The sequence below is a fragment of the Bacillus xiamenensis genome (assembly GCF_000300535.1).
Lineage (GTDB): Bacteria > Bacillota > Bacilli > Bacillales > Bacillaceae > Bacillus > Bacillus xiamenensis.
The window spans coordinates 1-55,823 of record NZ_AMSH01000015.1 but is presented as its reverse complement, the minus strand read 5'-3'; the positions used below and the strand labels follow the sequence as shown (position 1 = coordinate 55,823).

The 55,823-nt window shown below is 41.7% G+C and carries 46 protein-coding genes and 1 other RNA gene; 35 read left to right on the top strand and 12 right to left on the bottom strand.

Going from position 1 to position 55,823, the window contains the following annotated elements; translation table 11 throughout:
* Nucleotides 1-77: 77 nt before the first annotated feature.
* Nucleotides 78-1,562: an aldehyde dehydrogenase family protein gene (locus BA1_RS07510; protein ID WP_008357356.1), complete on the bottom strand. Its 1,485-nt coding sequence runs from the start codon at nucleotides 1,560-1,562 to the stop codon at nucleotides 78-80.
* Nucleotides 1,563-1,772: 210 nt separating this feature from the next.
* Between BA1_RS07510 and BA1_RS07505 the strand changes: the two genes are divergently transcribed.
* The 8 genes from BA1_RS07505 to BA1_RS07480 all read left to right on the top strand — a co-directional run bounded on the left by BA1_RS07505 (nucleotide 1,773) and on the right by BA1_RS07480 (nucleotide 7,506).
* Nucleotides 1,773-1,985: a DUF6501 family protein gene (locus BA1_RS07505; RefSeq protein ID WP_008357355.1), complete on the top strand. Its 213-nt coding sequence runs from the start codon at nucleotides 1,773-1,775 to the stop codon at nucleotides 1,983-1,985.
* 49 nt (nucleotides 1,986-2,034) lie between these two features.
* Entirely contained in the window at nucleotides 2,035-2,172 is a 138-nt protein-coding gene (locus BA1_RS18630) for a DUF4025 domain-containing protein (RefSeq protein ID WP_082194734.1), read from the top strand.
* A 290-nt stretch (nucleotides 2,173-2,462) separates the two neighbouring features.
* The gene (locus BA1_RS07500) at nucleotides 2,463-2,804 is read left to right on the top strand and encodes a PH domain-containing protein (RefSeq protein ID WP_008357353.1); all 342 of its coding nucleotides are present in this window, start codon (nucleotides 2,463-2,465) and stop codon (nucleotides 2,802-2,804) included.
* Between the two features lie 177 nt (nucleotides 2,805-2,981).
* On the top strand, nucleotides 2,982-3,629 hold the full coding sequence (locus tag BA1_RS07495; RefSeq protein WP_008357352.1) for an SDR family oxidoreductase: 648 nt from the start codon (nucleotides 2,982-2,984) through the stop codon (nucleotides 3,627-3,629).
* 95 nt (nucleotides 3,630-3,724) lie between these two features.
* Nucleotides 3,725-4,225, top strand: a complete 501-nt coding sequence (locus BA1_RS07490; RefSeq protein WP_034738713.1) for a TraR/DksA family transcriptional regulator — start codon at nucleotides 3,725-3,727, stop codon at nucleotides 4,223-4,225.
* Between the two features lie 132 nt (nucleotides 4,226-4,357).
* Nucleotides 4,358-4,543, top strand: a non-coding RNA gene (ssrS, locus tag BA1_RS18625) — 6S RNA.
* A 134-nt stretch (nucleotides 4,544-4,677) separates the two neighbouring features.
* On the top strand, nucleotides 4,678-6,468 hold the full coding sequence (gene recQ / locus BA1_RS07485; protein ID WP_008357347.1) for a DNA helicase RecQ: 1,791 nt from the start codon (nucleotides 4,678-4,680) through the stop codon (nucleotides 6,466-6,468).
* 246 nt (nucleotides 6,469-6,714) lie between these two features.
* Nucleotides 6,715-7,506 carry a 3D domain-containing protein gene (locus BA1_RS07480; RefSeq protein ID WP_008357345.1) on the top strand — a complete coding sequence of 264 codons (792 nt, stop codon included), beginning with the start codon at nucleotides 6,715-6,717 and terminating at the stop codon, nucleotides 7,504-7,506.
* Nucleotides 7,507-7,658: 152 nt separating this feature from the next.
* Here BA1_RS07480 and BA1_RS07475 read toward each other — a convergent pair whose 3' ends face one another.
* The gene (locus BA1_RS07475; RefSeq protein ID WP_051009108.1) at nucleotides 7,659-8,183 is read right to left on the bottom strand and encodes a GNAT family N-acetyltransferase; all 525 of its coding nucleotides are present in this window, start codon (nucleotides 8,181-8,183) and stop codon (nucleotides 7,659-7,661) included.
* A gap of 177 nt (nucleotides 8,184-8,360) precedes the next feature.
* Here BA1_RS07475 and BA1_RS07470 point away from each other — a divergent pair, with 177 nt between their 5' ends.
* From BA1_RS07470 to prpB, 4 genes are all read left to right on the top strand, one after another.
* Nucleotides 8,361-8,900: a DUF420 domain-containing protein gene (locus BA1_RS07470; RefSeq protein WP_008346516.1), complete on the top strand. Its 540-nt coding sequence runs from the start codon at nucleotides 8,361-8,363 to the stop codon at nucleotides 8,898-8,900.
* Nucleotides 8,901-9,068: 168 nt separating this feature from the next.
* Complete coding sequence (gene mmgD / locus BA1_RS07465) at nucleotides 9,069-10,211, top strand: citrate synthase (protein ID WP_008357341.1); 1,143 nt, start codon at nucleotides 9,069-9,071, stop codon at nucleotides 10,209-10,211.
* Between the two features lie 2 nt (nucleotides 10,212-10,213).
* Nucleotides 10,214-11,650 (top strand): bifunctional 2-methylcitrate dehydratase/aconitate hydratase, encoded by a 1,437-nt coding sequence (locus tag BA1_RS07460; protein WP_008357340.1) that lies wholly within the window; start codon nucleotides 10,214-10,216, stop codon nucleotides 11,648-11,650.
* Between the two features lie 12 nt (nucleotides 11,651-11,662).
* Nucleotides 11,663-12,580: a methylisocitrate lyase gene (prpB, locus tag BA1_RS07455; RefSeq protein WP_008357338.1), complete on the top strand. Its 918-nt coding sequence runs from the start codon at nucleotides 11,663-11,665 to the stop codon at nucleotides 12,578-12,580.
* Between the two features lie 79 nt (nucleotides 12,581-12,659).
* Here prpB and BA1_RS07450 read toward each other — a convergent pair whose 3' ends face one another.
* Nucleotides 12,660-13,322 carry a lysozyme family protein gene (locus BA1_RS07450; protein ID WP_008357335.1) on the bottom strand — a complete coding sequence of 221 codons (663 nt, stop codon included), beginning with the start codon at nucleotides 13,320-13,322 and terminating at the stop codon, nucleotides 12,660-12,662.
* Between the two features lie 96 nt (nucleotides 13,323-13,418).
* Nucleotides 13,419-14,744: an APC family permease gene (locus tag BA1_RS07445; RefSeq protein WP_008357334.1), complete on the bottom strand. Its 1,326-nt coding sequence runs from the start codon at nucleotides 14,742-14,744 to the stop codon at nucleotides 13,419-13,421.
* 187 nt (nucleotides 14,745-14,931) lie between these two features.
* Between BA1_RS07445 and czrA the strand changes: the two genes are divergently transcribed.
* Nucleotides 14,932-15,261, top strand: a complete 330-nt coding sequence (gene czrA, locus BA1_RS07440; protein ID WP_007500691.1) for a Zn(II)-responsive metalloregulatory transcriptional repressor CzrA — start codon at nucleotides 14,932-14,934, stop codon at nucleotides 15,259-15,261.
* Nucleotides 15,262-15,309: 48 nt separating this feature from the next.
* On the opposite strand, the gene BA1_RS07435 is transcribed toward czrA, so the two are convergent.
* Nucleotides 15,310-15,834, bottom strand: coding sequence for a CcdC protein domain-containing protein (locus BA1_RS07435; protein ID WP_008357331.1), 525 nt, complete (start codon nucleotides 15,832-15,834; stop codon nucleotides 15,310-15,312).
* Nucleotides 15,835-16,116: 282 nt separating this feature from the next.
* On the opposite strand from BA1_RS07435, the gene BA1_RS07430 reads away from it, so the two are divergent.
* From BA1_RS07430 to BA1_RS07410, 5 genes are all read left to right on the top strand, one after another.
* Nucleotides 16,117-16,836 (top strand): MBL fold metallo-hydrolase, encoded by a 720-nt coding sequence (locus tag BA1_RS07430; protein WP_008357329.1) that lies wholly within the window; start codon nucleotides 16,117-16,119, stop codon nucleotides 16,834-16,836.
* A 3-nt stretch (nucleotides 16,837-16,839) separates the two neighbouring features.
* Nucleotides 16,840-17,412 (top strand): TetR/AcrR family transcriptional regulator, encoded by a 573-nt coding sequence (locus BA1_RS07425; RefSeq protein ID WP_008357327.1) that lies wholly within the window; start codon nucleotides 16,840-16,842, stop codon nucleotides 17,410-17,412.
* 151 nt (nucleotides 17,413-17,563) lie between these two features.
* On the top strand, nucleotides 17,564-18,445 hold the full coding sequence (locus tag BA1_RS07420; RefSeq protein WP_008357325.1) for a hypothetical protein: 882 nt from the start codon (nucleotides 17,564-17,566) through the stop codon (nucleotides 18,443-18,445).
* On the top strand, nucleotides 18,408-19,013 hold the full coding sequence (locus BA1_RS07415; protein ID WP_008357323.1) for a DUF4166 domain-containing protein: 606 nt from the start codon (nucleotides 18,408-18,410) through the stop codon (nucleotides 19,011-19,013). Before BA1_RS07420 ends, BA1_RS07415 begins: the two co-directional genes overlap by 38 nt.
* A complete protein-coding gene (locus tag BA1_RS07410) occupies nucleotides 19,006-20,631 on the top strand; it encodes a YndJ family protein (RefSeq protein WP_008357321.1) in 1,626 nt (541 codons plus the stop codon). Before BA1_RS07415 ends, BA1_RS07410 begins: the two co-directional genes overlap by 8 nt.
* Here the strand turns inward: BA1_RS07410 and BA1_RS07405 are convergent.
* Nucleotides 20,628-21,107 carry a site-2 protease family protein gene (locus tag BA1_RS07405; RefSeq protein WP_008357319.1) on the bottom strand — a complete coding sequence of 160 codons (480 nt, stop codon included), beginning with the start codon at nucleotides 21,105-21,107 and terminating at the stop codon, nucleotides 20,628-20,630. The two genes, BA1_RS07410 and BA1_RS07405, sit on opposite strands and share 4 nt — an antisense overlap.
* A 239-nt stretch (nucleotides 21,108-21,346) precedes the next feature.
* On the opposite strand from BA1_RS07405, the gene csaA reads away from it, so the two are divergent.
* Nucleotides 21,347-21,679, top strand: a complete 333-nt coding sequence (gene csaA, locus BA1_RS07400) for a chaperone CsaA (protein ID WP_008357318.1) — start codon at nucleotides 21,347-21,349, stop codon at nucleotides 21,677-21,679.
* Nucleotides 21,680-22,101: 422 nt separating this feature from the next.
* On the opposite strand, the gene BA1_RS07395 is transcribed toward csaA, so the two are convergent.
* A complete protein-coding gene (locus tag BA1_RS07395; protein WP_008357316.1) occupies nucleotides 22,102-24,144 on the bottom strand; it encodes a molybdopterin oxidoreductase family protein in 2,043 nt (680 codons plus the stop codon).
* A 117-nt stretch (nucleotides 24,145-24,261) separates the two neighbouring features.
* Entirely contained in the window at nucleotides 24,262-25,458 is a 1,197-nt protein-coding gene (locus BA1_RS07390; protein ID WP_008357315.1) for a cytochrome P450, read from the bottom strand.
* Nucleotides 25,459-25,929: 471 nt separating this feature from the next.
* On the opposite strand from BA1_RS07390, the gene proC reads away from it, so the two are divergent.
* The 5 genes from proC to BA1_RS19430 all read left to right on the top strand — a co-directional run bounded on the left by proC (nucleotide 25,930) and on the right by BA1_RS19430 (nucleotide 29,801).
* Nucleotides 25,930-26,727, top strand: a complete 798-nt coding sequence (proC, locus tag BA1_RS07385) for a pyrroline-5-carboxylate reductase (RefSeq protein WP_008357313.1) — start codon at nucleotides 25,930-25,932, stop codon at nucleotides 26,725-26,727.
* 27 nt (nucleotides 26,728-26,754) lie between these two features.
* Nucleotides 26,755-27,873, top strand: a complete 1,119-nt coding sequence (gene proB / locus BA1_RS07380; protein WP_008357312.1) for a glutamate 5-kinase — start codon at nucleotides 26,755-26,757, stop codon at nucleotides 27,871-27,873.
* Nucleotides 27,874-27,891: 18 nt separating this feature from the next.
* The gene (locus tag BA1_RS07375; protein ID WP_008357310.1) at nucleotides 27,892-29,160 is read left to right on the top strand and encodes a glutamate-5-semialdehyde dehydrogenase; all 1,269 of its coding nucleotides are present in this window, start codon (nucleotides 27,892-27,894) and stop codon (nucleotides 29,158-29,160) included.
* An 84-nt stretch (nucleotides 29,161-29,244) separates the two neighbouring features.
* Nucleotides 29,245-29,478: a hypothetical protein gene (locus BA1_RS19435; RefSeq protein ID WP_008357309.1), complete on the top strand. Its 234-nt coding sequence runs from the start codon at nucleotides 29,245-29,247 to the stop codon at nucleotides 29,476-29,478.
* Between the two features lie 116 nt (nucleotides 29,479-29,594).
* The gene (locus tag BA1_RS19430; RefSeq protein ID WP_008357306.1) at nucleotides 29,595-29,801 is read left to right on the top strand and encodes a GNAT family N-acetyltransferase; all 207 of its coding nucleotides are present in this window, start codon (nucleotides 29,595-29,597) and stop codon (nucleotides 29,799-29,801) included.
* A gap of 148 nt (nucleotides 29,802-29,949) precedes the next feature.
* Here the strand turns inward: BA1_RS19430 and BA1_RS07365 are convergent, their stop codons facing one another.
* The 3 genes from BA1_RS07365 to gltC all read right to left on the bottom strand — a co-directional run bounded on the left by BA1_RS07365 (nucleotide 29,950) and on the right by gltC (nucleotide 34,506).
* Complete coding sequence (locus tag BA1_RS07365) at nucleotides 29,950-31,779, bottom strand: ABC transporter ATP-binding protein (RefSeq protein WP_008357304.1); 1,830 nt, start codon at nucleotides 31,777-31,779, stop codon at nucleotides 29,950-29,952.
* Nucleotides 31,776-33,509, bottom strand: a complete 1,734-nt coding sequence (locus BA1_RS07360; RefSeq protein ID WP_008357303.1) for an ABC transporter ATP-binding protein — start codon at nucleotides 33,507-33,509, stop codon at nucleotides 31,776-31,778. The genes BA1_RS07365 and BA1_RS07360 overlap by 4 nt, the downstream gene beginning before the upstream one ends.
* Nucleotides 33,510-33,603: 94 nt before the next feature.
* Nucleotides 33,604-34,506 carry a glutamate biosynthesis transcriptional regulator GltC gene (gene gltC / locus BA1_RS07355; protein ID WP_008357300.1) on the bottom strand — a complete coding sequence of 301 codons (903 nt, stop codon included), beginning with the start codon at nucleotides 34,504-34,506 and terminating at the stop codon, nucleotides 33,604-33,606.
* Nucleotides 34,507-34,659: 153 nt separating this feature from the next.
* On the opposite strand from gltC, the gene gltB reads away from it, so the two are divergent.
* Together gltB and gltD are read left to right on the top strand one after the other, a co-directional pair.
* A complete protein-coding gene (gene gltB, locus BA1_RS07350) occupies nucleotides 34,660-39,231 on the top strand; it encodes a glutamate synthase large subunit (RefSeq protein WP_008357298.1) in 4,572 nt (1,523 codons plus the stop codon).
* A 16-nt stretch (nucleotides 39,232-39,247) separates the two neighbouring features.
* Nucleotides 39,248-40,732 carry a glutamate synthase small subunit gene (gene gltD, locus BA1_RS07345; RefSeq protein WP_008357296.1) on the top strand — a complete coding sequence of 495 codons (1,485 nt, stop codon included), beginning with the start codon at nucleotides 39,248-39,250 and terminating at the stop codon, nucleotides 40,730-40,732.
* Nucleotides 40,733-40,795: 63 nt separating this feature from the next.
* On the opposite strand, the gene BA1_RS07340 is transcribed toward gltD, so the two are convergent.
* A complete protein-coding gene (locus tag BA1_RS07340; RefSeq protein WP_008357294.1) occupies nucleotides 40,796-41,998 on the bottom strand; it encodes an MFS transporter in 1,203 nt (400 codons plus the stop codon).
* 170 nt (nucleotides 41,999-42,168) lie between these two features.
* On the opposite strand from BA1_RS07340, the gene nirB (BA1_RS07335) reads away from it, so the two are divergent.
* From nirB (BA1_RS07335) to BA1_RS07295, 9 genes are all read left to right on the top strand, one after another.
* Nucleotides 42,169-44,436, top strand: coding sequence for a nitrite reductase large subunit NirB (gene nirB / locus BA1_RS07335; protein ID WP_008357292.1), 2,268 nt, complete (start codon nucleotides 42,169-42,171; stop codon nucleotides 44,434-44,436).
* Nucleotides 44,433-46,571, top strand: coding sequence for an assimilatory nitrate reductase catalytic subunit NasC (gene nasC, locus BA1_RS07330; protein WP_008357290.1), 2,139 nt, complete (start codon nucleotides 44,433-44,435; stop codon nucleotides 46,569-46,571). The genes nirB (BA1_RS07335) and nasC overlap by 4 nt, the downstream gene beginning before the upstream one ends.
* Before the next feature lie 89 nt (nucleotides 46,572-46,660).
* Entirely contained in the window at nucleotides 46,661-49,072 is a 2,412-nt protein-coding gene (nirB, locus tag BA1_RS07325) for a nitrite reductase large subunit NirB (protein ID WP_008357288.1), read from the top strand.
* A gap of 26 nt (nucleotides 49,073-49,098) precedes the next feature.
* The gene (gene nirD, locus BA1_RS07320) at nucleotides 49,099-49,422 is read left to right on the top strand and encodes a nitrite reductase small subunit NirD (RefSeq protein WP_008357286.1); all 324 of its coding nucleotides are present in this window, start codon (nucleotides 49,099-49,101) and stop codon (nucleotides 49,420-49,422) included.
* Nucleotides 49,423-49,482: 60 nt separating this feature from the next.
* Nucleotides 49,483-50,190, top strand: a complete 708-nt coding sequence (locus tag BA1_RS07315; RefSeq protein ID WP_008357284.1) for a DUF421 domain-containing protein — start codon at nucleotides 49,483-49,485, stop codon at nucleotides 50,188-50,190.
* 89 nt (nucleotides 50,191-50,279) lie between these two features.
* On the top strand, nucleotides 50,280-51,260 hold the full coding sequence (locus BA1_RS07310) for a pectinesterase family protein (protein WP_008357281.1): 981 nt from the start codon (nucleotides 50,280-50,282) through the stop codon (nucleotides 51,258-51,260).
* A gap of 130 nt (nucleotides 51,261-51,390) precedes the next feature.
* Complete coding sequence (gene dacB, locus BA1_RS19000; RefSeq protein WP_008357279.1) at nucleotides 51,391-52,875, top strand: D-alanyl-D-alanine carboxypeptidase/D-alanyl-D-alanine endopeptidase; 1,485 nt, start codon at nucleotides 51,391-51,393, stop codon at nucleotides 52,873-52,875.
* 18 nt (nucleotides 52,876-52,893) lie between these two features.
* Nucleotides 52,894-54,261, top strand: coding sequence for an MATE family efflux transporter (locus tag BA1_RS18995; RefSeq protein WP_008357277.1), 1,368 nt, complete (start codon nucleotides 52,894-52,896; stop codon nucleotides 54,259-54,261).
* Nucleotides 54,262-54,740: 479 nt separating this feature from the next.
* Nucleotides 54,741-55,760: an LLM class flavin-dependent oxidoreductase gene (locus BA1_RS07295; protein ID WP_008357275.1), complete on the top strand. Its 1,020-nt coding sequence runs from the start codon at nucleotides 54,741-54,743 to the stop codon at nucleotides 55,758-55,760.
* The last annotated feature ends 63 nt before the right edge of the window (nucleotides 55,761-55,823 follow it).

The following is a 55,823-nucleotide window of genomic DNA, read 5'->3' as shown; positions in this document are numbered from 1 at the left end:
AAATAAAGTTCATTTTAGCCCTTTGTCAACAATCTGAAGCCGATGACATTGTCACCGGCTTTTCTTTACGTGCGTGATTAGTCTTGAAGGTTAATCCACACACTTTTGACTTCTGTATAGTTGTTCAGGGCATATGATCCCATTTCTCTGCCAAGGCCTGACTGCTTATATCCTCCAAACGGGGAGGCGGCATCAAAGACATTATAACAGTTGACCCAAATCGTGCCTGCTTCAAGACGTGCAGCGATATCATGGGCATGTTTTAGATTTTCTGTCCAAAGTCCTGCGGCTAATCCATATTCAGACTGATTGGCCCGTTCGACCACTTCATCAATGGAATCATAAGGAATTGCAGATAGGACTGGGCCGAAAATCTCTTCCTTTGCGATTGTCATGTCATCTTCTACATCTTTAAACACAGTAGGAGAGACGAAATAGCCGGCTTCATAAGGACAATCGCCACCGACAACAGCGGTTGCGCCTTCTGACTTCCCTTTTTCAATATAGCCTAACACACGCTCATGCTGCTCTTTACTGACAAGAGGGCCGATTTGGGTATCCTGATGCAGACCAGCGCCTTGCTTTAATGAGGTCGCATACGTGGCCATTTGATCAACTACTTCATCATATTGACTCCGGTGAATAAAGACTCTTGAGCCTGCACAGCACACTTGACCTTGGTTAAACATGACACCATTTAAAGCTCCTGGAATGGCTTTCTTTAAATCGGCATCTGGTAAAATAATATTTGGCGATTTTCCGCCAAGCTCTAATGTGACCCGTTTAATAGATTTAGCCGCTTTCTCCATAATCAATTTCCCAACACTTGTTGACCCTGTGAATGCCAGTTTGTTGACATCAGGGTGATCAGTTAAAGCTTCTCCGGCTGTTTCACCGAATCCAGGGACGATGTTAATGACGCCATCTGGGAATCCAGCTTTATCCACTAATTCAGCCAAATAAAGAGCAGAAAGAGGGGTTTGTTCGGCTGGCTTTAAAACGATGGTACAGCCTGTTGCTAGTGCAGCTCCCATTTTCCACATGGCCATAAGCAGCGGGAAGTTCCAAGGAATGATTTGTCCCACAACGCCAACAGGCTCATGGCGGGTATAGTTAAAATATCCCTGACTGACAGGAATCGTTTGTCCAGTCATTTTGGTGGTCCAGCCTGCATAATAGCGCATGTGTTCAATGGCAAGAGGAACATCCGCATGTGTTGTTTCATTAATGGGCTTTCCATTATCCAGTGTTTCAAGCTGAGCCAGCTCTTCTTGGTGTTCTTCCATTAGGTCTGCAAGTTTAAACATCAGGCGGGCACGTTCTGCCGCAGACATTGAGCGCCACGGACCATGGAAGGCTTTTTTAGCCGCTTTCACTGCCTCATCAATGTCGTTTGCACCGGCTTCATATACATCAATAAGGGTTTCTCCTGTGGCTGGGTTAGGCGTAGAGAATGTTTTGTTATCGTGACTTGCGACAAATTGACCGTTAATGTAGAGTTTCTTCGTCCCTTGGAGAAAAGATTCGAGTTTTGAACTGATTTGAAGTGTTGTAGAGCTCATAAATAAACAAACCTCCTTAAAGATATGGGTTGTTCTGCGAGTTCTAGGTGGAAAAAGTGGACGTGAAGCCAAACAGTATACGCACACAGATGTAAACGTATACATTTATCATAGTACACGACATGCTTGAAAGCAATCCATAACACTGATTGCATTTCACAAAAAATTGGCTACAATAAATATATAGATGAAAAAAGGAGTTTTTATATCATGATCCATCAAAACTGGCAAACGGCCAAAACGTTAAAACAAGTAAAATGTGTACATACGAATGCGAAAAAATATATGGTCAACCGCGTTCTAACGGTTGGAAACACATATGAAGTGAAAAATGAAACAGAGGAATTCCTCTTTGTCGTTGATAATACCGGTAAAGTAGGCGGATATTACAAAGAGTATTTCGAAGACATTTCGGCTGAATGATTTGAAGGGTCATCACTCATACTAAGAAAAACAGTAAAGGGTGATGAAAATGAAAAAGCAGCAAACAGACGAGCAGAAACATCAAAATGCTTGGCATGATAACGAAGACGCTGATATGGCGATCACGCTTGAGCAGATTTCTGATGTGTATGCCGAGGGAACGATTGATACCTCAAAAGATGAATAGCCATTTAAAACAGTGATTTTACACAATCACTGTTTTTTTATAGGATGATGACAATAGAAAATCAAAGGTGATTTCTCGAAAAGAACTGAAACTTTTTTCCTGCTTTAGCAGTCTAAATAAGTAGAGGAAAGAGCATCGGATCATAAAGAAAAAGTTAAATGAAATTTAATCTATTCGTAATGGAATAACAACCACTTATAGCGTATTCTATAAGTGAGAATAAAACGTACCCACAGAGCCGTGTGGCCGTTTTGTCATAAAGGAATTTGATGCAGGAAGAGGGGGTTTACGTGGGTATTTTTTCTGTCAGTAAACAAAATGATCATAAAAAATTCGAATCCTTATTGATTGAAGGGGAAAGAATTGAGGCTGTTTACAGACTGCGTCACGACCAAATTTGTTTTACCAATAAACGACTGATCTTTGGCGATAACCGCATATTTTCTAAAAAGAAAGTCAGGGTCTCCTTGCCGTATCGATCAATTGAAAGTTTTGCCATTCAAGAAGCTGGCGTGTTTGATCAAGACACAGGTATGCTGCTTGTCACAAGCTCAAAAGTATTTGAACTCGATTTTTCTAAAGATACAGATTTGAGTGATGTGCAGGCCATCTTAACAAAACATCTTTGCTGATCAACTTTGCGATTACATAGATCACATGCACTTTTCTCATTCTTCGTTCTTATTTTTATTTATCGCACATGATTTAGCCTTTCTCATAACAAATGGGAAAGGCTTTTTTCTATTGGCGTGTTTGAATCATAGAAAAAAAGGATAAAGATGAAACAGATACAGAAAGGAGAATGAACAATGAAAGTATTAGTTGCTGGAGCAAATGGACATACAGGCAGACTTGTCATTCGTTATTTAAAAGAAAAAGGACATGAGCCGCTTGCTCTCATTCGAGATGAAAAACAAGCCGATGAGCTAAAAGAACTTGGTGCCACGCCTGTCACCGGTGATCTTGAAAAGGATGTCACACCTGCTGTAAAACAAGCGGAAGCTGTCATCTTTGCAGCTGGTTCAGGCTCAAAAACAGGTGCAGATAAAACGATTGCTGTGGATCAAGAGGGGGCAAAGCGCCTCGTTGATGCGGCCAAAAAAGAAAATATTCAGCACTTTGTGATGCTGAGTTCGTATAATGCTGACGATCCTAACCAAGGAAAAGGACAAGGCAGTATGGAAATTTATTATGAAGCGAAAAGAAAGGCAGATGAACATTTAAAACAGTCTGGTCTTTCTTACACCATTGTGCGCCCAGGTGCGTTGCTTCATGAGAAGAAAACAGGGAAAATAGAAGCTGCTGCTCATATCCCAGATGATCGAAACATTGAGATTTCAAGAGGAGATGTAGCTGTTGTTCTAGTAGAAAGCTTAACGGAGCCTAATGTGAAAAATAAGACCTTTGACTTAATCAAAGGTGATACACCAGTAGAAGAAGCACTTCGTAAGCTTTAAGTGAAGGAAGAAAGCTGCTGCCAAAGAGGCGGCAGCTTTTTTAATGTTTTTATTTCGCTTGTAGCGGGAAGGAAAGGAGAAAGGAGTGGTTGACCGTGAGCTTAACGAAAGAGCAAAAAGCTGATTTATATGAAAGACTCATTCAATTAAAAAAAGATGTGAAAGGATCAAAAAAGAAAGAAGAATCTATGCTGGTCGAATCTAATGAAATGTCAAATGGTGTTGGAAACCATCTGGCTGATCATGGAAGCATTTATTTAGACCGCATGACAGAACAAACGCTGGATCAAGTCGATGATCAGCTTGAAGGTGAAATTGATGCAGCGCTTAAGCGAATGGAGGACGGCACATATGGGATATGTGAGAAAACAGGAAAAGACATTCCGTATGAACGTTTAAAAGCAGTACCATATACGCGTTATTCAATTGATGCCAAGAAAAACGAAGAAACCAATCAAGATCCGAATGAATTTGACCGTTCGTTCTCTGAACAAATGCGTAATTTAACAAATAGAGAAACAATGGATCAAATGCATTCAGACACGTATGAAAGATTAGAAGAAGAGCAAGATGTTGATTTAGAGGATGACAAATAACACGATGGGAAAAAATGAAACTTTCTTAGAATAATGTTTTCTTATGTATGTATGGACAGATATCTTGAATACATGAGCATTTTATTGAAAAAACATATCTTGAAATTTAATAAACTTTCGTGTAGTATAGTTTAAAGGCTGCGATGTGCGTAATGTTAATTAAGTTTTAACCTTTAAGCTGTAATAGGGAGTTTTATATTGAAGCTGGAATGTCACGCCTCCTTTGAGAGGAAGACAGGAACGTTTCTGCAAACACCCACTTTGAGGAGTGGTGGTTTAAAACTTTCTTACTTAGATTACGGCATCCGCAGCTTTTCCTAGGATGAATCAAGCCATTTTCCATTTTGGAAAATGGCTTTTTATTTTGCTCAAAATACGAAATTGAGCAGACCGAATGTGAATGCAGGAATGTATGTTAAAATAGACAAAACAAATGACGGAGAGGGAATTGGATGTTACGACAAGCAGAAGCACTCCTTAAACAATATTATGGCTTTGATGCCTTTAGGCAGGGACAGAAACAAGCCATTGAATCGATTGTAAGCAAAGGAAAAGATACCGTCTGCATTATGCCGACAGGCGGAGGGAAATCGGTTTGCTACCAGATTCCTGCCCTGATGATGGAAGGCACAACGATCGTTGTATCTCCGCTTATTTCTTTAATGAAAGATCAGGTGGATGCGTTAAATGAGATGGGAATACGATCGTCTTTTTTAAACAGTACACTTTCAGCAGGCGAATTGAATGCAAGGCTGAAAAAATGTGAAAATGGTGAATATGATCTGCTGTATATCACCCCTGAACGCTTACAAAATGAACGCTTTTTTCAGCTGCTTCATCAATTGACGATTCCTTTAATCGCTATTGATGAAGCGCACTGTATATCTGAGTGGGGTCATGATTTTAGACCGAGCTATCGCTTTATTCAAGAATGTTTAAATAAGCTGCCGAAAAGGCCGGTGATTGTGGCATTAACAGCAACAGCCACAAAAAAAGTTCATCAGGATATATGTCAGCAGCTTGGCATGAACGGGGAAGAAACCATCTTTACTGGTTTTGCTAGAGAAAATTTATCCTTTCAAGTGGTGAAAGGACAAAACAGCGACCATTTCATCACACAATATATGAAGAAAAACAGTCTTGAATCAGGCATTATTTATACAGCTACACGAAAAGAAGCAGATCAGATTTACAATCGCTTAAAAAAGCAAAAGATCAAAGCGGGTATTTACCATGGAGGATTAGATGATGATGTGCGAGAGGAGCAGCAAAACCTCTTTTTAAATGATGACATTCAGGTGATGGTGGCTACGTCTGCATTTGGCATGGGAATCAATAAGTCCAATGTACGTTTTGTCATTCATCATCAAATTCCTAGGGATATTGAAAGCTACTATCAAGAAGCAGGACGGGCCGGCAGAGACGGGCTTGAAAGTGAATGCATTTTGCTCTTTTCACCTCAAGGCGTACGAGTGCAGCGTTTTCTCATTGAGCAATCGACAGAAGATGAAGTGCGGTATCAGCATGAATTGTTTAAACTAAGACAAATGGTCGATTACTGTCATACGGAGCAGTGCCTTCAGCAATTTGTGATGGACTATTTTGATCAATCAGCAAGTGCGCCTTGTCAAAAGTGCAGCAATTGCTTAGACGAGAGAGAGCGTGAAGACGTCACAAGAGAAGCGCAAATGGTTTTATCTTGCACCGTTAGAATGAACGAACGATTCGGAAAAATGATGATTGCCCAAGTATTAGCGGGCTCAAAAAACAAAAAAGTGCTTGATCTTGGTTTCGACCGTCTTCCTACATATGCTTTAATGAAGCAGCATTCAGCCCAGCACATTAGTGACTTCATTGAATTTTTAATTACAGAAGAGTATTTACATATGTCAGAAGGAGCGTATCCAACGCTAAAGGTGACGTATAAAGGAAAGAAAGTGCTAGTAGGGCAAGAGGCTGTTTATAAAAAGCAGGCGATCAAAGCTATGGCCATTCAAGAAAACGACGCACTATTTGAGCAGTTGAGGGTAGTGAGAATGAGGTTAGCAAGAGAGCAGGGCGTTCCGCCGTTTGTTGTATTTTCTGATCAAACATTGAAGGAAATGTCAGCAGTAGAGCCTAAAACGGAAGAAGAACTTCTGAATATTAAGGGTGTCGGCGCTCAAAAAAGAGAGAAATACGGGGATGTTTTTTTAGAAGAAATACGTTTATTTATAGAAAAAGAGAAAAAATCAAGCGTTTGAAGAAGAAAAATAATTTTTTTCACAGCACTTGGACACGTTCTTTTCACGATGTTTTCCATCCTTTTAAAACCTTGATGTGATGCGGAATTGAGCCGTTTGGTGGTCTGATTTACCAATGAAGAGAGATGTTTCATGTAAAGGAACTGTAATCTAAAACATATCGTTTTGTTATTGAAATGACATTTACATATGTTACGATAGCACTCGTTAGCCGCCATAAAAAGCTAACAAGGGAGGATTTACTTTATGAAGAAGACTATTATGTCCTTGGTTGCTGTTGCAGCAATCTCAACAACAGCATTAGGAGCACAGCAAGCTTCTGCAAAGGAAATCACTGTAAAGAAAGGTGATACACTTTGGGGAATCTCTCAAAAAAATGATGTGTCTCTAAAGGACCTAAAGGGTTGGAACAATTTATCTACAGACATGATCTATGTTGGCGATAAATTGACAATCTCTTCAAAAGAGAAAACTCAGGAGCAGTACGAAGTCCAGAAGGGGGACAGCCTCTGGAAAATCGCTCAAAAATTCAATGTGTCAATTAGCGATCTTAAGTCTTGGAATAACTTAAACTCAGATATAATTTTGATTGGTTCAACACTAAGTGTTGCTGGTCAAAGCTCAGCTCCGGTAAGCTCAGAGTCTGTTCAAAAACAGGAACCTGTCCAAAAAGAGCAAACAACGAAAAAAGCTGCTCCTAAAAAGGAAACAGCTAAAGCAGCATCATCTTCTGCAAGTCAAAGTGTGAAAAAAGAAATGACTGTAACGGCTACGGCGTATACAGCAAATGATGGTGGCATCTCAGGTATCACTGCAACAGGGGTAAACTTAAACAAAAACCCGAATGCAAAAGTCATTGCAGTAGATCCTAAGGTCATTCCATTAGGAAGTAAGGTTTATGTTGAAGGCTACGGTGAAGCCATCGCAGCAGATACTGGCGGCGCAATTAAAGGTAACAAAATTGATGTACACGTACCGAGCAAATCCCAAGCAAAAAATTGGGGCGTAAAATCAGTCAAAGTGAAAGTACTTAACTAGTAGTCTATTGTTTTTTGGAAGAAAGCATCAGGTGGCGGCCTGATGCTTTTATTGTACCCTTTTTTTGGGCAAAAAAACACATATTTTTCTGAAAAATTTGCATTTTCGACAAAAACCAGCGTACATCTCATGATAAACGCTGGTTTTTGTCGTTAGCTGTCCACCCAATAAATTTCTCCGCTTTGTTCTCTCCAATTGATTTGGACATCAAAATGGTGTTTTTCATAAAAATGAATCAGGCGGTTCACGTGATTCCAATCTCTTTTGACGAGATCTCCAGTAATCACAGGAATGTTTTGCTCTCTTGCGATTTCCTTTAAATGCTTCATACAGATTGACCCATAGCCGTTATTGGGCGGGCCTTTAATATCGGCAATGTGAATCTTTCCTTCTTCAGGATATTCCGCAATTAAGGAAAAATCAGATTGTCCGCGAAAAGCTTTTTCACAATCGCTTAACATAATTTTACATGTATCCGCACTTTCAATGGCGGAGACAATCATCCACTCATCTTCTTTCGCTTGATCAATGCCAATAATCTTTGCTTTTTTTGAAATATCCTTCATATTTTCTTGCATTCGATACATTTGGAACTGCAATTGCTGTAATTCTTGCTCTAACGTCTTCACATCTTTTGCTGTTTCCTGTAAGATTGACAAGTCTATTGCTCCTTTCATATTGAGATGATAAAAACCACACAAATTCCCATTCTAAAGGAAGTGCATAGATCTTTCAAGCCGCTAGCAATCGGCAAGTTTGTCTAAAATTCGACGAAGACAGCGAATTCATTGACTTTAGCAAGAAAGTTAAATAACATACTCTTAGTCGGAACTAATAAAGAGGGGTTTTCAAACATGAACGAACAGAATCAAAAACCGAAAAATTTTACCGGCATTGTTGTCTTTTTAACAATTGCCATAAACGGCTTAATTGCTTTATTATTTTTCATGCCAAAAACAGATAAATTTAGTCATCTGGATATTACATTTCTGCCATTACTGAATGCTGTGATGAACAGCTTTACGTTTATCTTTTTACTTTCAGCGCTCATCATGATTAAACAAAAGAATATCAAAGCGCATAGACGATTTATCTTTGCGGCTTTTTCAACCACACTTGTCTTTTTAATTTCGTATGTGACGTATCATTCAATGGCAGCTGATACACACTTTGGGGGAGAAGGGATCATTCGTCCGATTTACTTCTTTATTTTAATTACACATATCGTGTTATCTGCCGTTATTGTACCGCTTGCCCTCATTACACTTTTTAGAGGGGCACAAATGCAAGTGGAGCGTCACCGTAAAATTGCCCGCTGGACAATGCCGCTTTGGCTCTATGTCAGTCTCACTGGCGTCATTGTGTATATCATGATTTCTCCATACTACAGTTAACGTATGTCCATCTGGACATACGTTCTTTTATTTACAAGATGAGGTGCTTTGGATAAAATGGGAATTGGGTATCCGACTTGCACGGTATTTTCCCATCAATAGAATCACATCATTTCTGGCCGTTTGCTCGTTTGGAGAACAACAATTGAACGAAACGGGGGTTATATGATGACTGAACAATTGCAGTATAAACCGGGGCTTGAAGACATTGTGGCAAGCGAAACGTCCATTTCCTACTTAGATGTGCAGCAAGAAGAAATTGTGATTCGCGGCTATGATCTCATTGAGTTGGCGCAAAACAAGACATACTTAGAAACAGCCTATCTGCTTATTTACGGAAGATTACCAGATGCAATGGAATATCACCAATTTCAGCAAGACATTTCCTCACAAACAAACTTACATCCAACCATTCAAACCATTTTGACAAAACTGCCAAAAACCACTCACCCGATGGATGCCATAAGAACTTGTTTATCTGCTCTTGCAGGGTATGATGAACAACTGAATGATCGATCAGAAGCATGCCAACAAGCGCGTGCCGTTCGATTACTTGGCCAGCTGCCAGCGATTGTTGCAGGGAGCTATCATATTCTCACAAAAAACGCCGCTATTTCTCCAGATCAGACCAAACCCTACACTGAAAACTTTTTAGCCATGTTAACAGGCCGCACTCCTACACAAGACGAAATCACCGCTTTTGACCAAACGCTTACGCTCTATAGCGAACATGAGCTGCCGAATTCAACTTTTGCTGCCAGAGTCATTGCATCTACTCATTCTGACATGTATGGCGCTTTTACTGGAGCGATCTCTTCATTAAAAGGCGATTTACACGGAGGAGCGAATGAAGCCGTCATGCACATGTTACTCGAAGGCAAAACAACAGAAGGTTTCCTTGCACTCATTGAACGTAAATTAGCCGCAAAAGAAAAAATGATGGGCTTTGGCCACCGGGTATACATGAGAAAAATGGACCCGAGAGCTGCTCTTTTAAAACGATCATTGAAAACGCTTACTGAATCAAAGGGAGATACAACATTGTATGACATGTGCGTCGCAGGCGAGGCATACATGAAGGAGAAGAAAAACCTCTATCCAAACCTTGATTATTACGCAGCACCTATTTATTACGTGCTCGGAATTCCTATTTCACTTTACACGCCGATCTTCTTTGCTGCGAGAGCAAGCGGATTAGCCGCTCATGTCATTGAGCAGCATTTGCACAATCGGATATTTAGACCAAGAGTCCGGTATTTAGGGCCAAGAGGATTAAAAGTCTCAAATGATGATGGAAAAACGGGGGAATGAACATGAATAAAACAGCAGTAGCCAATCAAACGGATCAACTATTAGAAGAAATCGCTGCCTATGCCGTAGACGGAGAAATTACGAGCAAAGAGGCAATTGAAACAGCAAGGTACGTCCTCATGGATACACTCGGCTGCGGGATGCTGGCGCTCAATTTTCCTGAATGCACGAAGCATCTTGGACCGATTGTACCTGGAACCGTTGTCCCTAACGGAGCAAGAGTGCCTGGCACTTCATTTGTGTTAGATCCAGTTCAAGCGGCCTTTAATATAGGATGTATGATCCGTTGGTTAGATTATAATGACACGTGGCTTGCACAGGAGTGGGGTCATCCGTCTGATAACCTAGGCGGTATTTTAGCTGTAAGTGATTATTTGAGCAGAACGCGTCTTGCAAATGGAGAAGAGCCGCTTTCGATGAATGACGTCTTGCATGCAATTGTGAAGGCACATGAAATACAAGGTGTGCTGGCTTTAGACAATTGTCTGAATCGAAATGGTTTGGATCATGTTCTCTTTGTTAAGGTAGCCACAAGTGCAGTCGTTTGTGCGATGCTTGGCGGAACAAAGGAAGACGTGCAGCATGTGCTATCACAGGCCTTTGTTGATAATTCCCCGCTCAGAACGTACCGGCACGCCCCAAACACAGGATCAAGAAAATCGTGGGCAGCAGGGGATGCCACAAGCCGCGGGGTGAGACTGGCGATAATGACACTGAAAGGAGAGATGGGCTATCAAACACCGCTAAGTGCAGAAAAGTGGGGGTTTGAAGATGTGTTAATGAAGGGAAAACCGCTCACACTTGCCCAGCCGCTCGGATCATATGTCATAGAAAATGTGCTCTTTAAAATTGCTTATCCTGCAGAATTTCATGCACAAACTGCTGCTGAAGCTGCTGTGATGCTCCATGATGCTGTAAAAGACCGGTTAGATGAGATTGACCGAATTGAGATTACGACACATGAATCAGCGATTCGAATTATTGATAAAAAAGGACCGCTTTACAACCCGGCAGATCGTGACCATTGCTTACAATATATTACAGCCGTTGGGCTGATCTATGGTGAGCTGACAGCTGATCATTATGAAGAAGAAACTGCACAAAATCCCCTCATTGATCGTTTGCGTGATCAAATGGTCGTGAAAGAAGATAAACGTTACACAGAAGACTATTTAGATCCGAAAAAGAGGTCGATTGCAAACTGTGTGCAAATTTTCTTTAAAGACGGGACGATGACAGATCGAATTGAAATTGAGTATCCGCTTGGTCATCGCAGAAGAAGACAGGAAGGCATTCCGCTGCTTGAAAAGAAATGGGCGTATCATTTGAAGACAAGATTTCCACAAAAACAAGTAGAACAAATTGTGTCACTTTGCCAAAATCCAAATCAATTAAAAACAACGACAGTACCAGCATTTATGGACTTATTTGTGATATAAGGGGGAGCTAGTGTGTGGATCGTGAATGATGAGACGAGTCAAACTGACTTAGCCGCAGCTTTTAAAGAGCAAATGAACAAATCCGCTTTATTTCAAATCCCAGGCGTTCACGATGGAATGTCTGCGCTCTATGCGAAAAAAATGGGCTTTCAAGGGCTTTATTTATCTGGTGCCGCTTTTTGTGCCAGCAAAGGACTTCCTGACTTAGGCATGATTCATTCCACCGAAATGGCGGAAAAAGCAAAGGAAATCATTCGGGCTTCTCAGTTACCTCTTTTGGTCGATATGGACACTGGCTATGGCGGTGTATTAAATGCAGCAAGGGCAGCAAAGGAAATGGTGGAGAGTAAGGTGGCAGCTGTTCAAATCGAAGATCAGCAAATGCCGAAAAAATGCGGGCATTTAAACGGAAAGTCACTCGTCCCTGTAGAAGACATGATGGCGAAAATCAAAGCCATCAAACAAGCGGCCCCAACTCTGCTCGTCATTGCTAGAACCGATGCGAAATCAGTAAACGGGATGGAGGATGTCATTCACCGGGCCAACTTATATGTAGAAGCAGGTGCGGATGCCATTTTCCCCGAGGCGCTGATCACAGCAGAAGATTTCACGCATGCTTCAAGCCATATAAAAGGACCGCTCCTTGCAAACATGACGGAGTTTGGCAAAACGCCTTATTATCATACAGACGAATTTTCCATGTTCGGCTTTCAAATGGTCATTTACCCTGTGTCATCCCTTAGAGTCGCTGCAAAAGCGTATGAGCGTTTATTTAGAGAGATCATGGAAAAGGGGACGCAGCAAGGGATGCTGGAGGACATGCAAACGAGAAAAGAACTGTATGAGACAATTCATTATGATGAATATGAAGAAATGGATCAGCATTTAGCCAAAACAATCCTGCCGGAAATCGGAAAAGAACATTCATAAAAAAAGAAAGAGCTAAAATAAAATCATTTTAGCTCTTTCTCAACAATTCTGAAACACTTCCTAGCCGGAAGTGCTTTTTTTAAGATGATGGTGTGGATGATGAAGCCAATTTCATTTTTTCTTCAACTGTTTTCATTTTTTCTTTTACTTTTTCAGCATAAGTGAAATCACCGTAGCAATACGGATAGCGGAAGTTATCTTTGTCTCCTCCGCACGTATACACATCGGGGTTTCGTTTCACTTGCTTTTTGGAGTATTGCTTTGCCAATTTTTCGGAATGTTTCCCCCCGTTTTTTGCAACAAAATCAATATAGCCGATTCCCATATTATAGCTTTGTATAATGGTTTCCAAATCAACGCCTTTTTTCTTCCCATGCTTGTACATGGTCGAAAAATGATGGATACCTTGTTTAATGCTTTTCTGTGGGTCATTGATTTCATTTCGTTTCAAACCAAGAGATTCTGAGGACTGCATGGGATCTCCGCCTCTGCCTTTTGATTCTTGATACATCATACCGAGGATTAACGCGGTATATTGATCTAAATCTTCATCTCTTAACTCTGTTTCTACAAGCGGTTTGTAATCATCCAATCTCGACAAAACAATTGATTCCGTATCAATCGGCAGCTTTTTTAATTCCTTTTGATTAAAGGAAATGACAATAGCTGCTAATACGCAAACAAACAGAAAAATCGTGAAACAGCCTGAAATGGCAAAACATCCTGTTTTTTTCTTTTTCAAGGTCAGTTCACCCCTGTTTTGCCCCGCTTTTAAAAGGGAAGTACAGCCTTTTTATTATGCCACATCCTGCACCGGATACCAAGTGAAAACCTATCATCAATCATACCCAAACGTAAATTCAGCTCTTGTTTTCAGCCTGTAGCAGAAATAAACGAAACCGATCATGAGCCACACCATGCCAATGATTAATGCATTGGTACTGATGCTTGTTAACAGCCACATACAAAAGGCCGTTCCGCAAAGAGGAATGATTGCATATCTGAGTGTGTTTAATATCCCTCTTTGTTTCTGTTTGATGAAATAGTATGCGAAAACAGACACGTTTACAAAGGTAAATCCAATTAATGCCCCAAAGCTGATAAACGAATAAATGACTTCAAGCTCGCCAATGACTGCGGTTAAAGAGAAAACGCCAATTAATAAAATGTTGAAAACAGGGGTTTTCAATGTCGGATGAATATAACCGAAGAATCGCTTCGGTAATGATTGATCTCTTCCCATCGCATACAAGAGCCTTGCTGCACTTGCGTGTGACGATAAGGATGAAGAGATGACAGCGACCATGGTGCCAGCTAAAAAGAACGAGTGGAGAAATGCGCCGCCCACAAATTCCGCAATTTCAAGTGAAGCAGCATCAGGATGCTTGAACTGCTGAAAATTTGGAAACACCTGCTGTAAAAAATAAGAGGTGAGGGTAAACAAAACGCCTCCAATGGCGACCGTTAAGAAAATCGCAAGAGGAATCGTTCTTTTTGGCTTAATCGTTTCCTCAGACATGGTCGAAATCGCATCAAATCCAAGAAAAGAAAAACATAAAATGGTTGCCCCTGAAAAAATAAGAGTAGGATCTAAGCTCGCTGAATAAAACGGACGGGCTGACAATAATTCCCCCGTACCTGCGTTTTGCGAAAGTCCATAAATCATAAATCCAACAAATGTAACAGCAACAATGACCTGAAAGGTCACAAATAGCGCCGTAATGTTGGCTGTAAGACGTATACCGATTACATTGACAGTCGTTATGGCGATAGCAAGTATGATGATCCAAATGTAATGAGGTACATCAGGAAAGGCTGCGGTTAAATATGCACTTCCGATTGCAAAATTCACCATAGGCAAAAATAAATAATCCAGCAAGAGCGTCCAGCCTACAAGGAAGCCGACGTGAGGATGAATACTTTTTTGCGCGTATGTATATGCAGATCCTGCTTTTGGAAAAGCCTTCACCATATTCCCATAGCTAAGCGCTGTCAATAGTAATGCAAGTAAAGTAAATATATAAGCTGCAGCTACGTGGCCTTTCGTCAGCTGCGCTACGATGCCGTATGAATCAAATACGACAAGCGGGTCCATATAAGCAAGCCCGATCACAACAAGTGGAAAGACAGTCAGGCTGCGTTTTAGTCTTGGCTCTTCAGTCAATTTGCCTATCAGCTCCTCTAAAAAAATGAATAAATAATGCTCATTTTAAAAAGAATGCTACCACGTGTCAATGCTATTTGAATAAATCTTTTTCCTAAAGGTGTGTAAGCTTTGCATGCCGCACGTTTTGGTATATGATGATACATAGAATAAGTCGTGAATTGACTGACAAGAAAGGTGAAGCGAAATGAAGGAAGAACTGAATACAAATCAAGAACAGGAACGGATGGAGCTGGACGAAGAAAGTTTATTTCTTGTCTCACAAACATTTAAGGCATTGTCTGATCCGACCCGTATTCGTATTCTGCATTTGCTGTCTCAAGGAGAACATTCGGTAAATGATATAGCGGAAACACTCAACCTTATGCAATCAACCGTTTCTCATCAGCTGCGCTTTTTAAAAAACCTTCGTCTCGTAAAATCTAGACGAGCAGGGACGTCCATTTTTTACAGCCCTGAAGATCAGCATGTGATGGAAGTGCTTGAACAAATGATTCACCATGCACAGCACGATTGATAAAAAACCTTCCTACTTTCAGGGGACTGACCCCAGATAGGAAGGTTTTTATGCATGATGCATATGTGTCGATCGTTTATTTGCTTTCATCATTTGATAAGAAAAAACAATATAGTAAGCAGCTAGCAGAAAAAAGCTGAGCATGGTCAGGGCATCATCGCTTACGATATGCTGATATAATTCAACGACATCCATTTTTGTGATCGCATGTTTGGTCAGATCGACTAATTTCAATGCAAGCCTGGATAAAAACAAACATAAAATGAAGCTCTCAATCCATTTACTCGTTTTGACATAAAGCCGGCCATCTTCTGATTTCATCCGAATCGTTTGATAGGCGTGAAGAGCCAGAATGCTCCCAAAGATCATGCCAATTGCGGCATAGATAAAAATACTGTGATTTTGCCATCCTTCTGATAATAGAATAAGGGCAGTGAAACCAAATACATACATTCTCATGAACAGATTTACCGGGCGCACAAGTTGATAACGTCTCATTCGATTCATTCGAATGATAATCCATGTCAAAATGATGATCCCGATCATGAACAACTGCCATACGTGATGTGTCATGATGCAACCTCCTCCTGCACGGGCAGGGATGTAAATGAATGCTGGCTGTTACTTATCTTTACCATTCTTTCTTTTTTTATCAAATCAAAACCTACATTTATGAAAAAGAGGAAAAGTCATGAAAATAGATCGCATTTTGTCCATTGTGATGATACTGACGATCTATCGATCCAAAAGAAGCCCAAATCAATATTTATATTGCAGTTGATGAAAAAATAGTTGCTAAAACTAATAGCATTAGTTAATATGAAACTAACGACATTAGTTTTAGGGGGGAATAAGATGAGATTCACTACATTTGGTCGCTTACACCAGCTTACATTAATGCCTCGAATCTTTCCGGTAAATTGTTATGTATTTGAGGAAGAGGATGAACTCATCTTAATTGATGCAGCTTTGAAAATGGCAGCAAGCTCGATAATTGAATTTGCACATACATTAAACAAACCGATTAAACAAGTGATTCTGACTCATAGTCATATGGATCATATTGGTGCTCTAGATGAAGTGAAAAAGGCTTTTCCAGAGGCAGTCGTCTATTTGTCGAAACGAGATGCTCGTCTGTTTGCTGGTGATTTTTCCTTACTCCCTGGTGAGCCGGAGAAAAAAGTGAAAGGCAGTTTTTCAAAAAACATTCACACAAAACCAGATGTGCTTCTCGAAGAAGGGGACGAGATTGGCTCACTTACAGTCATTGCCACACCAGGACATACCCCAGGAAGCATCTCTTTATACGATGAAAAGTCGGGGGTTGTCATTGCAGGTGATGCAGTTGTGACAAAAGGTGGTTTATTTGTAACGGGAGAGTTTCGCTCCACCTTTCCATTTCCTTATTTTGCCACTTGGGATGCAGAAACAGCACTAAAAAGTGCTGAAAAATTACTGGAACTTCCCTTATCTTGTCTCGCAGCAGGACATGGTGATCTCATTATAGAGCCTAAGGCAAAGCTGCAAACCGCTATTGAAAAAAGGAAACATCAGCTACAAAAGGGAGGGCAGTAAACCATGTCTCCAAGAATGGGTATCACTCAAGACAAAATTTTTAAAACTGCTATTGAATATGTTGATGAAGAGGGCTACTCCGCTTTGACGATTGCTACATTGTCCAAACGGCTCAACATCAGACCGCCATCACTTTACAATCATGTATCTGGTCTTCATGAAATACAGGCTGCTCTTGCTGTTAAGGGGCTGACAATGCTTTGTGAGGAGGGCAAACAAGTAACGGCGGGGCTGGAAAAAGAGGACGCTGTTTTAGCATTTGCAAGACAATATGTTCAATTTGTCCGTCAGCATCCCGGTCTATATGAGGCTGCTTTTTCACATATGAATGAAAAAGAAGTCAGTATGGCTGCAGAGAACCTTGCTGATTTTGTCCAATCCATCATGTCTCGTTTTGGTGTAAAAGAAGAGGAGATGACGCATGTCGTCAGAGGTCTCAGAAGTTTACTGCATGGTTTTGGGGATATTTCAAACAAAAAGGGATTTCAACGGAAAGAACAGCTTGAAGAGAGTGTCAGCTATGCGGTCCGTCTTTATATCGCAGGTATTAAGCAGCAAGAAGATCTGTCTCATTGACAGGTCTTTTTTATGTATTGAACCGATATGATGAAGGAGGCGGAAACAGATCAAAACATTTTTTTTGCAAATAACCAATAAAGATTTGACAGTTTTGTGAAACATGGTATGCTTATTATGTGAAATAATTCACATAGAGGAGTAGAGGCAGATGAAAAGAAAGCCTGTTTATGTGGAAACAACCATTCATGCACCTATTGAAAAAGTATGGGAGTATACGCAAAATCCAAAGCTTCATGAACAATGGGATTTGCGGTTTTCGACCATTTCATTAAATGGACCAAGAGATGAACAGCCCCAATCCTTTTTATATGAAAAACATCTTGGATTCGGCATCAGTGTGACTGGGACAGGATCGTATCGAACGAGCGTGAAGGATGAGCGTCATGAAAGAGCATCCTCACTTCAATTTAAGTCGTCACATCCTTTATCTTTTATTAAAGAAGGTGGAGGGTATTGGAAATACATGAAAACAAATGATCACATTGTGTTTCAAACGCAATTTGATTATGAAACAAAAGAAGGAAAAGGGTGGAAATGGGCAGACCGGTTCTTTTTTCGTCCAATGATGGGTTTTATGACGGCCTTTAGCTTTGGCGCATTAAAGACGTGGCTTGAAAAGGGCACACATCCCCGTTTGCTGCTTGAGAGAACACTTGCCCATTATGGCATTTGTTTGCTGTTTGCTGTCGTCTGGTTATGTCAGGCGATGATTCCCTTTTCACCTTCTGCTTTTGATCATAGCACCGGATTTCGATTGTTTTATGCACTATTAGGCGTATCATGGCTCATGCCTAAGCTGCCAAAGAAATATATATTCATCCTTCAAAGCATCTTTCTGCTCATAATGCTTAGTATAGGGATTTTATCACCAAAAACGACTCTGCATGAGCCGCTTGTGCTGAGTGCATTTTTCATCTTGTCCGTTGCAGGAATGATTAATTTAAAAGATTGTGTAGATGTGTTTTCGATCAAACGAAAAAGGGGAGCTAGACATGGTCGTTCATCATTATCAAGTAAAGGACTACGATAAGCTGCATCCAAAATTAAAAGAACGTTATAACCGTGCATTTACGGCCGAAGGCATCATGGAGGAAATAGGTGGCGGAACGAAGCTCATTCGATTGTTGTTTAAAATCGGTCCATTGTTTCGCTGCTTTTTTCCTGAAAGAGGTCAAAATATTCCCTTCCAAATCGTGAACAAGCCTTTTACGACAAGTAAAGGAGAAGAAGGAATGCACTGGTTTCGTACGTTCTATTTCCCAAAGAAGGAAAGACATTTTGATGCAGATATGATCATTGATCAGAAGAGTCATCAAGTACTGGACTACTTTAGAAAACCTAGGCTTCTGATGTCAGAGCTTCATTTTACAGTCACGGAAAAAGGGTTCTTGCACATTCAATCAGGTAAGCAAAAGTTTTTGATGTTGGGGCGGGAGTGGCCGCTGCCTTCATGGCTTTACGGTGTATCTGATGTAACGGAAGGTTACGATGAGCGTGCAGGTGAGTATACCATTGATGTCCAAGTGAAAAATCGCCTTTTTGGCACTCTTTTTACATACAAGGGCCGGTTTACAGAAAGGGTGTCATCTCATGAATAAATGGCATTTGACGTCTAGCATCATTTTGATGTCTTGCTTTCTCGTTATCCGTTTAACGACAGCTCCCATAGCAGAATTCTTTGTCCTCGTTGCGATTTTGTTTTTTCTTCCCGCGTTCTTACACTTTTTCTATCAGGAAGAGAAGAAACGGCAGCAGGAGTGGCTGATTTACTTCATAATGAAAGCCTTCCCAGCAGCAGCGCTATGTGCAACAGGTGCATTCATCTATCATTCCCTTTGGCTCGCATTGGGATGGCTTTTCTATACAATGATTCTGGCTTTATTTGGTTTCATCCGCTTCTTGAAAAGAGGAATCCATCCGCTTCATGAGCTGATGATAGATGGCGCATTGATGTATATCGCTTTAGGCGGGCTTTGGTTCTGGCTGTACACAGCAGATATACAAGTGATGACATTTTCACCGATGATTGTTCTTTTGACCGCTATTCATTTTCATTACTCCGCTTTTTTTATCCCCATCTTTTATGGATTATTAGGGAGGCAGCGGAAAGAAGAGACGATTCTATACAAAATAGGCGGTTGGTTGATTTTACTGTCACCTATGATGATTGCTGTTGGAATCAGTTATTCTCGCCTGTTTGATACGTTCAGTGTCATTCTTTATGTGATCGCACTTTATTTGTATGGAATTCTGTGTATGAAAACAAGGTTTCGTTCAACTGCCGCAAAGGGGCTCGTTGTGTTTTCTAGCATCATCTTAATGGGAACCATCGCCTTATCATTACTATATTCTGCTGGTATGCTTTTACGTGTTACCTACATAAGCATCGATCAAATGATTTGGTTTCATGGCAGTATCAATGCAAGTATGGTGATTTTACCAGGTCTCATAGGGTGGCTGATTGAAAGGCCAGCTGATCGATTGAAACAGAAGGATTTTCCGGTTTCGAGAGTTCACGGTCGCTTTCAGTTCATGTCTTTTCAAAATCAACACATGCAGCATGACGAGAAGATCGGTTTAGTAGATTCTCTTGACCAATTAAATGGAGAGACGTTTTCAGCAGAGAGTGTGTCACCTGTTATTCGCAGATTTTATGAGGATCCGATGTCATTTACGTTAAAAGCAGCCGTCTGTTTTCACTGGTGGGTGAGGCCATTTGTCTATTTGCTTCAACCTGTTTTTAGACGACTAGGACAGCTTTATTTAGGGTCATCACGAAAGCCATATGAAATGCCGGGGAGTCTTTTAAAATTTCAACATCCTCTTGAGGAAAGGGAAAATGTACGTGTGTGGATCAGACGAAATGAGAAAGGCGAGCAAGTCTTTTATGCGCTTTATGCCCAGCACCATGATGAAGAGACGGTCTATATGAATATTGCTTTGCCGCTTCCATTTTCTCAGCTTACTGCTATTTTAAAACCTTTTAATGAACAGGAAGACTTTTTGTTAAAAAGTAAAAGTCCAAAAGGCAGTACTGGTCATGAAGGATTGTATGTGCATACGCCTTTCATCACCATGAAACTGCCAATGGAAGAAAGCTTTCACATGAAACCGGGGACGGAAAATAGTCTCACAGCATTGCATCAAATGAAGCTGTTTGGCATTCCTTTTTTAACCATTCAGTATCATATCGACAGTGACAGTCATTCATCTTAGTCAATGATGTCACATGGTTCACCGTGACGAATGATATTGACAATCGCTTGTCCATCACTTGGATGATGATCTGCATACTGTACTGGCAGTAAAGCAAAAAAGACATAGTAGACTGAGAAGTAAGCAAATTGATAGAAAAATTGATGCTCTGGCAGGACATCATTGGCGATCATTGTATTCAGTATGAGAACACTGAGCAGGTTGCATAATGATCCGCCTAAGTAGACAAGAATGTGTGAGAAACGGTTATTTTTCCTCATTTCTTCATAATGGCAAAATGCATCTAGAAAATAGATTCTTCGAATTTCAACTACGCCTATTTTTAATACTTTTTTGCCGCGGCCAAGTGCAAAAGAAACCTTTGCCCCAAACATCCATGCGACCAAAATATGACCTAACTGATGCAAGATGGCCACGATAGGAAGAATGACGAAAAATGACCAGCAAAACGTCCACATATCCGATAATGTAAACAAGTGTTACCCCTCCCTGAAATATTCGAGAGGAAGCAGTAGGATTATTTTCCATTTTACAGAATTCATTTTCAGGATGCAAACATTTAATAGATCACGATAACTTTATTATGTAAACTAAAAGGCGACTGCAGATTTTTCCCCTTCCTTTTCAAAGAGGTGACTGTGCTACAATGGAGAAATCAGCGAGAGATACAAGGGCAGCTAACAGAAGAATGGATCAATGAAAAGGAGAGGTTCATATGGCAGATATTGAACAGTTTTTGGCTTTAGACATTCGTGTTGGGACGATATTAGAAGCAGAATTCTTTGCAGAAGCAAGAGTACCTGCTTTGAAACTAAAGATTGATTTTGGCGATGAGATTGGGATCAAACAATCCAGCGCTCAGCTCACAAAACGTTATACTGCTGAGAATCTCACCGGGAAACAAATTGTGGCAGTCGTCAATTTCCCGCCAAGAAGAATTGCTGGGTTTAAATCTGAAGTGCTAGTCTTAGGAGGCATGCCGTCGAAAGAAGACGTGGTCTTGCTTACCGCAGATGAGCCGGTTGCAAATGGAACAAAAATAGGGTAAGAAAAAAGACATCTTCAACAGAAGATGTCTTTTGCGTATTGAGGCGGAATAACCACACGCCACATTCGTGTGTGTCTCAAAGAGACGTGTTACCCGGCTTACACAATTCAGCTCATCGCTTGATTAATATAGCATGGGACCAGCCTAAATGCAACCATTAATTGATTTCTCTTTTATTTTGGAAGAAGAGAAGCGCTTATGCATATTCTGATATAAAGAAACATGGCAGGATATGAATGAGTGGCTCGCGTATGCGGGATAAGCCGAAAGGGAAATAGGTTCAGCTTCATTTTTGCAACAAATGAAAAGAAGCGATATAAAACAATCAGTCACCGAAAGAGCTTCGGTAACCGGCTGTTTTATAAAGTGGTGTTGACCCCAGTCTCAAAAACGGGGATCAGTCCGCGAGGCTGCTGGCTTTTTTATGACAATTTTTCAACCTCAACTCTGCCAGAAAAGAACGTCGCTCCACCGCCCATATCTGCCAAACGATCAGGTGTGAGACCATTTACCAAATGTTTTTTGCCTTTCTGATCTGCCCATAATCCTTGACTGACCACAACGCCAGGTAACACATTTTGGCCGACTGACACGACAAGTTCACATTCTCCTCGATCATTGAGCACACGTACCATGTCACCATCTTCAATCTGTCTCTCTTTTGCATCTTGTTCATTCATATGAAGCTTCGGAAATTTTTCAAGCTTTTGATGCTTTTCGTGAAGAGAGAAGGTGGAATTTAGAAAATTATGATTTGGTCCCGGTATAAACGTCAGCGGATAATCACTTTCCTGATAAAGTGGTACATAGGTTGGAAGTGCTGGATATCCATCTTTTTTCATTTGTTCAGAGTAAAGCTCAATTTTCCCGCTTGGGGTAGGGAGCTTTAATTCCTCGAAAGATCCACGTTTTGCTTTGATCCATTTTTTCTCTTTCAGCGCCTGATATGAAATATCTGCATAATGCGGATTTTCTGGATGATGAAGGGCTTGTTCCATCAGTTCAGCATCTGTCTCGCGAAACGCTTCATCTTCAAAGCCCATGGCCTGAGCTAATAGACGAAATACTTCCGTGTTTGATTTGCTTTCTCCATAGCGTTCAATGACTGGCTCTTGAATTTGAATATAATGATGCCAGTATGAAGTATAGAAATCCTCATTTTCAAAGGCAGATGTCGCTGGCAGTACAATATCTGCATAAGCCGCTGTCTCTGTCATGAATAGATCATGAACCACCGTAAATAGGTCTTCTCTCAGCAAACCTTCTCTTACTTTATTCGCTTCAGGTGTGACAACAGCTGGGTTGCATGAGTAGACAAAAAGAGAATCAATGGAAGGCTCTGCGCTGGTCAGCACGCTACCTAGCTGATTCATATTAAATGATCTAGGTGTACGGCCTTTTAATAGATCCGGCCGCTGAAGAGCTGTTTCATTATAACTGAGAAAAGAAGAGTTCGATTTCATCGCACCGCCGCCTTTATGCAGCCATTGCCCCGTCAAGGCAGGGAGGCAGGAGATGGTTCTTATACTCATCCCGCCATTATCATGATGCTGAAGTCCATTTCCAATACGAATGAGAGATGGCGATGTCTCTGCATACATTCTCGCAAGTGTGATGATGTCTTCTTTAGGGACACCTGTGATCTGTTCAACGGTTTTTGGATCATACTGCTTTACATGCTCGCGAAGTTCATTGTGGCCGACCGTGTAAGTTTCTAAAAATGAATGATCTGTGCGATTTTCTGCAAAAAGGATATGCATGATCCCTAGAGCCAGCGCACTGTCAGTGCCAGGGCGAAGCGGAATGAACCAATCAGCCATTCGACCAGTTTGGTTTCTGTGAACATCGATGACGACAATCTTTGCTCCTTGCTTTCTCGCTTTTTGTGCCAAGGTGATTTGATGCATATTGGTCGACACGGCATTGATGCCCCAAAAAATAAATAGTTTCGTATGAATGGTGTCTTCTGGATCGGTCCCGATGCTTGCGCCCATTGTATATTTATAGCCAGTGGTTCCTGCTGACTGACAGATCGTTCGGTCTAGCTGACTTGAGCCAAGACGATAGAAAAAGCGGCGGTCCATTCCCTCAGCATTGAGATTGCCCATATTCCCATAGAAGCTGTAAGGCAAAATGCTTTCCGGACCTTTTTCTTCGATCAGCTTTGTCCATTTTTGCCGGATGGTTTCAATGGCTTCTTTCCACGTAATCGGTGCAAACTGCCCGTCCCCTTTTTTACCTACACGTTTTAATGGCGTTGTCAGCCGTTTTTCATCATATAAGCGGGCTGTGACATTCCGCACTTTATTGCATATGTTTCCTTGAGTGACTGGATGGTCTGGATCTCCTTGAACTTTGACGATCTTTCCATTTTCTTTATGTATTAAAAGACCGCATTGATCAGGACAATCTAACGAACAAACTGATTTGAATATTCCGTCTTTCATAGCTGTATAATCGGTCATAAGTTTTGGCTTCCTTTCCGAATTCCGTGATCACGTTGATATGGACTTTATTTTAGCATGTTCGGAGCAGGAAGGTAAGAATAAGCTGATGAAAAAAGCCCCATATCAAAGGGACTTTTAAAAACGGGTGACCTGTACAGGAAATTCTTTTACCCCAAAAACAAACGTGCTTTGAATGGGTTTCAGCTTATCTGCCGCACAGGTGATCTCTTGAAATGTATTGAATAAAATCTCAAGTGCAATATGACTCTCAAGCCGGGCGAGAGGTGCACCAAGACAAAAATGAATACCAAAACCAAAACTCATATGCGGATTGGATTTCCGGTCAAGACGAAACGTATCTGGATCTTCAAATTTCCGTTCATCGCGGTTCGCAGAGGCAACCCAGTTGATGAGATAGTCTCCTTTTTTAATGTGTGAACCTGCGATCTCAATATCCTCTGCTGCAATTCTCCCAATCGCTTGTACAGGCGGATAATAGCGCAGTGTTTCCTCTGTCAATTGAGGAATGAGAGAGGGATCTTGCCGGACTGATTCTGCAATGTGCGGCTGCTCTGTTAGCAGTCGTACTGCATTTGTGATTAAATTCGTCGTCGTCTCATTACCAGCAACGAGTAAGAGAATACAAAAGCCAAGCAGCTCATTTTCTGTTAAATGTTCCCCATCAATTTCCGCTTGGATGAGAAGGGAGATTAAATCATCGGCAGGCGTTTCTTTCCGCTTTTGGATCAAATGCGTAAAGTACTCTGACAGTTCTTCTTCTGCTTGTTTTTGCATCTCTACAACGGCTTGAATGGCTTCTTTTGAATCATCCTTTGCTCCTGCAACAAGGGCATCTGAATGTTTCTTAATCAGCTCTCGGTCTTCCACCTCTGCACCAAGAAGCTCGGCGATGATCATGACAGGCAGGGGAGCTGCTAGGTCCTGAACAAGATCAAAGGTACGTTGATCCTTTACTTGATTTAATAAATCATGTGTCAGGTCTTTAATCTGATCTTCTAATTGTTTGATCGCTTTTGGCGTGAATGCTTTATTGACGAGTGCTCTCATTTTTGTATGTTTTGGAGGGTCCATTGTTAAAATACTCGTTTTAGATGTGCTTCTGCCCCGCTGTGATGAAAACACTTTTGGCTGCTTCAAAACGGACTGAATGTCCGCATACCGAAAGAGATCCCAGCACTTTCTTCTTTCATCGTATCGAATATCACCTTGCGATCGTAATTCATTGTAGATAGGGAATGGGAAAAGAAGGTCATCAGTGGAACGGATTTCTTTCATTGGAATGACATTGACATAGTTTTTTTTCACTTTCATTATGAACACTCCTTTTTCGCTTGATTTCCCTTTCACGGTATCATCACGAAAAGCGCATTTCAACGGACATGTTTTCTAAAATATGTCAATAGTCTAATCGAAAGATTCTTACCCATTCATCGCATAGGAAATGAGACAGTCAATAAAAATGATAACGTTTTCTTAAAAATAGAATTGAAGTCACCGAAACCAAAAATAAAATGGTGAATTCAGTCGAACGAAAGGGTACTTTGATTCAAATACGTATAGTTCTTTTGATCTAAATTACTGATTCGGAAAAACAGAGCTGACATACATACAGCAAGCTGTTCAGCGTGCATTCGGGACTTTTGAAAAGCGCCGGCTCTTTCTTGACACGATTTCTCATCATGTTACGATAACTAACGTGCGAAAAACACGAACAAAAAGCGAACAAGGGAGAGGATCAATATCATTGATCAAAAGAAAGTTGCTTTCATTGGAGCAGGTTCGATGGCGGAAGGAATGATTGCAGGTATTGTGCGATCAGAACAGATGCCGTTAGGCCATATTTACGCAACAAACAGGCAAAATAAGCAGCGATTAAATGAATTAACGAAGCGCTACGGAATCCAAACAGCCACAATGGATTCATTTCCTTTTGAAGAAATGGATATGTTGATCCTGGCAATGAAGCCGAAGGATGCTGAAACAGCACTTGAATCATTAAAACCCCATATTCAGAGAGATCAGCTCATCCTGTCTGTACTTGCAGGAGTGAAATCATCGTATATTGAAGACATGCTGCATGAAGGCCAGCCTGTCATGAGGGTGATGCCAAATACGTCAAGTACCATCGGGGCATCAGCAACGGCATTATCTGCTGGACGTTATGTAAAAAGTGAAGATGTGAGCATGAGTCAGGCTCTTCTATCTGAAATGGGAGAAGTCTATACCATTCAGGAAGAGCAAATGGACATTTTTACAGGAATTGCCGGAAGCGGGCCAGCCTACTTTTATTTCTTAATGGAAAGAATCGAAGAAGCGGGAGAAGAAGCCGGTTTATCAAAAGAAATGTCTCGCCAAATCGGGACACAGACACTTCTTGGTGCAGCGAAGATGCTCCAAGAAACAGCTGAAAACCCTTCTGTCCTTAGAGAAAAAATTACGTCACCAAATGGAACAACTGCTGCAGGACTAAATGCATTAGATCATTTCGGCGGAGGAGAAGCCATGAAGCAGGCCGTCAAACATGCCGCCAATCGATCAAAAGAGATAAGCGAACAGCAAAAACAAAAAGTAACGATATAAATAGAGCCTCAAAACAGGAGTGATAAGGTGTACGCAGATAAAGAGAGAAAACGAATTGTTGTCAAAATCGGAAGCAGCTCTCTTACTAGCTTTCAAGGGGAGATCAGTTTAAAAAAACTAGAAAATCTCGTGAATCAAATTGTCAAACTCAAAGATGAAGGACACGAAGTCATTTTGGTTTCTTCTGGTGCAGTTGCAGCAGGTTACCGAAAGCTAGGATTTATTGATAGACCCAAAACACTGCCAGAAAAACAGGCGTCTGCCTCAATAGGTCAGGGACTTTTAATGGAATCATATTCTACATTATTTTTATCGCACGGCTATATTGCTTCACAGCTCTTAATTACAAGAAGCGATTTTTCAGATGAAACCCGGTATCAAAATGTGCGAAATACGATGAATGTATTATTAGATCGGGGCATCATCCCCATTATCAATGAAAATGATACCGTGACAATCAATCGCTTGAAGTTCGGAGATAATGATACATTGTCTGCAAAAGTAGCTGGACTGATTGATGCGGATTTCCTTGCTATTTTATCTGATATTGATGGCTTGTATGAAGATAATCCTCATACAAACCCAAATGCAAAGAGAATTCTTGAGGTCACAGAAATTACAGAAGACATTGAAGCAGCTGCTGGAGATGCCGGAAGCAGCGTTGGCACAGGCGGAATGAAATCGAAGCTCGACGCCTTTAAAATTTCAATGGCAGCAGGTATCAACGGCTTTTTAGGAAAAGCGGATACGCCGCACATTTTAGATAAAGCAATCAATGGGACAGAGGACGGCACTTATTTTACAGCTGATAAAAACCTAGCTCCGCTGAATTATAAGAAGCAGTGGATTGCTTTTCATTCTGGACCAAAAGGTGAGATCGTGGTTCAAGAGAAAACCGAGGAGCACCTCATGCACCGCGAGAAAAGCCTTGAATCTGATGGCATTGTCGAGGTAAAAGGTTCGTTTAAAAAAGGCGATGTTGTCCGTATTTTAGATCAAGATAGAAGAGAAATTGGGCTCGGCATTGTCAATTATGCGTCTGACGAACTCGCACTGAGCAGTGATTTGTTACAAGATGAAGTGGTGCATGTCGTCGATCTTGAAGCATTTGTTTGTCATTTAGATTTATCAATACCAGTTTGCTAACCATAAGGGAGGAATTTCATGACACTGACAGCTGAAGTTGTCACATCGGTCAAAGAAAAAGCGAAAAAAGCAAAGCACGTATCAAAAAAACTAGGGTTACTTCAAACAGAGGAAAAGAATGAGGCGCTGCTCAAAATAGCAGAAGCATTAGAACAGAAAAGCAGCTTCATTTTACAGGAAAATCAAAAGGATTTAGATGCAGGAAAAGAAAAGGGCTTCTCAGATGCCTTAATGGATCGTTTAATGTTAAATGAAAAAAGAATTCATGAGTTTGCTGAAAGTTTGCGGCTTGTGACGAGATTAACAGATCCTGTTGGAGAAATATTGGATGAATGGACTCTTGAAAATGGCTTACATGTGAAAAGCCGAAGAGTACCGCTCGGCGTGATCGGCATGATCTATGAAGCGAGACCGAATGTCACTGTCGATGCAGCAGGACTTGCTTTAAAAGCAGGCAACTCAGTGATTTTAAAAGGCGGTTCCTCCGCTATTTCTTCCAACAAAGCGATCGTAAGCGTCATTCATGAAGCCTTGGATGAAACAAAGATTCCTCGTGATGCGGTACAGTTTATCGAACAAACAGACCGCTCATCGGTTCAAGCGATGTTCCACTTAAAGGAATGGATCGATGTCCTGATTCCGCGAGGCGGTGCGTCATTAATTCAAACAGTTGTGGAAGAATCCACCATTCCAGTCCTTGAAACAGGAACAGGGAACTGCCATGTCTTTATTGATCAAACAGCGAACGTGAAGAAAGCCATTGAGATTGTGATCAATGCGAAAACGAATCGCCCAGCTGTTTGTAATGCACTTGAGACCTTGATCGTTCATCGCGATTGGCTGAAAGAGAATGGAGCTAAATTGAATGAAGCACTGCTTCAGCATCATGTGACAGTACATGGCGATCAAGAAGCACAAGCCTTCTTTTCAAATGCGGTTCCTGCTGAAGAAGTGGACTTTACAGATGAGTATTTAAGTCTTGATCTTGCGGTGAAAGTCGTTGATTCTATTGAGGACGCAATTTGCCATATTGATCAGTACGGCACAAAACATTCAGAGGCCATCGTAACAGAGGATGAAAAAAACGCACTGACGTTTCTAAACGAAGTCGATGCAGCGGCCGTTTACCATAACGCATCCACTCGCTTTACAGATGGCGGCGCACTCGGATATGGGGCTGAAATTGGCATCTCTACTCAAAAGTTGCATGCAAGAGGACCAATGGGACTTCCTGCACTCACAACAACAAAGCTGCTTCTATCTGGTGATGGTCAAATTAGAAACTGAGAACGAATGCTAAAAACACTACCTTTCTTATGGGGTAGTGTTTTTTAGTGAATGCTGAGGAGATAGACAAGAAAGGGGAATGACATGGAGGCGAACTACTTATCCATCTGTTTAAGAGACCTCATAGAGAGCGATGTTGAAGCACTGACAACACTTGAATATGAACATCGTGCGTTCTTTCAGCCATTTACTCCACTTAGGCAGGAGAAATTTTACACCATCTCCGAACAATTAAACGAATTCAGACCTGTCAGCAAGGCCGCAACAAAGCCGAAACGTATGCAAAAGGAATTTTTCACTGTGAATCGAATCAGCTAATCGGAACGATGACACTGTCTGGTGTTGTCAGAAACGTCCTTCAAAGTGCCTGGCTTTGATATGGCCTTGATCAAAAACAAAATGGAAAAGGCTACACGACTAGAGCCATTGCACTCATGCTGGATGAGGCATTTCAAGTACTGGATCTTCACAGAATTGAGGCCGGTGTTCAGCCTCATCATCTCGGCTCCATACGAGTTCTTGAAAAATCTGGCTTTCAAAAAGAAGGTCTGTCTAGACAAAATGTAAAGATCAATGGAGAGTGGAAAGATCATGATTTGTTTGCTATTTTGTCCACTGATGAACGGCCACAAGTCATTTAGAACAACGCGATAGGCAGAGGAATTGAAGGTATATTTAAAGAGTGTTTGCTCCATTCTTTCATCTGTAAACAAGAAAGAGGTCAGGATTCTGACATAAAAAAAGAGGATCGACAGATGGGGAAATGCGTGTCAATCCTCTTTTTTGTTTTTAACCGACTTGATGCTCGGCAAATTGACTCATATACAGATCAGCATAAAAGCCATTTTCTTTCAAAAGCTCACTGTGCGTTCCTTTTTCAATAATGGTACCATCTTTCATGACTAAAATGAGATCGGCATCCTTAATCGTCGAAAGTCTGTGTGCAATGACAAAGCTCGTTCTGCCTTTCATTAATTCATTCATCGCCTTTTGAATATGCATCTCTGTCCGCGTATCGACACTGCTTGTCGCTTCATCTAATATCAAAATTTTTGGATCAGATAAAATTGCGCGGGCGATTGTTAACAGCTGACGCTGGCCTTGCGAAAGGTTGCCGGCATCTTCTGTTAATATGGTGTCGTATCCATCTGGAAGCGTCCGGATGAAATCATCGGCATAGGCATGTTTAGCGGCTTTTATGACATCGTCTTTAGAAACATGCTGCCTGCCATATGCAATATTGTCATATATCGTGCCTTCAAAAAGCCATGTATCTTGAAGAACCATCGCAAATAAGTCACGTACTTGCCGGCGGCTGAGATCGGTCGTTTTTACACCACCAATGCGAATGGAACCTTGATCTAGTTCATAAAAGCGCATTAACAAATTAATGATCGTTGTTTTTCCAGCACCTGTTGGCCCTACAATGGCAACCGTTTGTCCCTCTTGTACGTGTAAATTCAAACCTTGAATCACCGGATGATCTTTTTCATATCCGAAGTGAACTTGTTCAAAGGTTACATCCCCTGAAAGTGCTTCAAGATCAATCGCTGCATCCTCTTCCGCATGTTCTTCTTCCTCATCCAAAATGTCAAAGACCCTTTCAGCAGAAGCGATGGCAGATTGAACTAAGTTTGCAACACTTGATGCTTGCACAAGCGGCTGCGACATTTGCTGCGTGTATTGGATAAATGCCTGCACATCCCCAACACGAATATTTCCGTTAATGACAAGAATCCCGCCGGCTACACTAACCGCCACATAGCCAAGGTTCCCGATAAAGGTCATCATTGGCATCATTAAACCAGAAATAAACTGCGCTTTTCTTGAAGATTCATACAGCTGTTCGTTTAATTGATCAAATGTATCAATGGCTTTCTTTTCATAGCCATACGCACGAACCGTCTGATGTCCTGTGAACATTTCATTAATATGTCCATTGATCATTCCCAGCTCTTTTTGCTGCGCCTTAAAATGCTTTTGCGAAAATGATGTGATGCCTCGAATCGCAAACAGACTAAGCGGCAGTGTCAAACATACTAGCAAGGTGAGTAACGGGCTGATGAAAAGCATCATAAGGACAATCCCGATGACCGTAATCACAGATGTGATCACCTGGGTGAGTGCCTGCTGTAGAGATGTATTAATATTATCAATATCGTTCATTACACGGCTCAACGTGTCCCCGTGTGTTGTTTTATCAAAATAACGAAGGGGCAGACGTGTGAGCTTATCATTTGCTTCTTGCCTTAATTCAGCAATCGTCTGCTGTGAGACACCAGCCATCACATATTGCTGAACGAATGAAAAGAGAGAGGCAACGACATATAATAAGACAAGCAGCAATAAAATGCGTGAAATGACATCGTATTGAACGCCTGTTCCTTGTGTAAAGCTTTCAAAGAGGGAAGAGGTGGCATCCCCGAGTAATTTTGGACTAATGACATTAAAGACGGTTGAACCGATCGCTGCAATCAATACAATGATCAGTTGAAATTTCCTCGGTTTTAAATAGCCAATCAAACGAAGAAGTGTTTTTTTAAATTCCTTCGGTTTTACGACCGGTCCCTTTGGATGACCGCCTTTATGTCCCATTCCAGAAGACATTTTTTTACTCATCTTTGCTCCACCTCCTGACCTTCCTGTGATGCGACAATCTCTTGATATACAAGGTTATCCTTAAGTAATTGTTCATGTGTTCCAATGCCTGCAATCTTTCCTTCATCTAACACAATGATTTTATCGCTATGTTTCACTGTGCTGATTCTTTGAGCGACAATAATCAAGGCTGCGTGCTCCTTTTCAGCTTCTAGTGATGCCCGAAGTTTTGCATCGGTTTTGTAATCAAGGGCAGAGAAGCTATCGTCAAACAGATAGAATGAGGGTTTTCTTACAAGTGCTCTTGCAATAGACAGCCGCTGCTTTTGACCGCCAGATAGGTTTGAACCGCCTTGGTCAATCTCTGCATGAATGCCGCCGTCTTTTTGCAGCACAAATTCCTCGGCCTGTGCCGTTCGCAGCGCCTGCCAAATGTCTTCATCAGTCGCATCGTGACGGCCAAAGCGCACATTATCGGCAATGGTTCCGCTGAATAAAACGGCTTTTTGAGAGACATAGCCCATCTGACTTCTTAGTTTCTCCTGAGGCAGTTCCCTAATATCTACACCATCTAGTGTAATCCGTCCTTCTGTCGCTTCATAAAAACGCGTCATCAGCTGAAGAAGGGTTGTTTTCCCAGAACCCGTACTGCCAATAATCGCTGTCGTTTCGCCAGTTTTGGCTTCAAACGTAATGTCTTGAACGGCTGGTTTTTCAGCATTCGAGTAATAAAATGAAACATTCTCAAACCGAATAGCTTGCGCAGGTTGTTGAACGTCAGTCACTGACGATTTTTTGTCTGTAATCTTCGGTTCCATGTTTAACACTTCATTCATTCGTTTAGCGGATGCCTGAGCTCTTGGGACCATAATAAAGCTCATCGACAGCATAATGAGTGCCATTAAAATCATCATCGCATATTGAATGAAAGCGATAAGATTTCCGACTTCCATTTGTCCCGCATCAATACGGTTTGCGCCAATCCAGACAATGCCGATATTCGTGAAGTTCATGATGATCAGCATAAACGGAAACAAGTATGCCATTAAACGATTGACCCTAAGGCCAGTATCTTTATATGATGTATTGGCTTCTTGAAAACGCTCCTTTTCATCATCAACGCGGTTAAACGCACGAATCACCCGGATGCCTGAAAGAGACTCTCTCATAATTAAATTCAGCCTGTCTGTTTTTTTCTGAAGCTGTCCGAATAGCGGGATGGCTTTTCTTGAAACCAAATAGATAAACCCGCCAAGAAGGGGAAGGGCTGCTAAAAAGATAAGAGATAACACAGCATCTCGAGACACAGCCAAAATAATTCCGCCAACGAGCATAAGAGGCGCTCTTGTCATCATTTGTAGGATCATGATCGTTACATCTTGAACTTGTTTCACATCATTTGTTGATCTTGTAATAAAGGAAGACGTCCCGATCTTTTGAAATTCTTCTAGTGAAAATTGTTCGACATGCACAAACAGCTGTCTTCTTATATCACGTCCGAAGCCAAGTGCAGTCTTTGATGACAGGTAGGACTTCCAAATCGTAAGCAGGATGGCAAGAAAAGAACAAGCCACCATCCAGCCGCCAACCTTCCATATATAAGCGATATCTCCTTGGACGATCCCAACATCTACGATATCTGCTGTCAAAGTCGGTAAATACAGCTGGAGCATACTGCTTAAAAAGGTCAGGATGACAATGGATACAACGGATAGCCGATAGGGCTTTAAAAATGATAAAATTGATTTCATAAAATTACCTTTCTTCCATATAATCTGTTGCTTTGTAACTCATCATATACAAAGAGTGATTATTTCTACAAATGAAATGTCTTGTTTTAATGAATTATTTATATTGTTCAATTTTAGAGAAGAAATCCTTCACAAACATATAAAAATCGTGTGCGGAAGGAGACATCTCTCTTGATTTAGAGGCAATAATTCCAACGGTTCTTCTCACTTGCGGGAAATCAATTGGAATTTTCACTGTAAATCGCGGTGTTGTTTCATAAAAGGCACTTTCGGGTAATAAGGTAACGCCCATATCAGCTGACACGAGACCTTTAATCGCATCCAAATCTTCTCCTTCAGATGAAATGGTTGGTTCATAGCCTGCCTGCTTACAAGCATCAACCGCAATTTGTCTCAGCACATACCCCTCAGGAAATAAAACAAAATGGTCTTTTCTCAAATCACTTAAATGAATACTTCTTTGCCCGCTGAAGGGGTGGCTAACAGGTAAAAGGGCATAAATGCTTTCTGAAAACAAAATATTTCCTTCTATTTGAGGATCATTTGTCGGTACAGGTCCTAAAAAGGCAAGATCGATATCTCGATTTTTGACTGCTTCAATGAGAAACTTATAGGAACCTTGCCTAAGTAAAAAATCGACCTCTGGATATTCCTGCTTAAAGGCCGAAATGACAGAAGGGAGAACTTGGCTTGCTAGACTTGTAGGAAATCCAATGTTTACCGTCCCTTTGTGCGGGTCTAAGTATTCATCAATTTGCTCCTTGGCGTAATCAATTGCCTTTAGTGCTGTCCTAACATGGTCCAAAAATTGTCTGCCGATTTTCGTTAGTTTGATATTTCGTCCTTCTCGTTCGAATAAAGCCACTCCAAGTTCTTCTTCTAAATTGGCAATCTGCCGGCTGATGGCAGATTGGGCAACGTGTAAGTTTTCAGCCGCTTCTGACACGTGTTCACGGTCAGCAACTTCTACAAAATATCGTAATTGACGAAGCTCCATTTTTACACTTCACACCCATCTATCTCAAAAAGAGATTGTTTTGATCTAAATTATATATTGTTTATATTAATTTGAAAACTTAAAATAAGTTACAGAGTTTGTGAGATTTTATTACTGTGAAAAAACGGATCTTTTAAACGGGGGAGAGAAACGATGACTTTTAATCAACTACCACAACCACAAGGTCTCTACCGTCCTGAATTTGAACATGATGCATGTGGAATCGGACTGTACGCCCATTTAAAAGGGGAGGCGACACATAGCATCGTCAAAAAGGGATTGCAAATGCTGTGCCAGCTCGATCATCGCGGCGGGCAAGGCAGTGATCCGTATACAGGTGATGGTGCCGGCTTAATGGTACAACTGCCAGACGCTTTCTTTAGAAAGAATTGCCAAGATTTTGCACTTCCTGAAAAGGGCCGTTACGGGGTAGGAATGGTTTTCTTTTCAAAAGATGATGATGATAAAACGCGTCAAGCGATTGAACAGAAGATCAACGGTTTCATTAAACAAGAAGGTCAAACATTGATTGGCTGGAGAACCGTTCCTGTTGATGCTGGGAAAATTGGGACTGTCGCAGCAAAGAGCTGTCCGGTTGTCCGTCAAGTGTTTATCGGTGCAAATGACAACGTAACAGATCGTTTGGCATTTGAACGAAAATTATATGTCATTCGTAAGCAGGCTGAAAATTGGGGAACAGCAGAGAAAAAACAATTTTACTTTGTCAGCCTATCAAGTCAAACCATTGTATATAAGGGACTTTTAACATCAGATCAAGTCGATGCTTTTTACCTTGACCTGCAAGATGAAACATTTGTTTCTGCATTTTCACTTGTTCATTCAAGATTTAGTACAAATACATTCCCTACATGGGAAAGAGCCCATCCAAACCGTTACTTAATTCATAACGGAGAAATCAACACATTAAGAGGAAACATCAATTGGATGAGAGCAAGAGAACAACAATTCGTGTCTGAAGCCTTCGGAGAAGATCTAGACAAGATTTTGCCAGTGCTGAATGCAGACGGAAGTGATTCATCCATTTTAGACAATGCGTTTGAATTTTTCGTACTTGCAGGCCGTACACCTGCTCATACAGCGATGATGCTCATTCCGGAGCCTTGGACTGAGAATACGCACATGTCAAAAGAGAAACGGGCATTTTATGAATACCATAGTTCTTTAATGGAGCCGTGGGATGGACCAACAGCGATTTCCTTTACAGACGGGAAACAAATCGGAGCTATCTTAGATCGTAACGGATTAAGACCAGCAAGATACTATGTCACAAATGACGACCACATCATTTTCTCATCTGAAGTAGGTGTGATTGAAACAAAAGAAGAAGATGTCAAATATAAAGATCGTCTTGAGCCAGGTAAAATGCTCTTGATTGACCTCGAAGAAGGCAGAATTATTTCAGATGAAGAAGTGAAGTCGACCATTGCGAATGAACTTCCTTATCAAAAATGGCTGGATGAAGAAATGGTTCATGTCAATCGCTCTGAAGAAAATTCAGAAAATTCTAGTATAATGAGTGATTTACTGACGCGCCAGCGTGCTTTCCATTATACGTATGAAGACATTCAAAAGTATTTAATCCCTTTACTAGAGGAGGGCAAAGACCCAATCGGTTCCATGGGAAGTGACACACCGCTTGCTGTGCTATCAGATCGGGCGCAATCACTCTTCAATTATTTTAAACAGCTATTTGCACAGGTCACGAATCCACCGATTGATGCGATTCGTGAGCAGCTCGTCACATCAACCATGACTTGGTTAGGTGCTGAAGGAGATATTTTACATCCAAATGAATATTCATGCCGAAGAATTAAACTTTATACACCGGTCTTAACGAGCGGACAATTTAACGGTTTGAAAACGATTGTTCATAATGCCTTTAAAAGCAAAACAATTCATACACTTTTCACCGATGATCTAAAACGTGGTCTCGATGCGATGTTTGAAGAAGCGGAAAAAGCCATTCGCGAAGGCGTATCTTTATTAATTCTTTCAGATCGTGAAATGACAGAACAGAAAGTGCCGATTCCACCACTTCTTGCACTAAGTGCACTTCATCAGCATCTTGTGCGCCAAGGCTTGCGAACAAAGGTGAGTCTGATCGTCGAATCTGGTGAAGTGAGAGAAGTCCATCATTTTGCAGCACTCATTGGCTACGGTGCAGATGCAATCCACCCTTACCTGGTCTATGAAACATACAAACAGCTTATTTCAGAAGAAGCGATCTCTATTAGCTTTGATGAAGCTGTCACGAAGTTTGGCAAAAGTGTGACCGAGGGTGTTGTCAAAGTCATGTCAAAAGTGGGTATTTCCACTGTGCAAAGTTATAGAGGAGCGCAAATTTTTGAAGCAGTCGGCATTAGTGAAGACGTCATTCAGGCGTATTTCACAGGCACAGCTTCGCAGCTTGGCGGAATTGATCTTGAGACCATTGCTAGTGAGGCAAAGCTTCGTCATGAGGCCGGGTATCAGTCATCTACTGACCAAACACTCGAATCAGGCAGTGAATTCCAATGGAGAAAAAACGGAGAGCATCATGCCTTTAATCCTAAAACAATCCATACGCTTCAGTGGGCATGCCGCAACGAAGATTATGATCTATTTAAACAATATACGAAGGCAGCGGACGAAGAAAGAATTGGTTTCCTCAGAAATCTGTTTGCTTTTCGTTCAAAACAAAAACCCGTTCGCCTTGAAGAGGTTGAATCTGCTGAATCGATTGTGCGCCGCTTTAAGACAGGTGCGATGTCATTTGGTTCTTTAAGTAAAGAAGCGCATGAAGCACTAGCAATTGCGATGAACCGAATTGGCGGCAAAAGCAATAGCGGAGAAGGCGGGGAAGACCCTGCACGTTTTACAGTAGATGAGCAAGGTCATGATCGCAGAAGTGCGATTAAACAAATTGCTTCGGGCCGCTTTGGTGTGAAGAGTCATTACTTGGTCAATGCAGATGAACTGCAAATTAAAATGGCGCAAGGTGCAAAGCCTGGTGAAGGCGGTCAGCTGCCAGGAAATAAAGTGTATCCTTGGGTCGCAGATGTGCGTGGTTCTACGCCGGGTGTTGGCCTGATTTCACCACCTCCGCATCATGATATTTATTCAATCGAGGATTTGGCTCAGCTGATCCATGATTTGAAAAACGCGAACCGTGACGCACGCATCAGTGTCAAGCTAGTTTCTAAAGCTGGCGTTGGTACGATTGCAGCAGGTGTCGCAAAAGGGACAGCGGATGTCATTGTCATTAGCGGATATGATGGCGGTACTGGGGCTTCTCCTAAAACAAGTATTAAACATACAGGACTTCCTTGGGAGCTTGGATTGGCAGAAGCGCATCAAACCCTTGTCTTAAACGGCCTTCGAGAACGAGTTGTTCTTGAAACGGATGGCAAATTAATGACAGGACGCGACGTTGTCATGGCTGCGATTTTAGGTGCAGAAGAATACGGCTTTGCAACAGCTCCACTTGTTGTATTAGGATGCGTCATGATGAGAGCTTGTCATTTAGATACTTGCCCAGTCGGTGTTGCGACACAAAATCCAGAGCTTCGCAAAAAATTCATGGGTAACCCTGATCACATTGTGAACTTCATGATGTTTATTGCAGAGGAAGTAAGAGAAATCTTAGCTGAACTTGGCTTTACATCAATGGATGAATTGATTGGACGTACAGACGTTTTAGCGGTTAGTGAAAGAGCAAAGGCACACTGGAAAGCAGGGCAGCTGAACCTTGAAACACTGCTTTATCAGCCAGAAGGGCCGCGCACATTTAGAACGCCGCAAAATCATAAGATTGATGAATCACTGGATGTAAATGAGATTCTCCCTTATGTACAGGAAGCGCTGGATCATCAAACACCGGTTGATCTATCACTAAACATTCGCAACATTCACCGTGTAGCTGGAACCATTACTGGTAGTGAAGTGTCTAAGCGCTACGGCGAAGAAGGACTGCCAGAGGATACGATCACACTTCGTTTCACTGGTTCAGCTGGACAAAGCTTCGGCGCATTTGTGCCAAAGGGCATGTCCTTATATTTAACAGGTGACTCAAATGACTATATCGGCAAAGGACTCTCCGGAGGCAAAATTGTTGTCAAAACATCTGATCACTTTGTGCAAAATGGACATGAGAACGTCATTGTCGGAAACGTTGCATTTTATGGGGCGACAAGCGGAAAAGCATATATTAACGGGCGTGCAGGTGAACGATTTGCCGTTCGTAATTCAGGTGTCCATGTGGTCGTCGAAGGAATCGGTGATCATGGCTGTGAGTACATGACTGGCGGACGTGTTGTTATTTTAGGGGATGCCGGGAAAAACTTTGGTGCAGGCATGTCTGGCGGTGTGGCTTACGTGCATACATCTGATGCGAAACAGTTCAAGAGAATGTGTAATATGGAAATGATCATGTTTGAAAAGCTCACAGATCATGAAGAAGAGCAAGAAGTGAAGCAAATGATTCAGGAGCACCTTGATTATACAAACAGCTCAAAGGCATCAGCCCTTCTAGAGAACTGGGAGCAAGAAAAGAATCAATTCATTAAGATCATTCCGAGAAATTACAAAATGATGCTTCAAAGCATTGAAGAGCAAAAACAAGCGGGACTTAGTCATGAGGAAGCTGTCATGTTCGCATTTGAAGCAAACACAAAACCGAAAAATAAAGAAACGGCAAACGGGCAAAAAGCAGCCCTCGCTCATTAAGAAAGGGGAGAGGACAATGGGCAAAGCAACAGGTTTTATGGATTATAAAAGAGAAAAGCCAAATGAACGTGACCCTCTCACTCGTCAAAATGACTGGAAAGAATATTCAGCTCCTTATACAGATGAGGTATTAAAAAGGCAGGGCGCTAGATGTATGGACTGCGGAACACCGTTTTGTCAAATTGGGATGGAGATCAGGGGCGGCGTTTCTGGCTGCCCGATCTACAATTTGATTCCAGAGTGGAATGACCTTGTCTATCGCGGGAGATGGAAAGAAGCGCTCGAAAGACTGCAAAAAACGAACAATTTTCCTGAATTTACTGGGAGAGTGTGTCCAGCGCCTTGCGAGGGTTCATGTACAGTCGCCATCAATGATCCAGCGGTTTCAATTAAAAATATTGAACGGACGATCATTGATAAAGGCTTTGAGAATGGATGGATCACTCCGAGAATTCCTTCAAACCGTACAGGGAAAAAGATTGCCATTGTCGGTTCAGGACCAGCAGGACTTGCAAGTGCAGATCAATTAAACCAAGCAGGACACGCTGTAACCGTGTTTGAACGATCTGACCGTCTTGGCGGACTGCTTACTTATGGTATTCCGAATATGAAGCTCGACAAAGAAGTCGTTGAGCGCAGAGTCAAACTTCTAAGACAAGAAGGCATTGACTTTGTGACGAACACAGAAGTGGGTGTGGATATCACGGCTGATGAGCTGAAAGAGCAGTTTGATGCAGTCATCCTTTGTACAGGTGCACAAAAGCAGCGGGACCTGTTGATTGAAGGTCGGGAAGCAAAAGGGATTCATCTGGCGATGGATTATTTAACACTCGCAACAAAAAGCATGCTTGATTCAGGATTTAAAGATAAAAACTTTATTGATGCCAAAGGAAAAGATGTCATTGTGATTGGCGGAGGAGATACAGGTGCTGACTGCGTGGCAACTGCGCTTCGCCAAAAAGCAAAAAGTGTTGTTCAATTCGGGAAGCATCCTAAGCTTCCAGATACACGTGTAGGGGATAACATGTGGCCAGAGCAGCCTTATGTCTTCTCACTCGATTATGCTTATGAAGAAGCACAAGCAAAATTCGGAGAAGACCCGCGGCAATATTCTATTCAAACCACAAAAATTGTGGCTGATAAAAATGGGAAATTAAAAGAGCTTCATACCATTCAAATGGAAAAGGTGAAAAACGAGCAAGGGAAGTTTGAATTTCATGAGATTCCAGGAACAGAGAAGGTATGGCCAGCTCAGTTAGTCTTTATCGCGATTGGTTTTGAGGGAACTGAACAGCCGCTAGTGAAACACTTTGGCGTGGACAGCAAAAACAATCGTATTGACGCAAAGTACGGGGAATATACAACAAATGTAGAAGGCGTATTTGCAGCGGGAGATGCAAGACGCGGCCAAAGCTTGATTGTCTGGGCCATTAACGAAGGCAGACAAGTGGCTCACGAGGTAGACCGTTATTTAATGGGGAGTTCGGTTCTGCCAAAATAGGTCAAACAAAGGGTGTTTATCACATATAGAGAAAAGCCATGACCAAAGAGTGGTCATGGCTTTTTATGATTCAGAAACGGTGTGGTTGATCACGACTTTTTTGCGCTTAAGCTGTGATAAGACTAAACAGAGGAAGACGACAAGGACAAAAAGTGAAATGGTCAAGAATCCAAACGTATACGAACCAGTCATTTCTTTTATACTGCCAAGAACATTTGGTAAAAAGAATCCGCCAATGCCGCCTGCAGCACCAACAATCCCAGTCACAATCCCAATTTCCTTATGGAACACTTGCGGCACTAGTTGAAAAACAGCCCCATTCCCCATGCCAAGACACATCATCCCGACAAATAAAAGCGCAATAACCACAGGTAAAGCAGGAAGACTGCTCACTGCCCCTAAGCAGATGCCGATGACAGCGAATAAGCCAAGCAGAACCTTCATTCCACCTATTTTATCGGCAATTAGACCGCCAACTGGCCGAAAGAAGCTGCCTGCTGCTACACAAAGCGTCACAAAATCACCAGCATGGATTTTCGAAATGGCATATTGATCCACGAAGAAAATACTCAAAAAACTTGAAAGTCCGACAAAACCTCCGAATGTAATCGCATAAAGAAGGCAGAAAAACCACGTCGATTTCACTTGAAAGACTGAAAAATATGACCGCAGCGGCTGAGGAGCGAGCTGGTTTGGCGCATCTTTCGCAGTGAAAATAAAAAACAAAAAGACAACAATTAAGGGAATAAGGGCGAACCCCATCACTGCATGCCACCCGTAAATCTCCGCAAGTCTTGGTCCAAATAGCGTAGAGATCAGTGTTCCGCTGTTTCCAGCACCTGCAATCCCCATGGCCACCCCTTGTAAATGTGGCGGGTACCAGCGGCTTGCCATAGGCAAGGCGACAGCAAAACTTGCACCTGCAACTCCTAGTAAAATACCAATCAACACCAGCTCCGAAAGGGTTGTACCAGCGGTGAACCCCCAAATGAGCGGTATGGTGGTCAACAGCATGCCCATCACCGCGGTTTTTTTAGGTCCTATTCGATCTGTTAATAACCCCAGCATTATGCGAAAAAAAGAGCCGGATAAAATCGGAATGGCCACAATCATCCCTTTTTCTACTGTTGATAAGGCAAAATCTTGTGCAATAAAAGCACCAAGTGCCCCTAACAAAACCCAAATCATGAAGCTCACATCAAAATATAAAAATGCACCAAACAATGTTTTAGGATGACCACTAGACTTTAATTCTGAAAGTTTCACAAAAACCCTCCTCTATTTTGAATTTTCTGACTTAAAGATAGCGAGTTCATTGTTGTAATGAAAGTATCATGTCAGAAAAGTTCACATGAACAAACACTTTTTGACAGGAACGTGCCATAATCTAGGTACATAAAGCTTTGGAGCAAGAGACGTAGAAAGGTTGATCTCACATGGCAAAGCGCAATCTCGTGTTTATCGGAAACGGCATGGCGAGTATGAAATGTATCGAGCATATCGTCCAGAAGCAATCAGAAAGCTATTCCATCACAATCATTGGAAAAGAAAAGCACCCAGCCTACAACCGAATAAAACTTTCGTCGGTTTTACAAAAAAGCGAATCATTGTCTCAAATTGAACTACAGAAAAAAGAGTGGTACACCACACATGACATCACCATACAAGCAGGTGAAACAGTTGTTCACATCGATACAAAGCGGCAATGCATCATGACAGAAGCGCGCCAGAATATCCCTTATGACAAACTGGTCATCGCAACAGGTTCATCGCCTTATTTTCTTCCTATACAAGGTGTATCCAAAAAAGGTGTCTACGCTTTTCGTACGATTGACGATTATCAGGCGATTCACGCTGATTCCTTGCGCTATCAACGTGCAGCAGTCATTGGGGGCGGTGTTCTTGGCGTGGAAGTGGCCGCTGGATTACAGATAAGGGGGCTGAAGACAACCATCATTCATCACACCGAAGGGCTCATGCAGCGCCAATTAGATGAAACAGCATCAGAATTGCTGCAGCAACAATTAACTCGTAAGGGCATCCAGGTGAAAACAAGTGCCCATACGATTGCGTGTTTAGGAGAGGAGAGAGTAGAAGGGGTTCTTTTAAAAAACGGTGAAATCGTAGATGCTGATCTCGTGGTTTTCACAACAGGAATACGGCCGAATATACAGCTTGCCAAACACCACGGAATCCTCACGAGAAAAGGCATTGTCGTAAATGACGTCATGCAAACAAACGTCGAGAATATTTATGCCATTGGAGAATGTGCCGAGCATAAGGGCGTGGTGCACGGTCTTGTGCAGCCCATTTATGAACAAGCAAGCATTCTTGCCAAACACCTATTAGGCGAACAGATAACGACTGCATCTCAGCCCATTTACTCAACAAAATTAAAAGCAGATGACATGCCCATCTATTCTGCAGGATGTATTGAAACCCGGTCTCCGTATGCTTCAGTGGTCACTTATTTAGATGAAGAACAAGAAGTGTACAAAAAATTAGTGTTTGAACGTGATGTGCTAAAAGGTGTCTTATTGGTCGGACAGCTGGAAAAAGCCGATCAGCTTCTCCAAGATGTGAAAGTGGGACGCGATAAAAGTGTAGTCATGAAATCACTGAATGAAGAGCCGTCATCCCCTCTAGATACGTTAAAAGAGGAAGATCTTGTCTGCCAATGTCAAAACGTGACGAAGGGAGCCATTTTAAAAAGCATATTGATCCATCAGCTGACAAACTTAGAAGAGGTCAAAAAGGAGACAGGGGCCGCAACCGGCTGCGGAGGCTGTCAAGAGCTTGTCCGTGCTTGCTGTCAAAACGCATCAAATGAGCAAACGGAAGCGCAGGACTCTTTTTGTCCATGTACAAATGCAGATGAACAGAGCATTTTCTCATTTATGAAAGAACGGCTGCCGCTGAATGTAGAGGAAGTGAGAAGTCAGTTTGATTGGACAACCGATGATGGATGTGACTTCTGCCGAGAGGCCATACCATACTATTTCGAGCAGTTTCATGATCAGCCGAAAAAAGATAGCTTCAACTTATCCGAGCAAGAGTTCACAATGATTCCTCAATTATATGGAGGCCGTCTGGATCTCAATTTTTTACAGATGATCACCACATTATTAGAACAAAAGCTGATTCAGCAGGCTGAACTAACGGAGAAAAAGCGCATTCGTCTTATCGGTGTTTCAGAAAAAGCCGCACATATCTTAAAAGATCAGGGACAAATCATGCCTATAGAAAGAAGCAGACTATCTCATATTCTTTCATGTGATTGTCGTCACGATCCAGCTATCACGACGCTTGTCATCGAGATCGAAAGACAAATAGAAAACACGCTTTTACCTGCCGTGACATCCATTCATGTCACCGGTCCTTCCTGCACGTGTCAACTTAGCCCAATTGATGACATCTGCATCAAGAACCAGCTGGATGAATGGAACATTTATATCGGAGGCGACATGCGTCAGCCGAAAGCAGGTCAGCTTTTTTATTCTGTGAGCCGAAAAAGTGAGCTCATCCCTTTTTTAAAAGCGCTGCTTGAAGACTATAGAAAACGAGCCTATTTCAAGGAATCTATCGGGGACTGGCTCCGAAGAAACGGCAGCATATCCATACGGGAAAAATTGCTTGATGAGGAAATGAGAGAAGAACTCTGTGAGCAATTTGATGAAAGCAGACAAAAGGGTGTGAAGGTATGAATCAATCTTTTTTACAATATGCGCAGCAAAAATCAGAGCAGCAAGAGCGAAAGCGAGTGTTTCCATCTCAATGTCCGTTTTGCAGTATGCAGTGCAAAATGCAATTAGTCGAGCAGCATGTAGAGGGGCGAACACGTTACCAGACGATTGGCATTCACAACCCAACCACGTTCGGAAGAATTTGTATGAAAGGACAGCATGCCCACCAGCATGCCCTGCACCGGGAACGATTGAATCATCCGCTTATCAAAAGAAACGGACAATTTGTCAAAGCAACTTGGCAGGAGGCACTTGAAGAAATCAAAACACGCACCGAAGCGCTTCAGGCGGCACATGGCCATGATGCCATCAGTGTGTATGGGAGCGCATCAATTACAAATGAGGAAGCTTACTTACTTGGAAAATTTGCAAGGGTCGCACTGAAAACGAAACATATTGATTACAACGGCAGGCTTTGTATGTCTTCAGCAGCAACAGCCGCTAACCAAACATTTGGGCTTGACCGAGGCCTGACCTTCCCGCTTCGTGACATCAAAGATGCCCGGGTTTTAATACTCGCCGGAACCAATATAGCTGAATGTCAGCCGACCCTCATGCCATACATGGAAGAGGCGAAAAAGAACGGGGCGTTTCTCATCGTGATTGATCCGCGCAAAACAGCGACAGCCCAACTAGCCGACTTACATGTCAGCCTGAAACCAGGGTCAGATGCCGCATTAACAAACGGAATCTTACACATCATGCTTCAAGAACATTTAATAGACGAAGAATTTATTAGAAAACGAACATCAGGTTTTCAAGAAATGAAGCAGCATATCACACAAATGTCTCTAACAGACATTGTCCAGCAAACCGGTGTGCCAGTTGAAGTTCTTCAGAAAATAGCAAGAAAATTTGCCCAAGAAAAAACAGGAATCATCCTCACTGCAAGAGGCATTGAACAGCAAATAGACGGAACAGCAGCCGTTCGGAATTTACTGAATATTCTGCTTGCGACTGGAAAAATTGGCAAACCCGGGTGCGGATATGGGGCGATTACTGGGCAGGGAAATGGACAGGGGGCGAGGGAGCATGGACAAAAAGCCGATCAGCTTCCTGGTTACCGTGATATCACAAACCCACTACATAGAAAGGAAATCGCAAAAATATGGAACATTGATGAAAAAGAATTGCCGGGAAAAGGTGTCTCTGCTTTTGAAATGTTTGAAAAAATGCAGGAAGGTGAGATCAAAGCGCTTTTTTTAATGTGCTCAAACCCCGTTCAATCAGGCCCGCACGCAAGTTTTATCAAAGAAGCCATCGAACAGCTGTCCTTTTTTGTGGCAATTGATTTATTTGTTTCTGAAACGGCTGCACTCGCAGATGTCATTTTACCTACTTCGTCATATTTAGAGGACGAAGGAACCATGACGAACATAGAAGGGCGCGTTACGCTGAGAGAAGCAACATATCCACTCAAGCATCAAAGAAAGCATGATTGGCAAATCATTTGTGACATAGCAACAGTATTAGGCAAAGGCGATTATTTTTCTTTTTCATCAGCAGAAGATATTTTTGAAGAATTAAGAGCTGCGACGAAAGGAGGAAAAGCTGATTATTCCGGGATAACCTATGAAAGGCTGAGGAAGGAGCAAGGCATTTTGTGGCCATGTTCGCATTTAGAAGATCCAGGAACAGAAAGACTATTTGAACATGAATTCTCACATCCTGACAAACTAGCAAAGTTTGCAGTCGTCGCACACGGAAAAAAGGTGGCAAAGGAACCAGTCAGTCAAAAGTACCCTCTTTATTTGACGACTGGCAGGGTGATGGCTCATTACCAAACAGGGGTCCAAACAAGAAAAAGTACCTCTCTTGTTGCCAGACAGTTTGAAGCCTATGCAGAGCTTCATCCTGACACAGCAAAAGCTTATGGACTTCAGCACGGGGAGCTTGTCACCATTCGTTCGACACGAGGCAGTGTCATCATCAGATGTCATCTATCAGACACCATTCGGAAAGATACCGTGTTTGTTCCGTTTCACTGGAGCAAACATCAATCCATTAACCAGTTGATTGGCGAGCATTTAGATCCGCACAGTAAAATGCCGGGATTTAAGTATTGTCCCGTACAGCTGTCAGCCTACAAGAATTGAAAACTATGTGAGAAATCATAACGTGTATTTTCCATCTTTATTGAAATTATGGTACTTTCTAAAAAATGATCACATGAGGGGTGTTTTTCATGAAAGAAAAACTCGTATTAGTAGGGAATGGTATGGCTGGCATCCGAACGCTTGAAAACATTATAAAGACAGACAACGAACGATTTGACATGACTGTATTTGGAACTGAGCCGCATCCTAACTATAATCGGATTCTTTTATCAAAGGTTCTGCAAGGGGATACGAATGCAGATGATATTACGTTAAACGATTGGAATTGGTACGAGGAACATCATATTCAACTGTTTACAAATGAAACCATTGTGACAATCGATACAGACAATCAAACAGTGATAAGTGATCAAGGGCGGATCGTGCAATATGACCGTTTGATTTTAGCGACAGGTTCACTTCCATTCATCCTGCCAATTCCGGGGAGTGATAAAAAAGGGGTCACAGCCTTTCGTACATTGCAAGACACCGAGGAAATGATAAGTGCTTCCACCAAGTATAAAAAAGCAGCCGTCATTGGGGGCGGGCTTCTTGGGCTTGAAGCGGCACGTGGTTTATTAAACTTAGGGATGGAAGTGACTGTCATTCACCTCGGCTCTCATTTGATGGACCGTCAGCTAGATCCAATTGCAGGGCAGCTTCTTCAAAAGGAATTAGAAAAACAGGGCATGAGCTTCCTGCTAGGAAAACAGACAAATGAGATTTTAGGAGATAGAAGAGTTGAGGGGTTAATCTTCTCAGATGGCTCCACGCTCGAGACAGATATGGTGGTCATGGCAGCCGGAATTAAACCAAATAAAACGCTCGCAGAAACAAGTGGTCTTGCTGTGAACCGGGGCATTATCGTTAATGATTATATGGAAACAAGTGTCCCTCGAATCTATGCAGTCGGTGAATGTGCAGAGCACAGGGGACAAACGTACGGACTTGTCGCTCCTTTATACGACCAAGCAAACGTGCTCACAAAGCATGTATGTGAAATGAGCCCGGCCCCGTATGAAGGGTCTGTTCTATCGACACAGCTGAAAGTATCAGGAGTTGACGTGTTTTCAGCTGGTGATTTTATAGAAAACGATGGGAAAAAAGCGATTAAGATTTTTGACGAACAACAAGGCATTTATCAAAAACTAGTTTTCCAGCAAAATCGATTAGTAGGCGCTGTGTTGTTCGGAGAAACAAGTGATGGACCTCGATTATTCTCCTACATTAGAGAAGGGGTAGATATGTCGGATATGGAGAAGGTATCCATCTTAACATCAAATGATCTGGCGCAAGAAAGCACGATTGAGGGCATGGCAAACGACCATATCGTTTGCGGCTGTAATGGTGTATCAAAAGAGCAGATTGTACAGGCCATTCAGGAAGAAGGCTTATCTACGATTCAGGAAGTCAAGCAATGTACAAGTGCCTCTCGATCATGCGGGGGCTGTCAAGCTGTTGTCGAAGAGATTTTATGGCACACCTTAGGCGATGATGCGAACCGCACAGCGCATAAAGAAACCATTTGCGCCTGCACCACCTTATCACGAGATGAAGTGCTTCATGAAATAAAAGAAAAAGGCTTGCAGCATGTCAAAGAAGTGATGAATGTACTTGATTGGGAAACAGAAGAAGGCTGTTCAAAGTGCCGGCCTGCACTGAATTACTATTTAGGTATGATTCATCCACTTGACTACAAAGATGAAAAAAGTTCACGATTTGTGAATGAACGTATGCATGCCAACATACAAAATGATGGCACTTATTCAGTTGTTCCGCGTATGTACGGAGGCGTCACAAATGCAAATGACCTGAGAAAAATAGCAGATGTCGTCGACAAATATGAGATCCCCCTTGTGAAAATGACTGGCGGTCAGCGTATCGACCTTTTAGGTGTAAAAAAAGAAGATTTACCTAAAGTATGGGCTGATCTGGATATGCCGTCCGGTTATGCTTACGGAAAATCATTAAGAACCGTCAAAACATGTGTCGGAGAACAATTTTGCCGGTTCGGAACGCAGGACTCTATTTCTCTTGGAATTGCACTTGAAAAGAAATTCGAAGGTCTTGCTACACCACACAAAGTCAAAATGGCCGTGTCCGCATGCCCTAGAAACTGTGCAGAATCTGGGATTAAAGATCTCGGCATCGTAGGGATTGATGGGGGATTTGAATTGTATGCAGGCGGGAATGGGGGCACCCATTTACGAGCTGGAGACTTATTAATGAAGGTAAAAACAGCAGAAGAAGTAGAACAAATGGCCGCAGCTTACCTTCAATATTACAGGGAAACAGCAAATTATTTAGAAAGAACATCCGCTTGGGTTGAACGGCTTGGTTTGGATCATATTCAGTCGGTTCTGCTAGATGACGAAAAACGTGCAGCATTAATCGAAAGAATGGACATCGCTCTTTCAACCTATAAAGAGCCTTGGCAGGAGCTTCGGGAGAACCAACAAGAAACAAGACAACTGTTTCATAAAGCTACAGCTTCCGTATAATCAATGAATTGAAAGGATGAGATCAGATGTCAATTCCAGTGGTAAAAGTTCACATTGGTACTATATCAGAGTTCCCGATGAAGCTAGGGAAAACCGTCGCAGCCGGTACACTTGAATTAGCTGTTTTTCAAACCTCTAACAAGCAGTTCAAAGCCATTGAAAATCGTTGTCCTCATAAAGGCGGCGTATTAGCCGAGGGAATGGTGAGCGGAGATCATGTGTTCTGTCCGATGCATGATTGGAAAATCGATCTTTCATCAGGTCACGTTCAAGCACCAGATCATGGGTGCGTCAAAACTTATGAAACATTCGTTGAGGGAGACGACGTCTTTATTTTACTGCCTTCATAAATGGTTTAGAACCTTCCTTTCATGTACATGCTGTAGATACATGCAGTCAGAAAGGAAGGTATGCTTGTGCCATTTTTTAATATTTTGATTGAACTCTTCATCGGATTTTTTGCTTTATTTTTCATTACAAAACTATTAGGGAAAACCCAATTTGCTCAAATCACGCCGTTTGATTTTATTTCTGCACTCATTTTAGGGGAAATGGTCGGTAATGCTATCTTCGATCCAGAAGTTAGCATTCTGCATATTCTTTTTGCTGTTGCGGTATGGGGGGTTTTAATATACACAGTTGAATGGCTCTCGCAAAAGTTTAAATCGGTTCGTTCCTTTTTAGAAGGAAGACCGACCCTTGTTATCGATAAAGGAAAGATTCACTACAAACGCTTAAAGAAAAACATGCTGGATTTAAATCAACTGCAAACGCTTATCAGGGCGAAGGGGCATTTTGCTCTTCGCGAAATTGAATATGCGATTTTAGAAACAGACGGTTCTGTCAGTGTGCTTCCGAAAATGAAATACGCACCAGCGACAGCCGAAGATGTGAACGTGAAAGGAAAAGAAGTCAAACTGCCTAGAACCTTTATTATCGACGGGGAAATCTTAAGAAAAGACTTACAGGAAGCTGGATTTGATGAGTCATGGCTGCGTGAGCAACTGAAATCGAAGCACATTTCCTCTTATAAAGATGTCCTTTTCTGTGAATGGATTGAAAATGAAGGAATTTATGCGATGAAATATGAGAAATCTGAAAAAACATCCACAACATAACGCGGTGGGTGTTTTTTTAGTTAGAACATGAATAAGATCAAAAAGAATGTTTCAATGAAAACGTTCACAAAATAAGGAGGAGATGTGGGATGAAGTATGGAAAACTACTGCTTGTGATCGTATTGTCTTTATTCCTTTTGGCCCCAGCTTCACTTGAAGCAGCTGAACACAAGAATCAAACAAACCGTGTTCTGGTGGTCGATCAAAAGGGAAATGGGTCATTTCGAACGGTTCAATCCGCCATTGATGCGATACCAGTGAACAATCAGCAGCAAACAACGATATATATTAAAAATGGTGTGTATAAAGAAAAGATTCTCCTTCCGCAAAATAAACCGCACGTGTCCTTTATCGGAGAAAATCAGTACAATACCATTCTGACGTATGATGATACAAATGCAAGCACTGGGAGCACAACCAATAGCTCAAGTACAATGATTCGTGCAAACGACTTTTATGCAGAGAACATCACCTTTCAAAATACAGCTGGCAGAAATGCAGGGCAGGCAGTTGCCCTTTATGTGTCAGGAGACCGCGCTGCGTTTAAACAAGTACGTGTCCTTGGCTATCAAGACACGCTTTATGCAACAGGTACAGGCAGGCAATATTACGAAAACTGCTATATCGAGGGCACGGTTGATTTCATTTTTGGTTCAGCAACCGCTGTATTTAAAAGAGCTGAAATAAAAAGCCTTGGAAATGGATATATTACTGCAGCATCCACAACAGAAGCGCAAAAGTACGGATACGTTTTCATCAATTCGACGTTAAAAAAGGGAACAGCTGCTGCTCAATCTGTTTATTTAGGCCGTCCGTGGAGACCTCATTCTGCTGTCACGTTTCTCCATACAATAATGGATGATCATATAAAAGCAGAGGGATGGCATAATTGGAATAACCGTGACAATGAAAAAACGGCAAGATATCAAGAGTATGGATCGACGGGGGCAGGGAGCAATTTGACTCAGCGGGTAAAATGGTCAACGATTTTAAGCAATAACGAAGCAAGTCAAATCACCGTTCAAGCCGTACTTGGCGGAGCCGATAGCTGGAATCCAGAAAAAAGGTAAAGGAGCTTGTCAGTTTTCGTCAAAGAAAGCTGACTTTTCTGTTTAAAAAACCTTTGAGAACAAATGTTCTTTTGTGTATAATGAACATAATCTTCTAAATTTGGCTGCTTCTCTAAAAAGGAGGGATTGCGTGAAACGTTTCTCACAGTTCATGTTTTTACAATTATGCATGTTGTCGATTTTATTTCTCCCTTTTTCAATGAAAAACGAACAACTAACGGCTCGTGATGACCAATCCAAATGGATAACAGCTTTAGACGAACTTATTCGCACAGCGCCTGATTTGGAGGGTGCTATCTCTGGCATCAGCGTCCGTGATACTTCTGACACCTCTCTACTTTATGAACATCAAGCTGACATCCGTCTTACTCCTGCTTCTAATATGAAACTACTCACATCAGCCATCGCCCTCGATATACTGGGTGAAAACCACACATTTCCTACAGACGTTTGGATGGATGGTTCTATTCAAAAGCACACATTACATGGCAACCTTTATCTCCGAGGCACTGGAGACCCGACATTGTTAGAGAACGATTTTGCTGCTTTAGCTAAGCAAGTCAAAAAGGCTGGAATACATACAATTCGTGGACAGCTTGCAGCAGATGATACTTGGTTTGATGACACGAGATATTCCATTGATCTTCCATGGAGTGATGAGGATCAATATTACGGCGCACAAATATCTGCTCTCACAGCTTCACCGAATCAAGATTATGATGCAGGAACCATCATTCTCGAAGTAAAGCCTGGAAAGAAGCAGGGGCAGAAGGCTGTCTATGACATAATCCCAAAGACTGATGTTGCTCAAGTCATCAACCGAGTAAAAACCGTTCCAGAAGGCGGGGAAAAGAAAATATCTTTTAAACGTTCTCACGGCACAAACGAGATTACGCTGACTGGGACTATTCCGCTAAATGCAAGTTCATCTAGACAATGGGTTGCATTATGGGAACCGGCAACCTATGCCTTAGATTTAATGAAACGTGCCCTAAAGGCGGAGGGAATTCAGCTGAAAGGACCACTCACAACAAAACAAGTTCCTAAAAAATCCAAAAAAATCGCTTCTCATTCATCAATGCCTTTATCAGAACTGCTTGTTCCCATGATGAAATTAAGCAACAATACGCATGCAGAAATTCTGTTAAAGGAACTTGGTAAGCGGGTAAAGAATAAAGGAAGTTTTGAAAAAGGGCTGGACGTGATCAATGAACGCCTTCCTGCCTTTGGCATAGATCCATCACTCACTGTGTTAAGAGACGGATCAGGCATATCACCGATTAACCTTGTCTCTGCAAATCAATTCACTCTCTTTTTGACAAACATTCAAAAGGAAAAATGGTTTAAAACCTATGTAAATGCGCTTCCGTTAGCAGGGGCAAGTGAGCGTATGGTGGGAGGTACATTAAGAAACAGATTGAAAGAACCAGCCACACTTGAGAAAGTACGTGCGAAAACAGGGTCATTATCAACTGTTAGCACACTTTCTGGATATATTGAAACACAACGCGGAAAGACACTTGCTTTTTCGATCTTATTCAATCATCTCGTTGATGACGAAAAAGGGAAAGTCATAGAAGACCGCATTGTGAGCATCTTAGCCGAGGATCTTTAGACAGAGAAGGGGAGCATCATGATGTTAGATAATCAACAATCTTTGGTAAAAACCATGTCCATCTTTTTGATTCCACTTTTATTGAGCAATATTTTACAATCAATCGGGCAGCTTGTGTCCATTGTACTTGTCGGCAGATGGATTGGAGAGGATGCAATAGCTGCGATTTCTGCATTCTTTCCGCTTTTCTTTTTACTCGTTTCTTTTTCCATTGGGATTGGATCAGGGAGCTCGATCCTGATTGGACAAGCGTATGGAGCAAAAAATGAACAGAGATTAAAGGAAATAATAGGAACAACGATTTCATTCACTTTTCTAACGGGGCTTATTTTAGCTATCATTGGCGGTTTTTTTGCAGCAGATATCTTACATTTGATGGGAACCCCTGCCAATATTATCGAGGAAAGTACTGCATATGCCAGAATTCTATTCATCTCAATGCCAATCTTATTTCTTTACTTTGTTTATACGACCTTTTTACGAGGAACAGGAGATTCAAAAACGCCTTTTTATTTCTTAATGATTAGTACGGGAACAAATATTTTACTGCTGCCGATTTTATTATTCGGCTGGCTCGGGCTTCCGGCTTTTGGTTTGTATGGCGCTGCGTATTCCTCTGTCATTTCTACAATTGTTACGTTTATCATTCTGCATATCTATCTTTATAAAACAAAGCACCCGCTGCGCGTTGATGCGTCGGTTAGAAAGCATTTATTGATGAAAGGGGATTTATTAAAAACGCTATTAAAGTTAAGTATCCCTTCAAGTATTAATATGATTCTCATTTCTTTATCCGAAATTGCTGTCATTTCTTTTGTCAACGATTATGGATCACAGGCGACCGCAGCCTACGGCGTTGTCAATCAAGTCGTCAGTTACGTACAGATGCCGGCAGTGAGCCTAGGAATTGCAGTTTCTATCTTCGCAGCACAATTCATTGGCGCAGGAAATATGAATCGTTTAAAAGATGTCATTAAAATTGGGCTGGGATTAAACTTTGCCATAGGCGGATTGATCATCTTGTTCGTTTATATATTTGCACCGCAAATTTTATCCATCTTTTTAACAGAGCCTGCCACAATTGACATCGCCTATAGTCTGGTCGTTATTACGCTATGGAGCTATCTCATTTTTGGAACGGCGCAAATCGTTGCAGCCACAATGAGAGCAAGCGGAACCGTTCTATGGCCGACCATCTTTAGTATTTGTTCCATTTGGCTTGTTGAAGTACCAGTTGCTTATGTGCTGTCACACTATACATCACTTGGGATCAAAGGAATTTGGATAGGCTATCCTGCAGCTTTTTTTGTAAACTTATTACTTCAATACGGCTATTATCGATTGGTATGGAAGAAAAAACAGATTGTTGCGCTTGTTCAATCATAAGGTGAAGATATCATTTGGCATGTACTGACGCAGACCTATTACTTTTTAGGAGGTCTGGTCTGCTATGTTTTTGAATCAAAGAAGTGAACGCATACCGGTGACTTCTTTGATGACGGACCTGATATGTAAAGCTGACGCGGGAAAGCTTTTGTTCCATTGCAAACGAGTTGAAAAATCGTTTGACCGAATATGGACTGTGCTTAGTCTCATCTGACAATGAAATCACTTTGAGAAACAAAGGCCCTAACGGATGTATGACCTATTTGCCATAGCAAAAAACGAACGGATTGTACACATGTCTCGGCTCTTAAAATGGATATTTGATTCTATGTGTCATTGCTCCAATTGGAAGTGAGACCTAGAAAAATTATCATTTCGACAATCATCGAATCAAATCATTTAAAAGTTAAATGGTTTTATGTTATGGTGTTGAAAGGATAAAACTAGTATGATTTATGACAGAAATGGGGACATCATTTATGAGTCAATCAAGTTTACAGGGCAAAGCATATTCCGTTTTAAATTTATCCTCTGTGACAGAAGGCGGCACCATTAAAGAATCTTTTGAGCATAGTATGGATTTAGCAAAAAAGGCAGAGAAGTGGGGCTATCATAGATATTGGCTGGCAGAACACCATAACATGGAAGGGGTTGCGAGCTCAGCAACGTCTGTCTTGATTGGATATATTGCTGGTGGCACCAAAACAATCCGCGTGGGTTCTGGCGGGATTATGCTTCCAAATCACTCTTCACTTGTCATTGCAGAGCAATTTGGAACACTGGAGACATTGTATCCGGGGAGAATTGATTTAGGTCTTGGCCGGGCACCAGGGACGGATCAATTAACGGCAAGAGCTCTCAGACGAAATCTTCATCATGGAGAAGATTTCCCGGAGCAGCTTGAAGAGCTTCGGCAATATTTCAAACCGGCAGGTCAGGTCAAAAAACATGTAAGAGCCGTTCCTGGAGAGGGATTAGATATTCCGATTTGGCTTCTTGGTTCAAGCGGATTTAGCGCAAGGCTTGCAGGAGAACTTGGACTGCCTTTTGCCTTTGCGGCACATTTCTCACCTAAAAATACCATTCCTGCTTTAGAGTTGTACAGACAATCATTCCAACCTTCTGATGTGTTAAAAGAGCCTTATGCCATGGTTGGTGTGACAGTCATTGCGGCTGATCAAACAGAGCGGGCTGAATATTTGGCGACCTCTCATTATCAGCGGTTTTTGAGTCTCATTCGCAATACACCAGGAAAACTAAAGGCCCCTGTTGAAAGTATGGATGGGCTGTGGAGTCCATATGAGAAGGCGATGGTTGACGAACAATTAAGCTCAACGATCATTGGGGATAAACAAAAGGTGAAAAAAGAATTGGAAGCCTTTATTGAAGCGACGCAAGCAGATGAAGTGATGATTAATTCTGATATGTATGACCATCAAGAAAGAATGCGTTCTTATGAAATCATTGCGGATATCTTTCAAGAGGAACAAGAAAAATAAGCATCAAAAAAGAACTGCAAAGAGCAGTTCTTTTAAGATTGTTCAAAATGGTTTAAAATTTTA

Excerpts from the sequence above, each read along its gene's own strand:
- BA1_RS07510 (WP_008357356.1), bottom strand. The coding sequence starts at position 1,562 with ATGAGCTCTACAACACTTCAAATCAGTTCAAAACTCGAATCTTTTCTC.
- BA1_RS07505 (WP_008357355.1), top strand. The coding sequence starts at position 1,773 with ATGATCCATCAAAACTGGCAAACGGCCAAAACGTTAAAACAAGTAAAA.
- BA1_RS18630 (WP_082194734.1), top strand. The coding sequence starts at position 2,035 with ATGAAAAAGCAGCAAACAGACGAGCAGAAACATCAAAATGCTTGGCAT.
- BA1_RS07495 (WP_008357352.1), top strand. The coding sequence starts at position 2,982 with ATGAAAGTATTAGTTGCTGGAGCAAATGGACATACAGGCAGACTTGTC.
- recQ (WP_008357347.1), top strand. The coding sequence starts at position 4,678 with ATGTTACGACAAGCAGAAGCACTCCTTAAACAATATTATGGCTTTGAT.
- BA1_RS07480 (WP_008357345.1), top strand. The coding sequence starts at position 6,715 with ATGAAGAAGACTATTATGTCCTTGGTTGCTGTTGCAGCAATCTCAACA.
- BA1_RS07475 (WP_051009108.1), bottom strand. The coding sequence starts at position 8,183 with ATGAAAGGAGCAATAGACTTGTCAATCTTACAGGAAACAGCAAAAGAT.
- BA1_RS07470 (WP_008346516.1), top strand. The coding sequence starts at position 8,361 with ATGAACGAACAGAATCAAAAACCGAAAAATTTTACCGGCATTGTTGTC.
- mmgD (WP_008357341.1), top strand. The coding sequence starts at position 9,069 with ATGACTGAACAATTGCAGTATAAACCGGGGCTTGAAGACATTGTGGCA.
- BA1_RS07460 (WP_008357340.1), top strand. The coding sequence starts at position 10,214 with ATGAATAAAACAGCAGTAGCCAATCAAACGGATCAACTATTAGAAGAA.
- czrA (WP_007500691.1), top strand. The coding sequence starts at position 14,932 with ATGAAGGAAGAACTGAATACAAATCAAGAACAGGAACGGATGGAGCTG.
- BA1_RS07435 (WP_008357331.1), bottom strand. The coding sequence starts at position 15,834 with ATGACACATCACGTATGGCAGTTGTTCATGATCGGGATCATCATTTTG.
- BA1_RS07430 (WP_008357329.1), top strand. The coding sequence starts at position 16,117 with ATGAGATTCACTACATTTGGTCGCTTACACCAGCTTACATTAATGCCT.
- BA1_RS07425 (WP_008357327.1), top strand. The coding sequence starts at position 16,840 with ATGTCTCCAAGAATGGGTATCACTCAAGACAAAATTTTTAAAACTGCT.
- BA1_RS07420 (WP_008357325.1), top strand. The coding sequence starts at position 17,564 with ATGAAAAGAAAGCCTGTTTATGTGGAAACAACCATTCATGCACCTATT.
- BA1_RS07415 (WP_008357323.1), top strand. The coding sequence starts at position 18,408 with ATGGTCGTTCATCATTATCAAGTAAAGGACTACGATAAGCTGCATCCA.
- BA1_RS07410 (WP_008357321.1), top strand. The coding sequence starts at position 19,006 with ATGAATAAATGGCATTTGACGTCTAGCATCATTTTGATGTCTTGCTTT.
- csaA (WP_008357318.1), top strand. The coding sequence starts at position 21,347 with ATGGCAGATATTGAACAGTTTTTGGCTTTAGACATTCGTGTTGGGACG.
- BA1_RS07395 (WP_008357316.1), bottom strand. The coding sequence starts at position 24,144 with ATGACCGATTATACAGCTATGAAAGACGGAATATTCAAATCAGTTTGT.
- BA1_RS07390 (WP_008357315.1), bottom strand. The coding sequence starts at position 25,458 with ATGAAAGTGAAAAAAAACTATGTCAATGTCATTCCAATGAAAGAAATC.
- proC (WP_008357313.1), top strand. The coding sequence starts at position 25,930 with ATGGCGGAAGGAATGATTGCAGGTATTGTGCGATCAGAACAGATGCCG.
- BA1_RS07375 (WP_008357310.1), top strand. The coding sequence starts at position 27,892 with ATGACACTGACAGCTGAAGTTGTCACATCGGTCAAAGAAAAAGCGAAA.
- BA1_RS19435 (WP_008357309.1), top strand. The coding sequence starts at position 29,245 with ATGGAGGCGAACTACTTATCCATCTGTTTAAGAGACCTCATAGAGAGC.
- BA1_RS19430 (WP_008357306.1), top strand. The coding sequence starts at position 29,595 with ATGCTGGATGAGGCATTTCAAGTACTGGATCTTCACAGAATTGAGGCC.
- BA1_RS07365 (WP_008357304.1), bottom strand. The coding sequence starts at position 31,779 with ATGAGTAAAAAAATGTCTTCTGGAATGGGACATAAAGGCGGTCATCCA.
- BA1_RS07360 (WP_008357303.1), bottom strand. The coding sequence starts at position 33,509 with ATGAAATCAATTTTATCATTTTTAAAGCCCTATCGGCTATCCGTTGTA.
- gltC (WP_008357300.1), bottom strand. The coding sequence starts at position 34,506 with ATGGAGCTTCGTCAATTACGATATTTTGTAGAAGTTGCTGACCGTGAA.
- gltB (WP_008357298.1), top strand. The coding sequence starts at position 34,660 with ATGACTTTTAATCAACTACCACAACCACAAGGTCTCTACCGTCCTGAA.
- gltD (WP_008357296.1), top strand. The coding sequence starts at position 39,248 with ATGGGCAAAGCAACAGGTTTTATGGATTATAAAAGAGAAAAGCCAAAT.
- nirB (WP_008357292.1), top strand. The coding sequence starts at position 42,169 with ATGGCAAAGCGCAATCTCGTGTTTATCGGAAACGGCATGGCGAGTATG.
- nasC (WP_008357290.1), top strand. The coding sequence starts at position 44,433 with ATGAATCAATCTTTTTTACAATATGCGCAGCAAAAATCAGAGCAGCAA.
- nirB (WP_008357288.1), top strand. The coding sequence starts at position 46,661 with ATGAAAGAAAAACTCGTATTAGTAGGGAATGGTATGGCTGGCATCCGA.
- nirD (WP_008357286.1), top strand. The coding sequence starts at position 49,099 with ATGTCAATTCCAGTGGTAAAAGTTCACATTGGTACTATATCAGAGTTC.
- BA1_RS07315 (WP_008357284.1), top strand. The coding sequence starts at position 49,483 with ATGCTTGTGCCATTTTTTAATATTTTGATTGAACTCTTCATCGGATTT.
- BA1_RS07310 (WP_008357281.1), top strand. The coding sequence starts at position 50,280 with ATGAAGTATGGAAAACTACTGCTTGTGATCGTATTGTCTTTATTCCTT.
- BA1_RS18995 (WP_008357277.1), top strand. The coding sequence starts at position 52,894 with ATGATGTTAGATAATCAACAATCTTTGGTAAAAACCATGTCCATCTTT.
- BA1_RS07295 (WP_008357275.1), top strand. The coding sequence starts at position 54,741 with ATGAGTCAATCAAGTTTACAGGGCAAAGCATATTCCGTTTTAAATTTA.